56 protein-coding genes (2 of these 56 running past the window's edge) are annotated in these 55,834 nt (G+C 58.0%); 20 read left to right on the top strand and 36 right to left on the bottom strand.

Features of this window, described 5'->3' with window-relative positions; translation table 11 throughout:
* Positions 1–541, top strand: partial view of an acyltransferase family protein gene (locus D7S44_RS00795; RefSeq protein WP_120451255.1) — the 3' portion only. 1,415 nt of this gene lie to the left of the window's left edge; 541 of the gene's 1,956 nt are visible here — the last part of the coding sequence; its start codon lies off the left edge, out of view; it ends in the stop codon at positions 539–541.
* Between the two features lie 87 nt (positions 542–628).
* Here the strand turns inward: D7S44_RS00795 and proY are convergent, their stop codons facing one another.
* The 6 genes from proY to phoB all read right to left on the bottom strand — a co-directional run bounded on the left by proY (position 629) and on the right by phoB (position 8,005).
* Positions 629–1,981, bottom strand: a complete 1,353-nt coding sequence (proY, locus tag D7S44_RS00790) for a proline-specific permease ProY (RefSeq protein ID WP_120451254.1) — start codon at positions 1,979–1,981, stop codon at positions 629–631.
* A 67-nt stretch (positions 1,982–2,048) separates the two neighbouring features.
* Positions 2,049–3,368: a branched-chain amino acid transporter carrier protein BrnQ gene (gene brnQ / locus D7S44_RS00785; protein WP_120451253.1), complete on the bottom strand. Its 1,320-nt coding sequence runs from the start codon at positions 3,366–3,368 to the stop codon at positions 2,049–2,051.
* A gap of 401 nt (positions 3,369–3,769) precedes the next feature.
* A complete protein-coding gene (locus tag D7S44_RS00780; protein WP_120451252.1) occupies positions 3,770–4,873 on the bottom strand; it encodes a cobalamin-independent methionine synthase II family protein in 1,104 nt (367 codons plus the stop codon).
* A 163-nt stretch (positions 4,874–5,036) separates the two neighbouring features.
* Positions 5,037–5,969, bottom strand: coding sequence for a PstS family phosphate ABC transporter substrate-binding protein (locus D7S44_RS00775; protein WP_120452821.1), 933 nt, complete (start codon positions 5,967–5,969; stop codon positions 5,037–5,039).
* An 18-nt stretch (positions 5,970–5,987) separates the two neighbouring features.
* Positions 5,988–7,301, bottom strand: a complete 1,314-nt coding sequence (gene phoR, locus D7S44_RS00770) for a phosphate regulon sensor histidine kinase PhoR (RefSeq protein ID WP_120451251.1) — start codon at positions 7,299–7,301, stop codon at positions 5,988–5,990.
* Positions 7,302–7,315: 14 nt separating this feature from the next.
* Positions 7,316–8,005: a phosphate response regulator transcription factor PhoB gene (phoB, locus tag D7S44_RS00765; RefSeq protein WP_033788773.1), complete on the bottom strand. Its 690-nt coding sequence runs from the start codon at positions 8,003–8,005 to the stop codon at positions 7,316–7,318.
* Positions 8,006–8,200: 195 nt separating this feature from the next.
* Here phoB and sbcD point away from each other — a divergent pair, with 195 nt between their 5' ends.
* From sbcD to D7S44_RS00750, 3 genes are read left to right on the top strand one after another with little or no spacing between them, the layout of a single operon-like run.
* Positions 8,201–9,400 carry an exonuclease subunit SbcD gene (sbcD, locus tag D7S44_RS00760; protein ID WP_120451250.1) on the top strand — a complete coding sequence of 400 codons (1,200 nt, stop codon included), beginning with the start codon at positions 8,201–8,203 and terminating at the stop codon, positions 9,398–9,400.
* Positions 9,397–13,080, top strand: a complete 3,684-nt coding sequence (locus D7S44_RS00755; RefSeq protein WP_120451249.1) for an AAA family ATPase — start codon at positions 9,397–9,399, stop codon at positions 13,078–13,080. Before sbcD ends, D7S44_RS00755 begins: the two co-directional genes overlap by 4 nt.
* Positions 13,080–13,439, top strand: coding sequence for a cell envelope integrity protein TolA (locus D7S44_RS00750; protein ID WP_120451248.1), 360 nt, complete (start codon positions 13,080–13,082; stop codon positions 13,437–13,439). The genes D7S44_RS00755 and D7S44_RS00750 overlap by 1 nt, the downstream gene beginning before the upstream one ends.
* Positions 13,440–13,457: 18 nt before the next feature.
* On the opposite strand, the gene mak is transcribed toward D7S44_RS00750, so the two are convergent.
* Positions 13,458–14,369, bottom strand: coding sequence for a fructokinase (mak, locus tag D7S44_RS00745; protein ID WP_120451247.1), 912 nt, complete (start codon positions 14,367–14,369; stop codon positions 13,458–13,460).
* 146 nt (positions 14,370–14,515) lie between these two features.
* Here mak and rdgC point away from each other — a divergent pair, with 146 nt between their 5' ends.
* Positions 14,516–15,427 carry a recombination-associated protein RdgC gene (rdgC, locus tag D7S44_RS00740; RefSeq protein WP_120451246.1) on the top strand — a complete coding sequence of 304 codons (912 nt, stop codon included), beginning with the start codon at positions 14,516–14,518 and terminating at the stop codon, positions 15,425–15,427.
* Between the two features lie 29 nt (positions 15,428–15,456).
* On the opposite strand, the gene ppnP is transcribed toward rdgC, so the two are convergent.
* From ppnP to aroL, 7 genes are all read right to left on the bottom strand, one after another.
* Complete coding sequence (gene ppnP, locus D7S44_RS00735) at positions 15,457–15,747, bottom strand: pyrimidine/purine nucleoside phosphorylase (RefSeq protein WP_081139266.1); 291 nt, start codon at positions 15,745–15,747, stop codon at positions 15,457–15,459.
* A 105-nt stretch (positions 15,748–15,852) separates the two neighbouring features.
* Positions 15,853–16,530: an AroM family protein gene (locus D7S44_RS00730; protein WP_120451245.1), complete on the bottom strand. Its 678-nt coding sequence runs from the start codon at positions 16,528–16,530 to the stop codon at positions 15,853–15,855.
* A 2-nt stretch (positions 16,531–16,532) separates the two neighbouring features.
* Positions 16,533–17,462, bottom strand: a complete 930-nt coding sequence (locus tag D7S44_RS00725; protein ID WP_120451244.1) for a DUF1177 domain-containing protein — start codon at positions 17,460–17,462, stop codon at positions 16,533–16,535.
* A gap of 12 nt (positions 17,463–17,474) precedes the next feature.
* The gene (locus D7S44_RS00720; RefSeq protein ID WP_120451243.1) at positions 17,475–19,031 is read right to left on the bottom strand and encodes an OPT/YSL family transporter; all 1,557 of its coding nucleotides are present in this window, start codon (positions 19,029–19,031) and stop codon (positions 17,475–17,477) included.
* A 165-nt stretch (positions 19,032–19,196) separates the two neighbouring features.
* Positions 19,197–19,958: an IclR family transcriptional regulator gene (locus tag D7S44_RS00715; RefSeq protein ID WP_120451242.1), complete on the bottom strand. Its 762-nt coding sequence runs from the start codon at positions 19,956–19,958 to the stop codon at positions 19,197–19,199.
* 271 nt (positions 19,959–20,229) lie between these two features.
* Positions 20,230–20,421, bottom strand: coding sequence for a YaiA family protein (locus tag D7S44_RS00710; RefSeq protein ID WP_120451241.1), 192 nt, complete (start codon positions 20,419–20,421; stop codon positions 20,230–20,232).
* A 123-nt stretch (positions 20,422–20,544) separates the two neighbouring features.
* Entirely contained in the window at positions 20,545–21,069 is a 525-nt protein-coding gene (gene aroL, locus D7S44_RS00705) for a shikimate kinase AroL (protein ID WP_120451240.1), read from the bottom strand.
* A 280-nt stretch (positions 21,070–21,349) separates the two neighbouring features.
* Between aroL and D7S44_RS00700 the strand changes: the two genes are divergently transcribed.
* Positions 21,350–22,081 (top strand): DUF2076 domain-containing protein, encoded by a 732-nt coding sequence (locus tag D7S44_RS00700; RefSeq protein WP_120451239.1) that lies wholly within the window; start codon positions 21,350–21,352, stop codon positions 22,079–22,081.
* 2 nt (positions 22,082–22,083) lie between these two features.
* On the opposite strand, the gene D7S44_RS00695 is transcribed toward D7S44_RS00700, so the two are convergent.
* From D7S44_RS00695 to D7S44_RS00685, 3 genes are read right to left on the bottom strand one after another with little or no spacing between them, the layout of a single operon-like run.
* Positions 22,084–22,533 carry a YaiI/YqxD family protein gene (locus D7S44_RS00695; protein ID WP_120451238.1) on the bottom strand — a complete coding sequence of 150 codons (450 nt, stop codon included), beginning with the start codon at positions 22,531–22,533 and terminating at the stop codon, positions 22,084–22,086.
* Between the two features lie 9 nt (positions 22,534–22,542).
* On the bottom strand, positions 22,543–22,986 hold the full coding sequence (locus tag D7S44_RS00690; RefSeq protein WP_120451237.1) for a DUF421 domain-containing protein: 444 nt from the start codon (positions 22,984–22,986) through the stop codon (positions 22,543–22,545).
* Positions 22,987–22,995: 9 nt separating this feature from the next.
* Positions 22,996–23,505: a hypothetical protein gene (locus tag D7S44_RS00685; protein ID WP_120451236.1), complete on the bottom strand. Its 510-nt coding sequence runs from the start codon at positions 23,503–23,505 to the stop codon at positions 22,996–22,998.
* 87 nt (positions 23,506–23,592) lie between these two features.
* On the opposite strand from D7S44_RS00685, the gene proC reads away from it, so the two are divergent.
* Positions 23,593–24,405, top strand: coding sequence for a pyrroline-5-carboxylate reductase (gene proC / locus D7S44_RS00680; protein WP_120451235.1), 813 nt, complete (start codon positions 23,593–23,595; stop codon positions 24,403–24,405).
* A 39-nt stretch (positions 24,406–24,444) separates the two neighbouring features.
* Here proC and D7S44_RS00675 read toward each other — a convergent pair whose 3' ends face one another.
* The 5 genes from D7S44_RS00675 to D7S44_RS23620 form a co-directional block, all read right to left on the bottom strand.
* The gene (locus D7S44_RS00675) at positions 24,445–25,974 is read right to left on the bottom strand and encodes an FAD-dependent oxidoreductase (protein ID WP_120451234.1); all 1,530 of its coding nucleotides are present in this window, start codon (positions 25,972–25,974) and stop codon (positions 24,445–24,447) included.
* 169 nt (positions 25,975–26,143) lie between these two features.
* Positions 26,144–27,055: a lipid A hydroxylase LpxO gene (lpxO, locus tag D7S44_RS00670; RefSeq protein ID WP_120451233.1), complete on the bottom strand. Its 912-nt coding sequence runs from the start codon at positions 27,053–27,055 to the stop codon at positions 26,144–26,146.
* Positions 27,056–27,258: 203 nt separating this feature from the next.
* Positions 27,259–27,567, bottom strand: coding sequence for a PsiF family protein (locus tag D7S44_RS00665; RefSeq protein WP_120451232.1), 309 nt, complete (start codon positions 27,565–27,567; stop codon positions 27,259–27,261).
* Between the two features lie 108 nt (positions 27,568–27,675).
* Positions 27,676–27,930 carry an anti-adapter protein IraP gene (gene iraP, locus D7S44_RS00660; RefSeq protein WP_120451231.1) on the bottom strand — a complete coding sequence of 85 codons (255 nt, stop codon included), beginning with the start codon at positions 27,928–27,930 and terminating at the stop codon, positions 27,676–27,678.
* Positions 27,931–28,138: 208 nt separating this feature from the next.
* Positions 28,139–28,300: a hypothetical protein gene (locus D7S44_RS23620; protein WP_167456943.1), complete on the bottom strand. Its 162-nt coding sequence runs from the start codon at positions 28,298–28,300 to the stop codon at positions 28,139–28,141.
* Between the two features lie 264 nt (positions 28,301–28,564).
* On the opposite strand from D7S44_RS23620, the gene D7S44_RS00655 reads away from it, so the two are divergent.
* A complete protein-coding gene (locus tag D7S44_RS00655) occupies positions 28,565–31,690 on the top strand; it encodes a beta-galactosidase (RefSeq protein ID WP_120451230.1) in 3,126 nt (1,041 codons plus the stop codon).
* On the opposite strand, the gene D7S44_RS00650 is transcribed toward D7S44_RS00655, so the two are convergent.
* A complete protein-coding gene (locus tag D7S44_RS00650) occupies positions 31,575–32,846 on the bottom strand; it encodes a multidrug efflux MFS transporter (RefSeq protein ID WP_120451229.1) in 1,272 nt (423 codons plus the stop codon). The two genes, D7S44_RS00655 and D7S44_RS00650, sit on opposite strands and share 116 nt — an antisense overlap.
* 68 nt (positions 32,847–32,914) lie before the next feature.
* On the opposite strand from D7S44_RS00650, the gene D7S44_RS23255 reads away from it, so the two are divergent.
* Both D7S44_RS23255 and D7S44_RS00645 read left to right on the top strand, forming a co-directional pair.
* Entirely contained in the window at positions 32,915–33,160 is a 246-nt protein-coding gene (locus D7S44_RS23255) for a hypothetical protein (protein WP_147402076.1), read from the top strand.
* 109 nt (positions 33,161–33,269) lie between these two features.
* Positions 33,270–33,518 (top strand): biofilm development regulator YmgB/AriR family protein, encoded by a 249-nt coding sequence (locus D7S44_RS00645; protein WP_120451228.1) that lies wholly within the window; start codon positions 33,270–33,272, stop codon positions 33,516–33,518.
* Positions 33,519–33,662: 144 nt separating this feature from the next.
* Here D7S44_RS00645 and D7S44_RS00640 read toward each other — a convergent pair whose 3' ends face one another.
* Both D7S44_RS00640 and D7S44_RS00635 read right to left on the bottom strand, forming a co-directional pair.
* The gene (locus D7S44_RS00640) at positions 33,663–33,959 is read right to left on the bottom strand and encodes an I78 family peptidase inhibitor (RefSeq protein WP_120451227.1); all 297 of its coding nucleotides are present in this window, start codon (positions 33,957–33,959) and stop codon (positions 33,663–33,665) included.
* A gap of 264 nt (positions 33,960–34,223) precedes the next feature.
* Positions 34,224–36,827, bottom strand: a complete 2,604-nt coding sequence (locus D7S44_RS00635; protein ID WP_120451226.1) for a bifunctional diguanylate cyclase/phosphodiesterase — start codon at positions 36,825–36,827, stop codon at positions 34,224–34,226.
* Between the two features lie 216 nt (positions 36,828–37,043).
* On the opposite strand from D7S44_RS00635, the gene D7S44_RS00630 reads away from it, so the two are divergent.
* The 3 genes from D7S44_RS00630 (at position 37,044) to D7S44_RS00625 (ending at position 38,329) form a co-directional block, all read left to right on the top strand.
* Positions 37,044–37,691 carry a CPBP family intramembrane glutamic endopeptidase gene (locus tag D7S44_RS00630; RefSeq protein ID WP_120451225.1) on the top strand — a complete coding sequence of 216 codons (648 nt, stop codon included), beginning with the start codon at positions 37,044–37,046 and terminating at the stop codon, positions 37,689–37,691.
* A gap of 118 nt (positions 37,692–37,809) precedes the next feature.
* Positions 37,810–37,980 (top strand): hypothetical protein, encoded by a 171-nt coding sequence (locus D7S44_RS23615; protein ID WP_167456942.1) that lies wholly within the window; start codon positions 37,810–37,812, stop codon positions 37,978–37,980.
* 109 nt (positions 37,981–38,089) lie between these two features.
* A complete protein-coding gene (locus tag D7S44_RS00625) occupies positions 38,090–38,329 on the top strand; it encodes a hypothetical protein (protein WP_120451224.1) in 240 nt (79 codons plus the stop codon).
* A gap of 116 nt (positions 38,330–38,445) precedes the next feature.
* Here D7S44_RS00625 and yniD read toward each other — a convergent pair whose 3' ends face one another.
* The 5 genes from yniD to D7S44_RS00605 form a co-directional block, all read right to left on the bottom strand.
* Positions 38,446–38,553, bottom strand: coding sequence for a small membrane protein YniD (gene yniD / locus D7S44_RS23800; protein WP_240629425.1), 108 nt, complete (start codon positions 38,551–38,553; stop codon positions 38,446–38,448).
* A 110-nt stretch (positions 38,554–38,663) separates the two neighbouring features.
* Positions 38,664–39,092, bottom strand: coding sequence for an OsmC family protein (locus D7S44_RS00620; RefSeq protein ID WP_120451223.1), 429 nt, complete (start codon positions 39,090–39,092; stop codon positions 38,664–38,666).
* A 44-nt stretch (positions 39,093–39,136) separates the two neighbouring features.
* Positions 39,137–40,324: an FMN-dependent L-lactate dehydrogenase LldD gene (lldD, locus tag D7S44_RS00615; protein WP_120451222.1), complete on the bottom strand. Its 1,188-nt coding sequence runs from the start codon at positions 40,322–40,324 to the stop codon at positions 39,137–39,139.
* Between the two features lie 17 nt (positions 40,325–40,341).
* Complete coding sequence (gene lldR / locus D7S44_RS00610; RefSeq protein ID WP_120451221.1) at positions 40,342–41,109, bottom strand: transcriptional regulator LldR; 768 nt, start codon at positions 41,107–41,109, stop codon at positions 40,342–40,344.
* Positions 41,110–41,361: 252 nt separating this feature from the next.
* Positions 41,362–41,574, bottom strand: coding sequence for a hypothetical protein (locus D7S44_RS00605; RefSeq protein WP_120451220.1), 213 nt, complete (start codon positions 41,572–41,574; stop codon positions 41,362–41,364).
* Positions 41,575–41,981: 407 nt separating this feature from the next.
* On the opposite strand from D7S44_RS00605, the gene dbpA reads away from it, so the two are divergent.
* Positions 41,982–43,367, top strand: a complete 1,386-nt coding sequence (gene dbpA / locus D7S44_RS00600) for an ATP-dependent RNA helicase DbpA (protein ID WP_120451219.1) — start codon at positions 41,982–41,984, stop codon at positions 43,365–43,367.
* A gap of 197 nt (positions 43,368–43,564) precedes the next feature.
* Here the strand turns inward: dbpA and D7S44_RS00595 are convergent, their stop codons facing one another.
* The gene (locus tag D7S44_RS00595; RefSeq protein WP_120451218.1) at positions 43,565–43,957 is read right to left on the bottom strand and encodes a YgiW/YdeI family stress tolerance OB fold protein; all 393 of its coding nucleotides are present in this window, start codon (positions 43,955–43,957) and stop codon (positions 43,565–43,567) included.
* A 178-nt stretch (positions 43,958–44,135) separates the two neighbouring features.
* Here D7S44_RS00595 and D7S44_RS00590 point away from each other — a divergent pair, with 178 nt between their 5' ends.
* Positions 44,136–45,098 carry a chemotaxis protein gene (locus D7S44_RS00590; protein ID WP_120452819.1) on the top strand — a complete coding sequence of 321 codons (963 nt, stop codon included), beginning with the start codon at positions 44,136–44,138 and terminating at the stop codon, positions 45,096–45,098.
* 402 nt (positions 45,099–45,500) lie between these two features.
* The gene (locus D7S44_RS00585; RefSeq protein WP_120451217.1) at positions 45,501–47,069 is read left to right on the top strand and encodes a methyl-accepting chemotaxis protein; all 1,569 of its coding nucleotides are present in this window, start codon (positions 45,501–45,503) and stop codon (positions 47,067–47,069) included.
* 104 nt (positions 47,070–47,173) lie between these two features.
* On the opposite strand, the gene D7S44_RS00580 is transcribed toward D7S44_RS00585, so the two are convergent.
* The 5 genes from D7S44_RS00580 to D7S44_RS00560 form a co-directional block, all read right to left on the bottom strand.
* Positions 47,174–48,169, bottom strand: a complete 996-nt coding sequence (locus D7S44_RS00580; RefSeq protein WP_120451216.1) for a glycosyltransferase family 2 protein — start codon at positions 48,167–48,169, stop codon at positions 47,174–47,176.
* Positions 48,170–48,185: 16 nt separating this feature from the next.
* Complete coding sequence (locus D7S44_RS00575) at positions 48,186–49,475, bottom strand: oligosaccharide flippase family protein (protein WP_120451215.1); 1,290 nt, start codon at positions 49,473–49,475, stop codon at positions 48,186–48,188.
* 2 nt (positions 49,476–49,477) lie between these two features.
* Positions 49,478–50,467, bottom strand: coding sequence for a glycosyltransferase (locus D7S44_RS00570; protein WP_120451214.1), 990 nt, complete (start codon positions 50,465–50,467; stop codon positions 49,478–49,480).
* A 726-nt stretch (positions 50,468–51,193) separates the two neighbouring features.
* Entirely contained in the window at positions 51,194–51,583 is a 390-nt protein-coding gene (locus D7S44_RS00565; protein ID WP_120451213.1) for an acyl-CoA thioesterase, read from the bottom strand.
* Between the two features lie 132 nt (positions 51,584–51,715).
* The gene (locus D7S44_RS00560) at positions 51,716–52,723 is read right to left on the bottom strand and encodes an alpha/beta hydrolase (RefSeq protein ID WP_120451212.1); all 1,008 of its coding nucleotides are present in this window, start codon (positions 52,721–52,723) and stop codon (positions 51,716–51,718) included.
* A 783-nt stretch (positions 52,724–53,506) separates the two neighbouring features.
* On the opposite strand from D7S44_RS00560, the gene D7S44_RS00555 reads away from it, so the two are divergent.
* The 4 genes in view from D7S44_RS00555 to D7S44_RS00540 are tightly spaced (each overlapping or abutting the next) and all read left to right on the top strand, a layout consistent with a single transcriptional unit that may run on beyond the window.
* A complete protein-coding gene (locus tag D7S44_RS00555; protein ID WP_120451211.1) occupies positions 53,507–53,866 on the top strand; it encodes a GtrA family protein in 360 nt (119 codons plus the stop codon).
* On the top strand, positions 53,863–54,783 hold the full coding sequence (locus D7S44_RS00550) for a glycosyltransferase family 2 protein (protein ID WP_120451210.1): 921 nt from the start codon (positions 53,863–53,865) through the stop codon (positions 54,781–54,783). Before D7S44_RS00555 ends, D7S44_RS00550 begins: the two co-directional genes overlap by 4 nt.
* The gene (locus D7S44_RS00545) at positions 54,783–55,232 is read left to right on the top strand and encodes a hypothetical protein (RefSeq protein WP_120451209.1); all 450 of its coding nucleotides are present in this window, start codon (positions 54,783–54,785) and stop codon (positions 55,230–55,232) included. Before D7S44_RS00550 ends, D7S44_RS00545 begins: the two co-directional genes overlap by 1 nt.
* Positions 55,219–55,834, top strand: the start of a protein-coding gene (locus D7S44_RS00540; protein ID WP_120451208.1) for a hypothetical protein. It continues 662 nt past the right edge of the window; 616 of the gene's 1,278 nt are visible here — the first part of the coding sequence; its start codon is at positions 55,219–55,221; its stop codon lies off the right edge, out of view. The genes D7S44_RS00545 and D7S44_RS00540 overlap by 14 nt, the downstream gene beginning before the upstream one ends.

Here is a 55,834-nt window from a genome sequence, read left to right as displayed (position 1 = left end):
AGCGTTCAATGAGGCGGTAATGAAAGAATTATTAAGCGACCGCATCGATGAGGTCGTGATCGCCGCCTCCTGGGCGTCAGGCATCGAAACCCTGCCCGGCGCTGGCTACCGCGATCTTACTCATCCCGATAAAGACAACCTCAGCGCCCTGAACCAGGGCATGGGCGGGGTCATTGCCCAACTGCGCCAGGCGGGCAAAAAAGTGGTGCTGATTGAGGAGGCACCATCGCTCTCTCTGGACCCTCTGCGCTACAGCAACAACCGCAATATGCCGCTGCGCCGCGAGCTAAGCCAGTGGTTAAGCGACTGGAAACCTCTGCCGACGCAGAACGCACGCACCAGGCTCTATTCGCTGCCGGAAGCGGATTTGACGCGGCTGCTGCACAGCTATGAACAGCGCGACGTGCGCGTGGTGTCGTTACAGGAGAATCTTTGCAATCGCAGCGGCTGTCTGGTGACCTGGCAGGGTCTGCCGCTCTATTACGACGATAACCATCTGAGCCCGCAGGGGGTGGAAATCGCGCTGGGCAGTCGCTGGTAGGTGGGCTGACAGAGGCGTCATAACGCCAGACACGGCAGGCGCCGACCGAGCGCCAGAAAGATTAAGGGGGGCATCGCCCCCCTCTGATTATGCAGTCTTGCGTACCAGCTTATAGCCCGCCAGCAGCAGCACGATCCACACCATTCCCACATAGAGCGAAATGCGCGTATCCGGGAAGTAGCCGATCAGCGCAATGATAAAGCCCAGGAACAACACGCCGAACAGAGATGTCCAGACGCCGCCCGGCACGGCAAACCGCAGCTTACTCGCCGCCTCTTTGCCAATCTTACGGCGGAAGGCGATCTGCGACAGCAGGATCATAATCCACACCCAGACGGTGGCGAAGGTCGCCAGCGAGGCGATAACCAGAAAGACCTTTTCCGGCATCAGGTAGTTGAGATAGACCGCCACCAGCATCGCCGCCATCATCACGACCACCGTTACCCAGGGAATGCCGCGCGCTGAGACCTTCATAAAGACTTTCGGCGCATGGCCCTGCTGCGCCATACCGTGCAGCATGCGGCCTACGCCGAACACGTCGCTGTTAATCGCCGACAGCGAGGCCGTCAACACCACAAAATTCAGGATAGAAGCGGCCGCCGCGATCCCCAGATGCTGGAAGGTCAGAACGAAAGGCGAGCCGCTGGTGCCGACCTGATTCCACGGATAGATAGACATAATCACAAACAGGGTGCCGACGTAAAACACCAGAATACGCATCGGCACCGAGTTAATAGCGCGCGGAATCGACTGCGCCGGATCTTTGGCTTCGCCAGCGGTGATGCCGATAATTTCAATGCCGCCGTAGGCGAACATCACCATTTGCAGCGACAGCAGCATGCCGACCACGCCGTGGGCAAAGAAGCCGCCGTTGCTCCACAGGTTATGAATGCCAGTTGGCTGGCCGCCGTTGCCGATGCCCCAGAAAATCATGGCGAAACCGGCAATAATCATCACGACAATGGTGGCGACCTTAAAGAAAGAGAACCAGAACTCAACTTCGCCGAACACCTTTACGCTCATCAGGTTGACGGCACCAATAATCAGCACCACGCTCAGCACCCATATCCAGTGCGGCACGTCCGGGAACCAGACGCCCATATAGATGCCGAAGGCGGTAACGTCGGCAATGGCGACAATCAGGATTTCAAAGCAGTAGGTCCAGCCGGTGATGTAGCCCGCCAGCGGCCCGAGATAATCCTGCGCATAGCGCGAGAAAGAGCTGGCCTGCGGATTGTTCACCGACATCTCGCCGAGGGCGCGCATGATGATATACGCCACCGCACCGCCGATAATATAGGCGAGCAGCACGCTTGGTCCCGCCATTTTGATGGCATCCGCCGACCCGTAGAACAGTCCGGTGCCAATCGCCGATCCCAGCGCCATAAAACGGATGTGGCGCGTGCTCAGTCCGCGTTTGAGCTTATTGGTTTCTTGCATAACAACCTGTACCTGTGAAAAGAAAAACCACGGGCAAGCCCGTGGTCGGAGAAAACAGCTGTGGCGGTTACGAGTGAACGCTAACCTGCTCGCGTCCTTTCACGCGATCCACAATCGCCGCGATCAGCAGCATCACCAGCGCGGGCGGCAACCAGGCGAGTCCCTGGTCCGCCAGCGGCAGCTGCTGGCAGAACGCGGGCAGCATATCTTTAAAGCTGGTGGTTTTCACCCCGTCGATGATGCCGAAGATCAGGCTGACCAGCATGGTCGGCGCAATCAGGCGGCTGCTCTTGTTCCACCAGTTAAGGGTGAAACTCAGCACAACCAGCACAATGCAAGGCGGATAGATCGCCGTCAGCACGGGAATCGAAATCTGAATCAGATGGCTCAGGCCGAGGTTTGACACCACCATCGAGAACAGACCCAGAATAAAGACCAGTGCTTTATACGACAACGGCAGGTGTTGCGCAAAAAATTCCGCACAGGCACAGGTCAGGCCGACCGCCGTCACCATGCAGGCGACGAAAATCAGCGCCGCAAGGAAGAAGCTGCCCATGCCGCCGAAGGTCTGCTGTACATAAGCATGCAGGATTGCCGCGCCGTTCGCGCTCTGTGCCACCAGCGCGCCGCTGCCGTTGCCGAGCTTAAACAGGCTGAGGTAGACCAGCGTCAGGCCGACGCCCGCGATAAGTCCCGCCATCACCGTGTAACGCGTCAGCAGGCTGGCGCTCTCAACGCCGCGCGAACGCGCCGCATTAACGATAACGATGCCGAATACCAGCGCGCCAAGAGTATCCATAGTGAGATAACCGTTAACGAAGCCGCTGGAGAAGGCGGCGCGCTGATAATCTTCGGTGGCAGGCGCGATGGTACCCGCCGGCCAGATCAGCGCCGCAACGCCGAGCACCGTCAGCGCCACGATTTTCAGCGGCGCCAGGAAGTGGCCCACGGTATCCAGCAGCTTGCCCGGATAGAGCGAAATGGCGATCACCAGCGCAAAGTAGATAAGGCTGTAAATGAACAGCGGCAGCGCGCCGTCGCCGGTCAGCGGAGCGATGCCCACTTCAAATGAGACGGTCGCAGTACGCGGCGTGGCGAACAGCGGGCCGACCGCCAGATAGCAGACGGTCGCCAGCAGCAGGCCTGCGGCCTTGCCGATAGGCGAACTGAGCGCGTCAATGCCGCCGCCGACGCGCGCGAGCGCGATAACGGTCATGACTGGCAGGCCAACAGCGGTGAGCAGGAAACCAATGGCGGCGGTCCAGACGTGTTCGCCTGACTGAATACCGACCATCGGCGGGAAAATAATGTTACCCGCGCCAACAAACAGGGCGAACGTCATGAAGCCCAGCGCGAGGATATCCTTCGAGGTTAAGCGGTGTGTCATACAACTGTATAGCCTGTTACGAGTGTTGCGGTGGAAGTTGGGTTTCTGTTGTCCCCAAACCGCGCAATGACAACGATTTAGCACACGATGCCAGAGCATTGTGCTTGCTGTAATCGAATCGCGCAGGTGATTTAAGCTGCTTTTGTTCTGTTCACAAGGGGGATGATGCGACAACGGCCGTTAGTAGAACGTTTATAGCGGAGAAAGGCAATACGGGATCGGAAAACCGGAAGGTTATGGCGGAAAACAGAAGAAAAGCAGTGAAAACCGCGGTTATATCACCACAGGGCATCAGATGATGTGCTTATTTTTACCGCAGCGCGTGGGAAATTTCAGCATTGACGCCCGTTGCTATGCACAAAAGGCGCGTATTACGCGCCTGTTTGCACAATTTTACAGCGTTACCACACCTGACCGGCGATATCGACCACCAGGCGGATCTTCGCCCACTGCTGCTCTTCGCTCAGGCTGTTGCCCTCTTCGGTCGAGGCGAAGCCGCATTGCGGGCTAAGGCAGATCTGGTCAAGGCTGACGAACTTCGCTGCTTCCTGCAGACGCGCTTTCACCTGCGCCGGATCTTCCAGCTCGCCGTTTTTGGTGGTCACCAGACCCAGCACCACTTTCTGATGGCCCGGCTTGATAAAGCGTAGTGGCTCAAAGCCGCCGGAGCGCTCGTTATCATACTCCAGGAAGAAAGCGTCGATGTTCACGCCGCCGAACAGGATCTCCGCTACCGGCTCATAGCCGCCTTCGGAAATCCAGGTGGAGCGGAAGTTGCCGCGACAGACATGCAGACCCACGGTCAGATCGGCAGGCTTGCCCTCCAGCGCCTTGTTAAGCACGCGGGCATAAGTATGCGCCAGCTGCTCAGGATCGTCGCCGCGCTCGCGGATCTGACGCTTCTGATCTTCCGAGCAGAGATAGGCCCAGACGGTATCATCCAGCTGCAGATAGCGGCAGCCCGCATCGTAAAAGGCTTTAATCGCTGTTTTATAGGTTTCGGCCAGATCGTCAAAGTAGTCCGCCAGATCGGGATAAACGGTCTCGTCGATCACCTTGCGGCCGCCGCGGAAGTGCAGCACGCTCGGGCTGGGAATAGTCATCTTCGGTACTGCATTGCCTGCGATACTTTGCAGGAACCGGAAATGCTGCAGCATCGGGTGATCGCGAAAGCCCAGCTTGCCCACAACGCGCACGCCGTGTGCTTTGGTCTGCACGCCGTTAAACTGAATGCCCTGCTCAGCTTCGAACAGCTCAACGCCCTCCAGCCCGCCGAAAAAGTCGAAGTGCCACCAGGCGCGGCGGAATTCGCCGTCGGTCACCACCTGCAAACCGTTGGCGATCTGCTTGCTGACGACGTCGCGAATCGCTTCATCTTCGACACGGGTCAGCTCGATTTTATCGATCTGCCCAGCGGCATATTGCTCGCGCGCATTTTTAATCGCGGCGGGACGCAGGAAGCTGCCGACGGTATCGGCGCGGAAGGGGGCGGTCTGTACGGTCATCTTCACTCCTGACACCCTGACCGTTAATTACGGCAGGGAATAATTTCGCTAAGTTATGTGCAGCCATCTGGATGGCTAAACGTCTGGAAACAGAGTGACATGAGCGCGGTTCATCTGCAACAGAAGAAATTTCAGCTGTGATGAAAAAAATTCATGTTAGCGTTCACTGCGCTTCAATCGCCGCCAGCGCCTGCGCGCGCTGCGCCGCCGATAACGGCAGATAGCCTGCCTCGCTGACTCGCTGCTGCCCCTGCGGCGAGAGCACCTGATGCAAAAAGGCATTTACCAGCGGCGGCAGTGGTTTGCCAGGGGGTTTATTAACGTAGATATAGAGCGGGCGCGCCCAGGGATAGCGCCCGCTGCGGATAGAGTCGGCGTCCGGTGCGACCGCCGCGCCCTGCGCATCGACTACAGCGAGCATCTTCACACCGCTGAGATGAAAGCCGAAGCTGGCGTAGCCGATGCTGCGCGGATTAGCGGCGACCGCCTGTACCACAGCCGCTGAGCCGGGAAACTCCGCCACGTCAGAACGAAAATCGCCGTTGCACAGCGCCTGCTGTTTAAAGAATCCCCAGGTCCCCGAGGCGGAATTGCGCCCGTAGCGCTGGATCGGTCGGCGCGCCCAGTCGGGCTGGCGCTCGCCCATATCGCCCCAGCGCGTTGGCACCTGAGTCGCGCCGCACAGGCGCGTCACGGAAAAAATAGCGTCCAGCTGGCGCATATCGATCTGCGTCAGCGGGTTGCGCTGATTGACCACCACCACCAGCGCGTCGAGCGCCACCGGTACGGCGAGAGGCGCATAGCCATAGCGCGCCTGAAAGGTTTGTCGCTCTTCCGCCTGCATGGGACGGCTCATCGGGCCTAGCTGCGCGGCGCCTGCCGCCAGCGCGGTCGGCGCGGTGGAAGAGCCAGAGGCCTGCACCTGCAAATTCACGCCCGGCGCCAGCGCGCTGAAATCCTCGCTCCATAGCATCATCAGCGTGCCCAGCGTGTCTGAGCCGACGCTGCTGAGGTTGCCGGTCAGCATTTCGGGCTGCGGCGCCGCCAGCGTCATCGCGGGCATAAAAAGTGAAAGCAACAGCAGCAAGGCGCGCATGAAAGATTCCATTAACGGTTAATGGACGGCATTCTCCTGCAATCCCGCGCTGACGATCAACCTCGACGGCAGCGTAAAGGTAAAACAGGTCTCTTTATCGGGAATGCTGGTGATCTCCAGCCGCGCGTTATGGTGGCTGAGGGCGTGCTTGACGATCGCCAGTCCCAGCCCGCTGCCGCCGGTTGCGCGCGAGCGCGCCTTATCTACGCGGTAGAAGCGCTCCGTCAGGCGCGGCAGATGCTCAGCCGGAATACCAGGCCCGTTGTCGCATACCTTAAACTGCGCGCCCTGCCGGTTGCGCAGCCAGCTGATGTCGATACGGGTGCCTTCCGGCGTATGGTTCACCGCGTTATAGACCAGGTTAGAGATGGCGCTGCGCAGCTGATCGTCATCGCCGAGCACCTTGAGATGCGGGTCGGTATGAAAATGGATCTCGTGGCGGCCGCTGCTCAGCGTCTCCGCTTCGCGCTGCAGCAGATGCAGCATCATCGGCACGTCTACCGTCTCTTTCATATCGATCGCTGGCGCGGCCTCGATACGCGACAGCGTCAGTAGCTGGCGCACCAGGCTGTCCATCCGGCGCGTCTGCTCCTGCATAGTCTGCAGCGCCTTGCCGCGCGAGCGCTCGTTCATTACCGAGTCGTTCATCATCTCCAGATAGCCCTGCAGCACCGTAAGCGGCGTGCGCAGCTCGTGGCTGACGTTGGCGAAAAAGTTGCGGCGCGCGCCCTCCAGCTGGTGCATCTGCGTGACGTCGCGCGCCACCATCAGCCACTGCCCTTCGCTATAGGGCATAACGCGGAATTCCATATGGTGCTGGTTATTCAGGATTAAGGTGAGCGGCTTATTGAAATCGCGCTGGCGGATGTAGCGGGAGAATTCGGGATAGCGCAGCAGGTTAAGGATGTTCTGCCCGTTATCTTCCGGCCAGCGCAAGCCAAGATGCTGCTGCGCCAGCCCGTTGCACCAGAAAATGGTGCCCTCTTCCGTGGTCAGCACCACCGCGTCGGGCAGCGTCTCGGCGCCGCTGCGAAAGCGCTTAATCAGATTGCCCAGCTCGCGCCGCCGCCGCCGGTTGCGCAGCTGCATCTGATAAAGGCCGTAAAACAGCGGCTCCCAGCTCGCCTGGCCCGTTGGGGGCGTCATGGTACGATCCACCCACAGCCAGTGCGACAGGCGCATCAGATTGTGAAAGTGCCACAGCAGCACCGCCAGGGCGCTAATCAGCAGTAACCAGGGCAGATAACCGAAAATCAGCCCGATAATCAGCGCGGGCAGAGACGCCAGCGCCAGCTCAGAGAGCAATCTCTTCCAGGAGAGTCGTTCCAGCACGGTTAAGGCTCCGTTTAGTAGCGGGCGGAGAAACGATACCCCGTACCGCGAACGGTTTGAACCATGCGGTCATGGCCGGAAACTTCCAGCGCCTTACGTAAGCGGCGGATATGCACGTCAACGGTGCGATCCTCTACGTACACATTGGTGCCCCAGACGTGGTTCAGCAGCTGTTCGCGGCTGTAGACGCGCTCTGGATGCGTCATAAAGAAGTGCAGCAGTTTATATTCGGTCGGCCCCATTTCCAGCGGCGTTGACTCCGACATCACGCGGTGCGACGAAGGGTCCAGACTCAGGCCCTGCATCTCAATCACCTCTTCCACCGCCATTGGCGAAATACGGCGCATCACCGCCTTGATACGCGCCATCAGCTCTTTCGGCGAGAAAGGCTTGGTGATGTAGTCGTCTGCGCCCACTTCCAGACCGCGTACGCGATCTTCCTCTTCGCCGCGCGCCGTCAGCATCATCACCGGAATATCGCGGGTCAGCGCTTCGCGCTTAAGATGTTTAATAAACTGAATACCGCTGCCGCCCGGCAACATCCAGTCCAGCAGAATCAAATCTGGCCAGGGCTCAATCAGTTTCCCTACCGCGCTGTCATAATCCTCGGCCTCGATGGGCTGGTAGTCGTTCTGCTCCAGAACGAAGCACAACATTTCACGGATAGGGGCTTCATCTTCCACAACCAAAATGCGCTTAGCCATTGTAACTCCTGCTGATGTGACCGCTGTCACCGTTATATGCGGCGCCATTATGCGTCAGATTTATGACACTTTTATGAAAAACATAGCCGCTTAATCAGCGCTTTAACACTGCTTTATGACAGCCGGCGCGGCTTTTTTCGCTTTTGCGCCATAGCCGGTATAATCGTCCGGCAAACCGTTACGGCAGGGAGTTTTATGCGCATCATTCACACCGCGGACTGGCACCTCGGTCAGTTTTTCTATAACAAGAGCCGGGCGGCGGAGCACCAGGCTTTTCTGGAGTGGCTGCTGGCGCGCATTGAAGAGCATCAGGTCGATGCGCTGATCGTCGCAGGCGATCTCTTTGATAGCGGCACGCCGCCAAGCTACGCGCGTGAACTTTTTAACCGTTTCGTGGTGGCGCTGCAGCCCACCGGCTGCCAGCTGGTGGTGCTGGCGGGCAACCACGACTCGGTCGCCACGCTCAACGAGTCGCGCGCGCTGCTCGCCTGTCTCAATACCCAGGTGATCACCACGCCGCAGGCGGATCATAACCTGCTGCTGCTGCGGGATCGCGCCGGCGAGCCGGGCGCGCTCCTGTGCGCCATTCCCTATCTGCGTCCGCGCGACATTATGCGCAGCCGGCCGGGCCAGTCGGGGCGCGAGAAGCAGCTCAGCCTGCTGGAAGCGATAGCCGCGCATTATCAGCGCAGCGTCGACGCGGCGCGCGCGCATCCGCTGACGCTGCCGGTGATCGCCACCGGCCACCTCACCACCGTCGGCGTCAGCAAAAGCGACTCAGTGCGCGATATCTATATCGGCACGCTCGACGCCTTTCCCGCGTCAGCTTTTCCCGACGTCGATTACGTGGCGCTCGGCCATATCCACCGCGCCCAGCGCGTCGCCAACAGCGATCATATCCGCTACAGCGGCTCGCCTCTACCGCTCAGCTTCGACGAGCTCGGCAGCGAAAAGAGCGTGTTTTTAGTGGAGCTGGATAACGCAGGCTTACAAAACGTCACAGCGCTGCCGGTACCGCCGTTCCAGCCAATGAAAATGCTGAAAGGCTCGCTGGCGCAGATCGAAGCCCAGCTGGCACCTTTCGCCGCCCATGAAGGCGAGAAGCCGGTATGGCTCGATATTGAGGTCACCACCGAGGAGTTTCTCAGCGATCTGCAGCGCCGCATCGAAGCGCTGACCGCTGAGCTGCCGGTCGAAGTTTTGCTGCTGCGCCGCAGCCGCGAACAGCGTCAGCACAGCCTGGCGCAGCTGAAAAACGAAACCCTGAGCGAGCTAAAGGTAGAAGAGGTCTTCGCCCGCCGCATCGCGCTGGCGGAAGATATTGATGAGACGCGGCAAGCGCGCCTCAGCGACCTGTTCCGTTCCACCCTTGCGTCCCTTGAGGAGAGTGAATGAAGATCCTCACGCTGCGCTTTAAAAACCTTAATGCGCTGAAAGGCGAATGGTTTATCGACTTTCGCGCCGAACCCTTCGCCAGCAACGGCCTGTTCGCCATTACCGGCGCAACAGGCGCAGGCAAAACCACCCTGCTTGACGCCATCTGCCTGGCGCTTTATCACCAGACGCCGCGCCTCGGCGTGCTGTCGCAGACGCAAAACGGGCTGATGACGCGCGATACCGCCGAATGCCTCGCCGAAGTAGAGTTTGAGATCAAAGGCGAAGCCTGGCGCGCCTTCTGGAGCCAGAACCGCGCGCGCGGCGCGGCCGACGGCAAGCTGCAGGCGCCGCGCGTCGAGCTGGCGCGCTGCGTCGACGACAAAATTTTCGCGGATAAGGTAAATGATAAACTAAAGCTGATTGAGTCGCTGTCGGGTCTCGATTTTGAGCGCTTTACCCGCTCGATGATGCTGTCGCAGGGGCAGTTCGCCGCCTTCCTGAATGCGAAGCCCGGCGAGCGCGCCGAACTGCTGGAAGAGCTGACCGGTACCGAAATCTACGGCCAGATCTCCGTCGCCATCTATGAACGTCACAAGGCGGCGCGGCTGGCGCTGGAGAACCTGCGCAGCCGCGCCGGCACTCTGACGCTGCTCGACGCTGACGCGCGCGACGCGCTGCAGCAGCAGCTGGCGACGCTGACCGAAGCGGAGCAGGCGCTTACTCAGCAGAACACGCGCCTGCATCAGCAGCATCAGTGGCTGACCCAGGCAGAGCAGCTGGACAGCGATATTCAGGCCGCGCAGGCGGCGCTGGACACGGCGGAGCAGGCCTGGCTCGGCGCGGAAGCGGATCGCCAGCGTCTGGCGCGCAGCGAACCGGCGGAGAAGCTGCGCGATAAGCTCGTCCAGCGCGACAGCCTGCTGCATGAACAGCAACATCTGCAGCAGACGCAGCAGCAGCTGGTGCAGCAGCGTCAGGCCATCGAACAGCAGACAAAAAGCGACCAGCAGCGCCGTGACGCAGCCCAGGCGGCGCGCGACGCCGCGCTGCGCGAGCAGCAGGCGCAGGAGACGCTGCTGACGGAACAGGTGATCCCGCTCGATCAGCAGATCGCCGCCCTGCTCGCGCAGGCGCAGCAACAGCAGCGGGAAGCTGACCAGCAGCAGCAGGCGCTGACGCAAAGCCAGAAGGCGCTGCAGCAGGAAACGGCGCAGCGGGAGCAGTTACAGGCGGCGCTGACGGAGCAGCAGCAGTGGCGCGCGGATCAGGGCACGCTGCCGCAGTGGGGCCCTTCGCTGGCGCTGTGGCAGGAGCGTTTCGCCCAGCTGGCGCAGCGGGAAACCGCGCTGGAATCGCTTCGTGAGCAGCAGCGTCAGCAGCAGCAGACGCTGGCGCAGCGGCAGACGAATATCGCGCAGCTGCAGCAGCAGGCGACGCCGCTGAGCCACGCCGAGCGGCAGGCGGCCGACGCGCTGCAGAGGGCGGAACAGGCGCAGGCCGCGTCAGAGCAGACCCATCCGCCACAGGCGCTGCAGGCCCGTCAGGCGCAGTTTGAGGCGAGCCGCCCGCTGCGCCAGCAGCTGGCGGTGCTGGCCTCGCAGTGGACGCCGCTGCAGCAGCATATCTCCGCGCGTCAGCAGCGCCTCGCCGCGCTGGAAAAGACGCTGCGGCAGGATGACGAGACGCTGCAAACGCTACGCGCGACCTTTGCACGCGAAAAAGCGGCGCTGGCCGATATCAAAAAAATCTGCGAGCTGGAGCAGCATATCGCCGATCTGGCGGCCTGGCGCGCACGCCTTGAGCCGGAGCAGCCCTGCCCCCTGTGCGGCTCCTGCCAGCATCCGGCGGTGGAGCGCTACGCTGCGCTGGAGCTGAGCGAGAATCAGCGTCGTCTGGCCGATCAGGAACAGCAGGTCGAGGCGCTGCGCGAACAGGGCATTAAAAAAGGCGAGGCCGTTAAGCAGGCGAAAGCCGAACAGCAACGACTGCAGGAAGAGCTTGCCGCAGAAACCCAGCAGCTGGACGCGCTAAATCAGCAGTGGCAGGCCCTACAGAGTGAGCTGGCGCTTACATTCGATGCGGGCGACAGCGCCGCGCTGGCCGCCTGGCAGCAGCAGCAGAGCAGCGAGGAACAGGCGCTGCAGCAGCTTGTCCGTCAGCAGGAGGCCGCCGCGCGCCAGCGTCAGCAGGCGAAAGATGAGTACCTGCGACATCAGCAGGCGCTGCAGCAGCATCAGCAGCAGCTTCAACTGGCCCAGCAAACGCTCACTAACCTGCAGGAGAGCGCCACAGCGCTGGCGCAGCGTCTGGAGCAGGAGGAGCGCGAATGGCGGGAGCGCAGCGACGCACTGCAGCAGGAACTGGCCGGTGCGGGAGTCGCCCTGCCCGATGCCGCGACGCGCGACGGCTGGCTGCAACAGCAGCAGCAGCGCTGGCGGCGCTGGACTGAGAGCGAGCAGCGGCTCGCCGAGCTACAACCGCAGCTGGCGCGCGCCGAAGCGCAGTGCGCCAGCCTGCAGCAGCGCGTGGAGAGCGAGCGTCAGCGGCTCGATACCCTGCAACAGCTGCGCGCGCAAACCGAGGCGACGCTGACGCAGCAGCGCGCGGCCCGGCAGGCGCTGTTTGGCGATCGCGACGTCGCTGCGGCGCGGCGACAGGCGCAGGCGCAGCTCCAGCAGCAGGAGGCCGCGCTCTCCGCCGCGCTGGAGGCGCTGCAAAAAACGCAGGGCCAGCTCAGCCAGCTGGCGGGACGCGCGGCGGAACTCGACGCGCAGCAGGTCAAAGTCACTCAGTCGCTGAGTGCGGCGCAGCAGCAACTCAGTGCCGCGCTGGCCGCCGCCGGCTTCAGCGATGAGGCCAGCCTGCGCGCCGCGCTGCTTGATGAAGAGGAGGCGCGTGCGCTGCGAAGCCAGATGCAGCAGCTTGAGCAGCAGCGACACGCCCTGCAGGCACAGCGGCAGCAGCTGTCGCAGCGTCGGGCGACGCATCAGCAAAGCCAGCCAGAGGAGACGCCGCAGAGCGCCGCCGCGCTGGAGGCGCAGCTTGAGCAGCTGCGTCTGGCGCTGCGCGACAATGCGCGTCAGCAGGGCGAAGCTCAGCAGCAGCTGCAGAGCGATGCGCGCCTGCGCGAACAGCAGCAAAGCCTGATGACCCAGATAGAGGAAGATGAAGCGGCGCTTGAGCAGTGGGGTCAGCTGAATGATTTGATCGGCTCCGCCAGCGGCGATAAGTTCCGCCGCTTCGCGCAGGGACTGACGCTGGATCACCTGGTGGCGCTCGCCAACCGCCAGCTTGATCGGCTGCACGGCCGCTATCTGCTGCAACGCCGCGCCAGCGACGCGCTGGAGCTGGACGTGATCGATACCTGGCAGGCCGACGCCGCGCGCGATACGCGCACGCTTTCCGGCGGCGAAAGTTTTCTGGTCAGCCTTGCGCTGGCGCTGGCGCTTTCAGATTTAGTCAGCGTGAAAACGCGCATAGAATCTTTGTTTCTCGATGAGGGCTTCGGTACGCTGGACGCCGAAACGCTCGACACCGCGCTGGACGCGCTGGACGCGCTCAACGCCAGCGGCAAAACCATCGGCGTTATCAGCCATGTCGAGGCGATGAAAGAGCGCATTCCGGTGCAGATCCGGGTGCGCAAGATTAACGGGCTAGGCTACAGCAAACTGGAGCTGCCCCGCGCTCAGGAGGCGTAATGAAAACAGGCATGGCGCTGCTGCTCGCCAGCGCGCTGCTGGCGGGATGCAGCAGCAAACCGCAAAGCGATCTCGCCTGCGACCGCCACTACTCGGCGGCGCAGTGCAACTATTTACGCGACGTTCAGCAGCAGCTGATGGGCACCTTTAACAGCACCGTCGCGCCGCGCTATCCGGGGCGGACCTGTCTGGTTTCGGCGCACCGCCGCGCCGACGGCGGCTACAGCGTGCTGCGCACCGAAGGCGACGAGGCGCTTTGCCTGCGCGCCTGGCAGCAGGTAAGCAGCGCGCGCAACCTGCCGCTGCCGCCGGTCGGCGTGCCGGAGGACTGGCAGTTCGCCTTCGGCTCGGCGCAGTAACGCGTCACGCTTAACCTTTTAGCGGCTTAGCGGCCACAGCCAGGCCGCGCCGCGCACCCCGCTTGAATCGCCGTGTTTTGCCTTCAGCACCGGCGTTTCGCACTCTCCGCCGAATACCCACTGCTTCATCAGCGTCGGCACGTTCTGATAGAGACGATCGTTATTGCTCATGCCGCCGCCGAGTACGATCACATCTGGATCCAGCAGGTTTACTACCTGCGCCAGCGACTTCGCCAGCCGGGTTTCGTAGCGGCGCATTGCCTGCTCGGCGATCGGATCCTGCTGCGCGATCAGCCTGACGATCTCCGCGCCCCGCAGCGCCTGCCCGCTCAGCCGCCGGTAATCGGTGGCGAAGCCTGTGCCGGAGACAAAGGTCTCGATACACCCCTTCAGCCCGCAGTAGCATGGCACTTCCTCGCGGTAGCGCAGCTCCTCTTCGTCCATCCACGGCAGCGGGTTGTGGCCCCACTCGCCCGCGTTGCCGTTGCCGCCGATGCGTGCCTCACCGCCGATCGCCACGCCCGCGCCCGATCCGGTGCCGATGATCACCGCAAACACCAGAGGCTGGCCCGCGCCCGCACCGTCCACCGCCTCGGAAACCGCCAGACAGTTGGCGTCATTGGCGATGCGCACCTCACGCTGCAGCGCCAGCGCCAGATCGCGATCCAGCGGCTGGCCGTTGAGCCAGGTGGAGTTGGCGTTTTTCACAAGGTGCGTGTATGGCGAAATCGTGCCGGGAATGCCGACGCCGACGCTGCCGGTCTGGCCGGTCTTCGCTTCGGCGAGATGCACCAGGTCGGCAATTGCCTTTACCGTGGCGGCGTAGTCGTCGCGCGGCGTATCCACGCGGTGGCGAAACAGCTCAATTCCCTCGTCAGACAGGGCGATCACTTCAACTTTGGTGCCGCCCAAATCAATACCTATACGCACGTGTTATTCCTCATTCCTGGTCAGGGTGAGAGATACATTAGGAGCGGCGTCGGGGAAAGGCAATGAAACCGCTCCGATGTTTCGCTATCATGCGCGCTGACCTCTCGACTTGTGCGCCAGATCGCGCGCCCCGGTAAGGAATTGTGATGTTGTGGTTTAAAAATATGATGGTTTATCGTCTCAATCGGGACATTCCCCTCTCGGCAGACGATATGGAAAAGCAGCTTGAGGCGTACACGTTCTCGCCCTGCGGCAGTCAGGATATGAGTAAAACCGGCTGGGTGTCGCCGATGGGTAACCGCAGCGATGCGCTGACCCATGTGAACAACGGCCAGATTGTGATCTGCGCCCGTAAAGAGGAAAAAATCCTGCCGTCGCCGGTGGTGAAACAGGCGCTGGAGGCGAAGATCAGCAAGCTGGAGGCGGAGCAGAGCCGCAAGCTGAAGAAGACCGAAAAAGATTCTCTGAAAGATGAAGTGCTGCACAGCCTGCTGCCGCGCGCCTTCAGCCGTTTCAGCCAGACCTTTCTCTGGATCGACACCGTTAACAACTTGATTATGGTCGACTGCGCCAGCGCGAAAAAAGCGGAAGATACGCTGGCGCTGCTGCGTAAGAGCCTGGGTTCCCTGCCGGTGGTGCCGCTGACCCTGGAAAAACCTATTGAGCTGACGCTCACCGAGTGGGTGCGCTCCGGCGACCTGCCCGCTGGTTTCGCCCTGATGGACGAAGCAGAGCTGAAGGCGCTGCTGGAAGATGGCGGCGTGATCCGCTGCAAAAAGCAGGATCTGGTGTGCGATGAGATCGCCAACCATATCGAAGCGGGCAAAATGGTAACCAAACTGGCGCTCGACTGGCAGGAGCGCATTCAGTTCGTGCTGGCGGATGACGGTTCGGTGAAGCGCCTGAAATTCAGCGACACGCTGCGCGAGCAGAATGACGATATCGACCGCGAAGATTTCGCTCAGCGTTTCGACGCTGATTTTATCCTGATGACCAGCGAGCTCGCCGCGCTCACCAGCAATCTGGTGGAAGCGCTGGGTGGCGAAGCGCAACGCTAAAAAGAAAGGGCCGCGTTGCGGCCCTTTTTTTAGTCTTTCAGATAGCGGCAGAGATAGGAGCTCGGCTCGCCCACCTGCAGATGAAACTCGCTGTGGCCCGGCACGTTGAATACCGAACCCGCTTCAAACCATTGCCACTCGGTCTCGCCCGGCAGCAGTACCTTCAGCGATCCGCTCACCACCGTCATCTCTTCCGGTTGCGCCGTGCCAAAGGTGTATTCCCCTTCCGCCATCACGCCAACGCTGGCACGACCGGTGCTCGCACTGTCGAAACCAATAGATTTCACTTTTCCGTCAAAATACTCACTTACATTGAGCATGTTACTTCCTCACAGCACATTAAGGTGTCTGGCAGTGTAGAGCGGAACTCGCTGATCTGTCACGCGAATTGCAGCTTCGCCTCTGGGTTTGTGATCGCGCGGGGATTAGACGATAAGCTCCGCGGCGAGTTTAGCCACCAGCACGTTAGAGAGCAGCACCGGAATGCCGAGCAGCTTCTGCAAAAAGTCGCGATGCGTCTGGTTATAGCCGATGCAGTCGAGCACCACGACATCCGCGCCCTGCTCCTGCAGCGAGAGCGCGGCATCGGTGAGCTTCTCATTATCAGGGATGTAGGGGCTGGCGACGGCGAAACAGGGGCGATGCTTCAGATTGCGCCATTTATTCGCCTGCTGTTGGATCTGCTCCTCCACCGGCACCACGATGCCGACCTGATGGTCCTGCACAATAGCGGAAACCAGCGGCGGGATAATGCGGTCGGGCTCCAGCAGCAGTGCGCTTTGAGTCTTCAGCGCGCCGAACTCGCCGGTGCAGAGCAGCAGGATCGTGTCGTAGCCCTCCGCTTCCAGCGCGTCGATTTTCGCCTGCAGTCCCTGCTCTACCTTCGCCGTGGCCAGCCGCGCCTGCGCGCCGTTCTGCAAACGCGATACCAGCACGCCGTCATGCTCGTCAGGCGCGAAGCGCGCGGCGATCTCCGCCTCGCTCAGCCCGTCCAGCAGGCCGACATGGTCGGTATGCTCGCTCGGTAAAAACTCTGTCAGCAGCGGCATGATATCGCTGCGCGGCGACTGACCAATGGTCAGCGTAACCAGGGATTTCGTCATCGTTAGTCTCGTTTACGCAGGTGGCTCAAACTACCATACAACGCCAGCAAACGGCTATATTCGTCCGCGTCGTAGAAATGGCAGGTCTCACGGCCAAATTCCTTCGCCACTTCCACCGCAAACTTCGCCGCCGCCGCGATATCCACTTCATGGCTCGCGCCGGTGCCGCAGCCCGGTACTACCGACTCGGCGGTGATCGCCACGCCCACGACCGGCACATTGGTCGCGGTAGAGGGTTGCAGAATGCTGTTCAGGTGATAAATGCCGTTGCCGTAAGGAGTAATGTCCTGGGTGGTAATCGGGAAGGTCACCGCCGGACGGCCGGTGGTCATCTCCATAATGCGCAGCAGATCGTCCGACACGCGCAGGATATAACCCTCTTTTACCGTAGGCGAAAGCGCGAACCCTTTGTGATTGATAATGCGGTTGCCTTTGGTGGTATCAATCGACAGGATGGCGTCTACCTCCTGCACCACTTCATTATCGTTCATGGTGACATCGTCGATAGGCGAATCCATAAAATCCACCGGCTCGTGCGGACGCGTCGGCGCATCCGGGCAGATATGAGTGGTAACAATGACGTCGCCCGCCAGCACGTCGCCTTTGGTCTGCATCAGCGCCAGCTTCAGCGCGCTGGTCACCGCCGCGACGGCGCCATCGGCGTCAGAAACCATACCGATACGCGTCGGGCGCGCGCCGATGCCGCCAAGACGGCCGATAATACCCAGCGTCGGCGCGCTGCCGCCGCTGGCTTTGCCCTGCGCGCCCGGAATGTCGATGCGAACGAAATCGGTGCGCCCTTTCGGCCCGCTGACGCGTTTATAGCTGGCCTTAGCGCCGGGAAAGGCGCTGAAGAGATCCACCACCTGCTGACCATCAACGAAAGCGCTGTCGAATAACTCAAAGACCTGTAATGTCTGATGCAGACTCATGGGATTCCTTAATTATTTTTTTCCGCTGGCAAACAGCGAGTTAAAGAAGCTGTAGAGAGCGTCGCCGGCGATAAAGCCTGCCGCCATCACCTCCATCGGCGAGCGGCCGCGTTCGCCCCATACGCGAATAATGACGATGCGCAGCGCAATACCCACCACAACCGCCCAGCCGGCCATCGCGTTATTGATCAGCAAGCCGGTGGCGAGCAGTACGCCGAGCTGGCGCTTAGGCCCGCCGATCAGCTGAATAATGGCGCCTGGAATCGCCCACATCAGCAGGCTGCCGGCGATACCGGGCTCGGCGCCCGCCTGGATGGTTTTAGCGTAGACGCGCGCAACGGGCGGCAGCAGGTTTTCCGCAAAGAACAGGTTGTGCGCGTACCAGACGACGGGAATCGAGACAAGAAAGGCGATCATGGCGGCGATCAGCTGAATGCGGCGCCCCCACAGCTCCTGCTGCAGATCCGCGCCGTTGCCGCGCAGAATAAAGCCTGCTTTAAGGTCATAGCCCATATCGGCGAAGGCGGGTCCGGTCGCCGCGGTGAAGCCGCACAGCAGGCAGAGCGCCAGTGGCGGAAAGCCAAGCAGAATGCCGACGATCAGCGTAATGAGCGCCACGGCGAACGCCGGGAACCAGCCGGAGTGCATCGCGGCGATGCCGACGATCAGCTCATGCACAAAAGCGGCGAAGGCGGCGTAAAACACAAACAGCAGCAGCATCGGGATGCTCATCTCGCTCCACAGCCCGCCTGCCAGCGCCAGCAGCGCCGAAATGATTAAATAGCCCGCGCCGCCGAGGCCAAGCGCGCGCCTGACCTCATTACCGCCGCGACTCACTTTCTGCTCGTCGTTGCGGCGGCTGCGAATCACCATAACGACCTGAATCAGCGCCACCAGCCCTGCGCCGACCATCACGCCGTGTGGCAGGTAGAGCGCGTTGATATCGATGCCGGCAACCGGTTGCGCATAAGCGCGCACCAGAAAGCCCAGCCCGAGCATACCGAGCGCCCAGATGTTACCGATAAAAGCGGTGCCGAAAGCGGACATCGGGATCTTGAGCATCGAGCCAACGATACCGCCGACGATGCCCGCCACGAGCAGCCAGGCCTGACGACCGCCTCTGTCGCCCGCTTTGATCGCCTCTGCCGCGGCCACGCCCGGCGGCCAGGCGTTGCTGGCAGGAAACACGCGGGTATCGAACAGACGATAGAGCAGGTAAGCGTCCAGCAGCATCGCCGCGCTGACGCCGCAAAACATTGGCAATACCAGCTGCGGCTGGCCCAGCGCCCAGGGTACGGCGATCGGCATTAATAAGCTGTTCGCCGCGCCGAAAGTGGCGGAAGAAATAGCGGTTTGAGCGAGGTTCTGAATTTCAATCGAGCGATAGCGGCGAAACGCCTGCAGCGGAATACGCGCCAGCAGCATGGCGAATAACGCGCCGATAATAGAGGTATTCGGCGTTACGCCGATGGTGGTAATAAGCTGCACGCCGATAATCGCGCCCGCAACCGACAAGGCGATTAATACTATCGCCACGCCAGCCTGTTTTACTGGATTAACCTTCTCCATATTGTCCCCGTCAGGAATGCCGGTAGAAATGAATGGACGCTTCGCGAGCCTGAATCAGGCTCGCTTACGTCGTTTTTTTATTTCGTCCGTGAGTGTGAATAAACAGGCCCGAAGGCCTGGCGTTTTCCCGGTGTGGCGAAAGTATTGCGCCGATAAAAAATGAATTCAGAGTGGCGTTGCGCCATATTTCTCGGCCAGGTCACTGGCCGTTATGCGTAATTCTTCCAGCAGCGCAGGCGGATAACCTGGCGCATTTTCTTGCGATAAAAATGAAAGGCAAAGCGCCACCGTATCGCCGTGATATTTATTATGCAGCGCGACGGAGATCGAACTGATGCCGGGCAATGTTTCGTTGCGCGCCAGCGACCAGTTCTGGCGGCGGATCTCCGCCAGCTGCGCGCAAAGCGCATCCAGCGTTTGCGGCGAATTGGGCGGCAGTGTCTGCCAGGCATCGTGGTAGCGCTGGCGCACCTCATCTTCGCTCAACTGCGCCAGCAGCACGCGGCCGGTTGAGGTCGCGGCCGCCAGCATGCGGCTTCCTGGCGGCGTCACCAGCTGGGTGAAGTGACGTCCGTGAAACATACGCATCACCACCAGATCGCGCCCGTCGAGGCGCGAGATATAGCCAATACTGCCGGTTTTATCCGCCAGCCGCGCCATCGCGGGCGAGGCGCTGTCCACCAGCGGCGCGGAGAGATAGTGCCCGGCGACCGACAGCAGCACGCGGCCAATATGAAAACAACGGCTGTCCGCATCCCGCTCCAGCATTCCCTGACTTTCCATCGTGGCAAGCAGTCGCGATACGGTGCTTTTCGGCAGCCGCAGCGCTTCCACGACATCGGTAAACGTCAGCCCGGGGTTCCCCTGCGATACGCCTTTTTGCTGAAATAGCTTAAGTACCGCGGCAGCGTTTTCGAGTGTGGTCATATTGCGAGTTTCACTATATGGAACTGAGTTCCTGTATCGATGCCCTAAAACTAAAACGCGACGGAATAAGGGTCAAGCGACAATTTTGACCAGTGGAAATATGGCGCAGTCAAATAACAGGGTGAGAGGCAAAGGAGAATGATTTTATAGGGCAGTTAAGAGAAATAGCAGAATGGATGGGATATTTACTGCTCAGATGCAGGGAATAACAGCAAATGCAGACGCAGGATAAATAACAATGAAGGCTGGCGTCCCTGCCAGAGAGATTGCCCTATTCTTTTTCCACATCCTCATAACGGACTTTGGCATCCTGCGCTTCAGCTTCCGTAGTATGTTCGCTAATTAAAGTATTGGGCGATGGATGATCGGCACGTAACTCCCATGACTTTACGGTGCTGCCCGGCGGTCCCTTCTCAACGGTGACGACGCGGGCTTCGCGTGGATAAGGTGGTCTGGTTGGCATATTCAATCCCTCCTGGCTGATCGTATTCCACACGACGAGACGATTCCCGTCAGAGAATCAGTATAGCCAGGCTACGCTACCCAGGCGGGAAAGCGGGAAGAATCTGAGGGAAAAGCGTAACAATTAGCTGGCACGCGCCAGCGACAGCGACTGGAGAATATCGTCAATAACCCGATCGGGGGCCTGCATGGCGTTGACTTCATGATGTGCAGCGTCGCGATAAAGGTGCGCGCGCTCGCGCAAAATATCGCCCATCTCTTCGGCAATGGGACGGCCGGTCAGCGTGGGTCGCTGTGCCGCTTCCGGCTGGCTCTCCAGCCGCTGCGCCAGAATATGCGACGGCGCGCTGAGCCAGATCACCCGCCCCTGCTCGCGCATAAAGCGACGATTATGCTCCGCCAGCACCATGCCGCCGCCGGTGGCGATAACGGTCGCTGGCGCGGTAACTGCCTTCAGCGACTCGGTTTCTCGCGCACGAAAGCCTTCCCAACCCTCTTGCGCCACAATCTGCGCGACGCTGCGCTGCGTGCTGAGCTGAAGATGATGGTCGGTATCGCGAAAGGCGTAGCCCAGCGCGCGTGATAAGGCCTCGCCCACCGTGGTTTTGCCGCAGCCGCGCGCGCCGATCAGATAAATGGGTAAAGACATCGGGCAGTTCCTCCGCCGTTGCAGGCCGTATAACGCGGCGTATCGCTTAATAATGCGACGCATAATAACTGGAAACCGCTATAGCCTCCACCCGCGAAGCAGGAATTGCGCATCCTTTTATCAATTTCACAAAGATTTCATTAAAATTTAGCGGGTTAACCATGCGTATTTCGTGCAGATCGGGGAAGATCAAGCGGCGGCAACATTTGCTTACCTGGCGGATTTTACTTTGTCGCATCCCGCCCCCATATACTTATTAAGTCGTAACAGGAGAGCCCTCATGTATAGCCAGGAACACCAATTGATTGAAGGTCTGTTCAGCCGACTGAAACAGGCCGAGAGCCAGACCGGCCCCCGCGACGCGGCGGCGGAACAGCTGATTAAAGAACATCTGCAGCAGCAGCCCGGCGCGCCCTACTATATGGCGCAGGCGATCCTGATCCAGGAAGCTGCGATGAAGAAACTCAACGATCGCATTACCGAGCTGGAGAACCGCCTGGCGCAACAGCAACAGCAACAGCAACAGCCGCAGCACCAGAGCAGCGGTGGTTTTCTGTCGAGCCTGTTCGGCGGTTCGCGGCAACAGCCCTCTGCGCCGCAGCAGCAGCAACAGCCCGCATGGAACAACGCGCCGCAGCAACAGCAGCAGCCTGCATGGAACAACGCGCAGCAGCCGCCACAGTATAATAATGCGCCAGCCGCTCCGGCGCGCGGCACCGGTTTTCTCGGCGGCGCGCTGCAAACAGCGGTCGGCGTCGCAGGCGGCGTAGTGGCAGCGAATATGCTGACCAGCCTGTTCCACCAGTCGCAGCCGGAAGAGATCGTCAATATTATCAACGAACCGCCGTTGCCGCAGGTGGATGAGAATCTCGACACCTTTAACAGCGGCGGGAATGGTTTTCTCGACCAGAACAACGGCTGGGATAACAACTACGCGGACAATAACGACTTCAACGATGTCGGCAACGACAGCTTCGACGACTTTAACGACGACGACGACAGTTTCGTCTGACTTTAGCGCTGGCGCTGCGTAAGCCAGCTGTCGAGCGCATTAGCGAACTGCTGGCGGTCTCGCGGACTCATGGCCGCCGGACCGCCTGTTTGCACGCCGCTGGCGCGCATCGTATCCATAAAGTCGCGCATGGTCAGTTTTTCGCGGATAGTGGCGTGAGAATAGCGCTCGCCGCGCGGATTGAGCGCCTCGCCCCCTTTTTCCAGCACTTCCGCCGCCAGCGGGATATCGGCGGTTATCACCAGATCGCCTTTCTCCACCCGCTTTACGATCTCATTATCCGCTACGTCAAAGCCGGCGGGCACACGCAGCGTTTTTAGCCAGGGCGACGGCGGAACGCGCAGCGACTGATTGGCGACAAAGGTCACCTGCGTTTTGGTACGGTCCGCCGCGCGGTAGAGCACCTCTTTAATGACGTTGGGGCAGGCGTCGGCATCAACCCAGATAACCATCTTCTTTCCTTACTCTTTGGGAATAATGGAGATCTTGCCGGTCTTCTCCAGAATGGCAAACTTTATTTGGTCCAGTCGCTCCAGCCCCTGCGAGCTGCGCGCGCTTTGCAGAATATCCTCTTCGTCTACGCCCGCGCGTTTCGCCCGCTGGCGCAGCAATTTGCCCTCCTCCACCAGAATCAGCGAGGAGCCATCGATCAGCCGCTCGACGCGCGGAAAGCGGGTTTTCATGGTGCCGAACAAAATATCGATGACAATAAGCGTCACGATAGTCAGTCCAGCGCCGGTGACGGAAAAATCATCCCCGAGCAGCGCCTGCTGCGTCGCCTCGCTGATGATCAGCAGCAGAATCAGGTCGAACGAGGTCATCTCCATTAGCGTGCGCCGTCCGGCGATTTTAAACACCACCATTAACAGCAGGTACATGCTGGCTGCGCGCAAAACCGTTTCCATGTGGGTCTCCTAAGGATAAACAAACTGACTAAACTGCACGTCTGACGTCTCGTCCAGCGTGACAGTCAAACGATAGCGGCCAAAGTCCTGCGCCTGCGTGCCGATCCAGACCGTGGCGTCCTGCTGATCGGCGCGCCGCTTCCAGCGCAGCACCAGACTATCACCGGTGCTCCAGGCGTCGTCCGGCTGCGGCTGGAGCGTCTGCAGCTGAATATCGTCCAGCTGCGGACCGCGTAGTCGGACCTGGTAATAGTCGCCGCGCAGCTGCTTTAAGCGCAGCGTCATATCCATGTTGCTTTCCCGCCGCCCGAAGCGTTCATAATCCACGCTCAGCCGTTTATCCGCGCTGCTGACGCTCTGATTGCTCAGCCATCCTTTTGAAAAAAGACCTGCCGCGCCGGCAAAGACGATCAGCAGCAGCAGCACGAAACCCGCATGCTGGATCCGCCAGTCAATACGTTGCCACGGCATATTCTCTTTAACCGGGTAGTGCCGACTTTCATTTTCATTATCTGCCATGCAGTGTTCTCCTTGCTGACTTGTTATTAATCCTGGCTGAAGTAAGCTAACACGTTAAGATTTTCGAACTTTCTTAAGGATACGGCGATGCTGGAGAAGAAAATTGGGTTTATCGGCGGCGGCAATATGGCTAAAGCCATTATCGGCGGTCTGGTGAAAAGCGGCCAGGTTGCGCCGTCGAATATCTGGGTTTTTGACCGCAAAGCGGAGACTAACCAGGCGCTGGCGCGCGAGCACGGTATCCATGCCGCAGAGAGCGCCGAGGCGCTGGCGCGCGAGGTGGATATTCTGTTCGGCGCGGTAAAACCCAATGTCATTCTGAAGGTGCTGAAAGATCTGGCGAACCAGCTGAAAAAAGAGGCGCTGGTGGTCTCTATCGCGGCGGGCGTAACGCTCGACTCGCTGGCGACGGTGCTGGGCCACGATCGCAAGATCGTCCGCGTGATGCCAAATACGCCAGCGCTGGTCAACGAAGGCATGACCTCTGTCACCCCTAACGTGCTGGTTGAGCAGGCGGAGATCGACGAAGTGGTGTCGATTTTTGAGAGCTTCGGCAAAGCGGCCGTGGTCAGCGAGTATCTGATCCACTCGGTAGTCGGCGTCAGCGGCTCCGCGCCGGCTTACGTATTTATGTTTATCGAGGCGATGGCGGATGCCGCCGTGCTCGGCGGCATGCCGCGCGCCCAGGCCTACCAGTTCGCTGCGCAGGCGGTAAAAGGCTCGGCGCAGATGGTGCTGGAGACGGGCAAACACCCAGCCGAGCTGAAGGATATGGTCTGCTCGCCTGGCGGCACCACTATCGAAGCGGTGAAGGTGCTGGAAGAGAAAGGCTTTCGCGCCGCCGTGATGGAGGCGATGCAGCAGTGCATGGCGAAGTCTGAAGCGCTAAGCAAGAAATAGTATGCCGGGCGGAGCGGCAAACCGCTCCGCCCGCTGTCGCTACGCCTGCTGTCGGCTTTCCACTGCCGCCAGCGCCTGCCCCATCGTCATCGGCTGCTGCATCTCCAGCACCAGCGCCGCCGTCAGCGTATACATGCCGCAGGAGAAGACCGCCGCCAGCTTGCCCTGCTGACCATAGAGCGCAATGAATTTTTTCTCCTCCAGCGAGCCGATCAAACGGTACTCATCCCACTCTTGCGCATGGCCGAGATACTCGTAGCGCGTGCCGAAGTGCGTGGTCCAGAAAAAGGGAACGCGATCGTACATAACGCGCTTGTCCAGCATGTTAAAAGCGGCGATGCGTCCCTGCTGATGCGCGACGCGATAGTGCTCAATGCGCAGCGGCCCCTGCGGCGTCAGATAGCTGGCGATATCCCCTGCCACCCAGACGTTCTCCTTGACGCGCAGCTGGCTGTCGGCAAGCAGGCTGCCATCCTCTCGCAGCGGTAGATCGTGAATAAAACCAGTAGCGGGCCGGATGCCGGTCGCCAGCAGCACCACGTCCGCTTTGATGCGTTGGCCATCCTGCATACGCAGCCCGGTCACGTGATGTTCTCCCTCCAGCTCCGCCGGATCGCCATCCACAAAGTGAACGCCGTTGCTGCCGTGCAGATCGCGGAAATAGCGCCCGACCTGCTCGCCGAACTGGCGTGCAAACGGCAGTGGATGCCGCGCCACCACGCTGACCTCGATATCGCGATTGCGCAGCGCCGACGCCATCTCCATGCCGATAAAGCTGTTGCCGATAATTACCAGCTGCTGGCTCTGATCGACCTCTTGCAGCAGCGCGTCGGCCTGATCCCGTGAACGCAGCAGATGCACGCCCGCCAGATCGCTGCCTGGCAGGTCGGGACGCTGCGGCACGCCGCCGGAAGCGATAAGCAGCTTGTCGTAAAAGAGCGACGCGCCGTCAGCGAAGTGGATACGCTGTTCACGCGTGTCGAGACGCGACACCTCGCCCTGCACGCGATCCACATGCTGCAAAATGTCCTCTTTTAAAATACGCGGCACGTCCTTGATATCCATCTTGCCGGAGGGAACGAATTTCGTCAGCGCCGTGCGGTCGTAAGGCGCATCCGGCTCGCGCTCCACCAGCACCACCTTGCCTTTAAAACCTTCGCGCCGCAGCGTCCAGATTGCCGCACTGCCCGCCGCGCCGCCGCCGAGGACGGCATACACCGGCGCGTCGCCGCCGCTGCCGATGGGCGTCGCCGATGACATTGCTTTAGGATTGACCTGCACAATGCCCTTCTCGACGCGAAGCGGAAACTGTTTGAGATCGGCCAGCGCCAGCGGCTCGCACATATGGCCATCTTCCAGCGCAAACACGGCTTTATGCCAGGGGCAGATCAGCTTATCGCCGCAGATAGCGCCCTGCTCAAGCGGCGCGCCCGCATGAGGGCATTTGGCCTGATAAGCGCGCACCTTCTCTCCGTCGCGCACCAGCAGGATGTCGGTATCGGCAATTTTCGTTTTAGTCGGCTGGCGCTCAGGCAGATCCTTTAAGGCGATGACGGGCTGGTAATTCATGACATGGCTCCTTCTTTGTCGTTATTGATAAATGCGCCGCTTGCGGGCGCGGCTAATCCCCTACAAAAAGTAAGTGTGGCAAAGGAAAGCGGGAGCCTGAGTCTGAAAATAAAAAAAGCGGTTAACTCCTTGTTAAACCGCCTGTTTAAAGTTTTAGCAAGTGTGAATATTAAAAGAAGAGGCTGGGAATGATAATCAGGGCGAATATCGCGGCGATCAGGCTGTGTTTGACCCAGTAGTAGAATTTACGGTTGCGCTTCTTCAGATTCTGGCCCGCATCGCGCAGCGCATAGACATATTTAAAAATGCGATTGATAAAGCCGGTGCGGTCGTTTTCATCATTGGGCGAGGCGGCTGCTGACATCAGCGAGCTGCCGACCCAGTGATTCACCGCCTGCGCCCAGCGCCACTTCATTGGCCGCTCGATATCGCAAAACAGGATAATGCGCGTTTGCTCGCTTTCGTTTTGCGCCCAGTGCACATAGGTTTCGTCAAAAATCACCGCCTCGCCGTCGCGCCAGCTATGGCGCTGACCATCGACCTCAATAAAGCAGCGATCGTCGTTCGGCGTTTGCAGACCGAGATGGTAGCGCACCGATCCGGCATAGGGATCGCGATGTTTGCCCAGATGGCTGCCCGCCGGCAGTTCGGCGAACATAGCCGCCTTCACGGAAGGAATACGACTGACCAGTTCGGTAGTGACCGGACAGAGTTCGCGCGCCGAAGGATGCGCATCGCTGTACCATTTCAGATAAAAGCGCTTCCAGCCGCGTTTAAAAAAGGTATTAAAACCAGCGTCGTTGTTTGTTTGCGCCGCCTTGATATGATCCTGCAGGCGCAACGCCTCTTCACGGATCACCTGCCAGTTTTCGGTGAGCTGACGCAGTTCGGGAAAATCGTCTACTGGAAAATAGGGCTGTTTTGCCGGCAGCGTTGAAAAGCCGGTCATAAACATATTAATCGGCGCCATAAACGTAGAGTGATCGAAAAGCTGGCGCGATAACGTCTGTTTTTCCACACCGCGGGAATGGGCATAAAAAACGCTAAGCAGAAAAACGCCAATAATAATAGCCGCGACCATACAACGGGTTCCTTATGTTGCACTTTTGAAGGTTTCGATTGCGCTAAACGCAATGAAATAGCGAGGAAATAATATTTAGATAAATTTTTATTTAGCGGTTTTGCAACGCGTGCGGCGAGCTGCGCCTTTATTAAACGCAGGTTAAACGGTCTGTGCGGAGAAGCGATCACGGCCGCGGCGCGGCCGTGTAAAACAGAGGAGGATCAGGCTTTTTTCAGGCAGCTGCTCATAAAGGTTTTACGGGCGTCGCCGCTGAGCTTTTTATCGCCCGCTTCGGTATTACAGCTTTTCATTTTCATCTGCTGCGGCGACATGCCGGACATTTTGCTCTCTTTTTTCAGACACTCGCTCATAAAAGATTTACGCGCGTCGCCCTTCAGGTTTTGTGAACTGGCGTGCTGATTGCACTGCGTCATTTTTTGCTGCTGCGCCGTTTTTTCGGCGGCATGGGCCGCGCCAAAGCCGCTGGTCAGCAAACCAGCCATCACTACTGCCGCTAAATGCAACTTCATGGTTGAGACTCCACAATGAACAATCCGTTAATTCTGGCACGAGGGAAACAGCGCGATGAAACTTTGCGCGATTTTGCAACCCCGATCGCACAGCCGCGTTATTCTCTCTCAGACGCGAGGATGGTTAAGTAATTTGTCCAGGTAGTTACGCAACAAAAGCGCATCTTCACTACTGGTGTCGGCATTCGCATTCTGCATTGCGTTGTCGATGCCTGCGGCGATAGCGTGTTGCTGTTCCGGCTCAAGCTTACGCAGCATTGCCGTAACGATAATCTCCAGTGCCTCGACCTGAGCCACCAGTTCCTTAGACTCCGCTTCTTTCGCCGCCAGTTTTACCAGTAATTCAGCGATAAGGTTCTTCATGCCCTTGTCTCACAGGTTAATAAAAGCAGACGTTATCACTCGCCAAAATAAAAACATAGCGCTTTTAGCCGATTTTCCTCGGCTGCTTATCATCACTTTTATCAAAACAGGGGCTAAACGAATTTCAGGAAGCGGGCGAAACGTTTTACGGTTAATTAAGCGAGACGTAAATCGTTTCAGCCCAAAATAAAGCGGATGCTATGTGGGGTTAACGCGGACCAGCAAAACCGTGACCTGGACCGCCCCAACCGCCACCACCACCGCCGCCGCCGCCGCCAGGGCCACCGCCGCCGCCCGGAGGCGGGAAAAGACAACCGCTAAGCGCGGTGACCAGCGCCACGACCGCGGCAATTTTAACAATACGTACCATAACAACCTCAGGGTAGATGAAAACGGGCTGAGTGTATGAGTGCCCAGACAGGGCGACAAGAGAGAATACTCTTACTCAGAGCGGTATTAACCATTGCATACCAGGCTTAACAATTTGCTGGCACGAAAGTGACATAAAAATCGTATCCGGCCCGTTTCTGGCGCAGAGTGGGATAAAAAATTCAGCACAGTATTCAACCGACACGCTTTACAGCGAGCGGGAAAACCCTCATTGTGAGCGCAATACATTTTTGAGGATCCTGTCATGTCTGCTTCGCCGATTTCGCTGAGTGATATCCTGGCCCGTCGCGACTGGGAAAACCCGGTCGTTACCAGTCTTAAGCGCCTCGACGCTCATCCGCCTTTCGCCAGCTGGCGCAGTGAAACGGCGGCGCGCGATGAACGGCCATCACCCGCGCTGCGCAGCCTGAACGGCCAGTGGGGCTTCAGCTATTTCAGCTGCCCTGAAGCGGTGCCGCACAGCTGGCTGCAGCAGGATCTGCCTGATGCCGTTTCCCTTCCGGTGCCCGCGAACTGGCAGATGCACGGTTATGACGCGCCTGTTTACACCAACGTCCAGTACCCGATCCCGATGACTCCGCCCTTCGTGCCGCGCGAGAACCCGACAGGATGTTACTCGCTCACATTCACTGTTGACGAGAGCTGGCCTGAGGCGGGGCAAACGCGCATTATTTTTGATGGCGTCAGCTCCGCTTTTTATCTCTGGTGCAACGGTCAGTGGATAGGCTATTCGCAGGACAGCCGTCTGCCTGCTGAATTTGACCTCAGCGCGGCGCTGGTGCGCGGCGTTAACCGCATTGCGGTGATGGTGCTGCGCTGGAGTGACGGCACCTGGCTGGAAGATCAGGATATGTGGCGCATGAGCGGCATCTTCCGCGACGTCTCGCTGCTGCATAAACCGGACACCCATCTTGCTGACATTCAGCTGGAGACGCTGCTCAGCCCGGAGTACCGCAGCGCTGACCTGCTGGCGCGCGTGCGCGTCACCGCAGAGGATGCGGCCCTGCGTTTACGGCTGACGCTGTGGCGGGATGGCGCGCAGGTGGGCGTTGTCGAGCAGCCGCTTGGCAGCGCCATAATTGACGAACGTGGCCACTATGGCGATCGCGCCGAACTGCGGCTGCACGTTGACGCGCCCGCGCTGTGGAGCGCCGAAATCCCGACCCTCTATCGCGCCACGCTGGCGCTGCTCGATGCGCAAGGCGAGGTGGTGGAAGTCGAGGCGTATGATGTCGGCTTCCGCCGCGTCGCCATCGAAAACGGTCTGCTCTGCCTGAACGGGCAGCCGCTGCTGATACGCGGCGTAAACCGCCACGAGCATCATCCAGAGAAAGGCCAGGTTGTGAATGAGGCGCTGATGCGGCGCGACATCGAACTGATGAAGCAGCATAACTTTAACGCGGTGCGCTGCTCGCACTATCCTGCCCATCCCCTCTGGTATCGCCTGTGCGACCGCTACGGCCTTTATGTGGTCGATGAAGCCAATATTGAAACCCACGGCATGCAGCCAATGAGCCGTCTGGCGGACGATCCGCGCTGGTTCGCCGCCTTTAGCGAGCGCGTGACGCGTATGGTGCAGCGCGATCGCAACCACTGCAGCATTATCATCTGGTCGCTGGGCAATGAGTCGGGACACGGCAGCACGCACGATGCGCTCTATCGCTGGGTGAAAAGCGCCGATCCGACTCGCCCCGTGCAGTATGAAGGCGGGGGCGCTAACAGTGCGGCGACCGATATTCTTTGTCCGATGTATGCCCGCGTCGATGAAGATCAGCCCTTCCCTGCTGTACCGAAATGGTCGCTGAAGAAGTGGATCGGCCTGCCGGGCGAAAACCGGCCGCTGATCCTGTGCGAATACGCGCACGCCATGGGTAACAGCCTGGGCGGCTTTGCAAAATACTGGCAGGCGTTTCGCCAGTTTCCACGCCTGCAGGGCGGCTTCGTCTGGGACTGGGTCGATCAGAGCCTGACGCGCTATGACGAAAACGGGCAGCCCTGGCAGGCCTACGGCGGCGATTTCGGCGACAAACCCAACGACCGGCAGTTCTGCATGAACGGCCTGGTGTTTGCTGATCGCACGCCGCATCCGGCGCTGTTTGAAGCGCAGCGCGCGCAGCAGTTCTACCAGTTTGCGCCCGACGCTAACGATCCCTGGCACTTTACCGTCAGCAGCGACTACCTGTTTCGCCGCAGCGATAACGAGCTGCTGCGCTGGCGCATCGAGCAGCAGGGTGAAGTAGTGGCGCAGGGCGAAGTGACGCTGGATATTCCGCCGCAGGGCGCGCAGCGTATTAGCGTCCCGCCAGCGGAAAACCTGACGGGCGAGTGCTGGCTGAATGTTGCCGTGCATCAGCGTGCAGCGACGCCCTGGTCTGAAGCTGACTGGCGTGTCGCCTGGCACCAGTGGCCGCTGCCCGCCGCGCTGGCGCTGCCGCCGCAGCCAGCAGCAGGCGAGCCGCCGACGCTGAATGTCGATGAGGCCACTATCGCCGTGGCGCATCGCGGCCAGCGCTGGCACTTTAGCCGCCGCAGCGGCGAGCTGACGCAGTGGCTTATCGACGAACAGGCGATGCTGTTGTCGCCCTTACAGGACTGTTTTATCCGCGCGCCGCTGGACAACGACATCGGCACCAGCGAAGCGGAACGCATCGATCCCAACGCCTGGTCGGAGCGCTGGAAAGCGGCCGGTTACAACGCCATGACGAGCCGCGTGGAGCAAACAGAAACCGAGAGTCTGTCGGACGCCGTGCAGATTAGCGTGCTGCACGGCTGGTATGCACAAGGCAGGCTGGCGTTTCTCAGCCGTAAACGCTACCGGTTCGACGCGCAGGGCGAAATGAGCCTGGAGGTTGAGGTGGAGCAGGCGTCCAGCCTGCCCGCGCCAGCGCGCATCGGCCTGCGCTGTCAGCTCGCCGCCGCCCCGCAGCAGGTCGCCTGGCTGGGGCTGGGCCCGCATGAAAACTATCCGGATCGCCAGCTGGCGGCGCAGTTCTCCCGCTGGCAGCTGCCGCTCGAGGCGCTGTATACGCCTTACGTTTTCCCGAGCGAAAACGGACTGCGCGGCGGAACGCGCCAGCTTGATGGGGAACAATGGCGCGTCAGCGGCGAGTTCAGCTTTTCGCTAAGCCGCTACAGCCTTGAACAGCTGCGCGACGTTTCGCATCGCCACCTGCTGCGCGCGGAGCCAGGATGCTGGCTCCATCTGGACGCCGCGCATATGGGCGTGGGCGGCGACGATTCATGGAGTCCGAGCGTCAGCGCCGAGTTTCTGTTGACTCAGCGCCGCTGGCGCTATGCGCTGCGCTTTTCTCCTTCGGCTCCAGCACCGTACGCGGACGACGATAGAAACGCTTCAGCAGCACCACGTTAAGCAGCACCACCAGCGCGGTGGCGAAGAAGACCCAGCGGTAGCCAGTCAGCGCCGAGACCGCCGCGCCGAGCAGCGGGCCGGCGACGTTGCCAAGATACATAAATGACTGGTTGTAGCCGAAGATACGGCCAGTAATGTTGTCGCGCGAATGGCGCACCAGCAGCGTTTGCACCGCGGGCATCATCGCCCCGTCGGCGAAGCCGAGCAGAAAGCGCAATACGCCAAGTTGAGTGGCGCTGGTAACGAAAGACATGGCGATTAACAGCAGCAACGACACCACCATGGTCGCCAGCAGAATACGCTGGGTGCCGATGCGATCCCCTAACCTGCCGAGGCGCGGTGCCGCAATCAGCGCCGAGATGCCCGGCAGCGCGGCGATAACGCCGCTGAGGAAAGCGATATTCTCCGCCGTCGGCGCCAGCTCACGCACAAACAGCGTCAGGATTGGGTTTACCGAGCCGTTACACATCTGGATCACCATGGTGGTGACAAACAGGCAGAGCATCAGCCTGGGATTATCGAGCGAGGCGAATACCTCGCGCCCGCTCAGCTTATCCTGCTTGCTGACCGGCTTGTAGCCGGTCTCCTTAATCAGAAACAGCGTTACCAGAAAGCTGATCAGCAGCAGCGCGGCGGTAACGATAAACACCATGCGCAGTCCAACCCAGTCAGCGAGCAGCCCGCCGAGCATCGGGCCGAGGATCACGCCGCCTATCTGGCCGGTTGAGACGCAGCTCAGCGCCCAGCCGCTGCGCTCGCGTGGCACCTGCGCCGCCACCAGCGCCATAGCGTTGGGGATATAGCCCGAGGTCAACCCCATCAGCGCGCGCAGCAGCAGCAGTTGCCAGGCCTGGGTGACAAATGCCTGCATCAGGATCACCACGCCCATACCAAACGCCGCACGCAGCAGCATCAGCTTGCGCCCTTTTCGATCGGCGAGGCTGCCCCACAGCGGCGCGACGGCGGCCGAGACGATAAAGGTAATGCTGAAGGTCAGTCCCGACCAGAGGCTAAGCGCATCGCCGCCGTTAATGCCGAGCTGTTCGATATAGAGCGGCAGAAAAGGAATGATCTGACTGATGGCCAGGCCGGTAAAAAAACAGCCGAACCAGACTGAGATAAGATTTATTTTCCAGGATTCAATTGTGGACGGCATGAGCAAAGAGGCGGTAACAGAGGGAAGCGACAGTCTAGCAACGCCTCTTAATCCCCGAGCGACAAAACATGGCACCTAATGAAAAACGCCGTTTTTCGCTGCCCGTCGCCCTTTTCACTCTCTTATATAAACCATTAACGCTTTTTAGCAGCGATTCCGTTCGCTTAGCAGCGCGGCTGCGCTCGGGATCCCACGGAGTGTCAGGAGAAATGAAAAAATATGTCAGCCTGTTACTGACAAGCGCTGGCGTCAGTTGTATGTTTAAAAAAACGCCAGTTTCCACTGGCGTCGGCGTGGCGTCCTGGCCACGCTAACGCCTCCGCCAGATCCCGTCGCGGCAGGTCCACAGTTAAAAATCACGTTGACTATCACGCTGCGCCCGCAGGCCGTGACAGACGCGCCGTCGCCTTAGCGGAGGTGAATATGAGAGCTCAAAACAGTGCCAGCCGTGCAATTGTGGACTATTTCAATAGCCCCGCATGGAACGCTCCGCAGGCGTCTGAGCTGCTGGCGGTGATCCTGCGAGAATTAATGGAAGCTGGCCAGCCCGCAACCAATAAAGCCGTGATTGCACGCGTCATTCAGCGACTGGAGGTGGAAGGCGATGCGCGTCGTCTGGAAACCTATCGTCAGTTACTGGCGCAGTTAATGGAAACCGATTCGCAGGATTAGGCTAAAAAAATTCCCGCCGAGGCGGGAATAAACAAGACGAGCATTGCATATTGAGAGTGACGAGGAAATCTCTGTTATCCGCGATCTATCCTCGTCCCCCTTGATGACCAGCGCATGACAATGCCACGCTTTTTTTATGACGCGTCAGCCGCAGTAAACCTGGCTGATGGTGCCGCTCTTGTCCGCCAGGAAGTTCAGGCGATGCAGATTGAAGTCCATCGTGACCGCGCTGTTCCACGGAATGGCGCGCACCGGCGTGTCAAAACGCAGGCTGTTGACGGCACTGAGCGGTTTTCCTCTGTAGTTCTGATACTGCGAGGCGCCACAGGTGTCGCTTTCAGCGTCCGCGCCTGATGCGGTTTGGTCGGGTTTGCTGCCCGACTGGCAGGCGGTCAGGGCGAGCATTCCCAGCGCCAGCAGCGCTTTTCCATAATATTTCACGTTTTCTCCTCATCAACGGGGTGAACCGGCCCCGGATCCTAGCAAAGCATCGCGTCAGGCTTAACCCTTTACGCGATAAAAGATGCCGCGGGCAGGCCATATGCAGCGATTCCCGCTACTTTTTTCAGATAAATCGCACTTACTGACCAAAACAGGCGGGTCGGATCGCTAGAATTATTAAGACTTATCTGAGGAGGATCCTATGGAACTGGCAATTTTTGTGGGCTTTGCCGTTCTGATGACCGCCGTGGCGGTTAAAGTACGTTAAGCCCGAACCGATGTAGTCGCAGATGTGGTGTCCAGAAGCGCAGTAAAGTCCGTCAGCGGCATCGGCCGCCCCAGAAAGTAGCCCTGCCCCTCTTCGCAGGCGAGCTGCTTCAAGCGGTCAAGCTGCGCTTCTGTCTCGATCCCTTCTGCCGTAATCGTCAGCGCAAAGGCGTGCGCCAGCGCGATAATGCCCGCCACCACCGATTCCGCCTGCTGCGACTCCGGAAAATCCTTCATCCAGGAACGATCGATCTTCAGCCCGTTAAAAGGAAACGTCTTCAGATAGCCCAGCGCCGCATAGCCGGTGCCGAAATCATCGACCGTCAACCGCACGCCCAGCGCGCGCAGCCCTTTCATCACCTCCAGCGCCTGCTGCGGATGTTCGAACGTGACGTTTTCCGTAATCTCCAGCTCCAGCCGCGTCGCGGGCAGCCCGCTGTTGGCCAGCGCGCGCGCAACACGCTGCACTAAATCGTTGGTGCGGAACTCTACCGGCGAGATATTGACCGATACATAGCGATCCGCGCCCCAGGCGCTGGCGTCCTGACAGGCGCGCGCCAGCACCCAGTCGCTGATGGCGACGATCAGACCATTCTCCTCCGCCAGCGGGATAAAGCGATCGGGCGTAATCGGCTGGCTGCCTGCAGGCTGCCAGCGGATCAGCGCTTCCGCCCCCGCCAGCCTGTCGCTTTGCAGCTGATAGCGCGGCTGATAGTGCAGGCAAAACTCCTCGTTGTGCAGCGCCTGTTCAATACGTTGCGCCATATCGCGCTTATGGTCGCGCTGGCTGGCCATGTTATTGGCGTACCAGACCCAGCAGTTGCGCCCCGCCGCGCGCGCTTCGTTAAGGGCGATATCCGACATGCGCAGCAGCGCTTCAGGATGGCTGGCGTCCTGCGGCGCACAGGCGATGCCGATGCTGGCAGTCAGGTAGTGCGCATGCTGGCCGGTATAGATCGGCTGCTGCACTTCCTGCAGCAGACGGGCGCAGCGGTGTTCCACAATCTCCGCGTCGCCTTCGTGCAGCACCAGCACAAACTCATCGCCACCCAGCCGCGCCGCCAGCTCGTGAGGACCAACGCCGCGCTGCAATCGCTGCGCCATCTGATTCAGCACCTGATCGCCTGCCGTGTGGCCCCAGTTATCGTTCAGCGGCTTGAACTGATCGAGATCGAGGCTGACGATCGCCAGCGGCGAAGCCAGATGAGGCGGTTCCAGATGGCGCGTCAGGAACTCCTGCAGCTGAATGCGGTTGGAGAGCCCGGTCAGCGCATCATGGCGTGAAAGAAACTGGATGCGCGCCTCCGCTTCCATCCCCTGAGTAATATCCGATACGGTACCGCGAAACCCTGCGCGACGGCCGTTGTGCCAGATGGTTTTCGCCACCAGATGGCCGATGCGGCGCTCCCCCTGCGCGCTCATAAACTGACAGCGCAGCGGCGCAGAGGGGCTGCTCTCCTCCTGACGCATCAGCCAGGCCACCAGCGAATGACTGGAGTGCGTCAACAGACGATCGATATGCTCGCCCGTCCAGTCGGCGATCTGATGGCCGGTCAGGCGATGAAAGCGGGAAGAGAGATAGATGAGCCGCCCCTGCTCATCGGTTTCCCAGATCCAGTCCGAGGCGGCCTCAGCCAGATCGCGAAAGCGCGCCTCGCTGTGCGCCAGCTCCTGCTGGCTGATCGTCAGCATGGCGAAGCGCCGATCGGAGAGAATGGCGTGATGCAGCGCGTGGCGGCTGACGCGGCGCGTAATCCAGCCGGTGACCAGCGCCATCGCCGCCAGGATCGGCAGCAGCAGCATAAGCAGGCGCGTGCCGGGCATTTTCGGCTGCCAGCGCAGTACCACTGCTTTGCCGTCCATCGCCTCCAGCGTCATGGACGGCAGCCGCTGCTCGTCGCTGCCGTCCGCGATTCCACGCGGCGCCCAGACGTCGAGCATCTTGCCCAGCGACTCCAGTTTGGCGGGCGTAAACAGGTTAACGAAGATCATTACCGATGGCGCTCCCGACTGGCCAGTCAACTTTGTCGCTTTTCCCATCGTGATGGGCGCCGCCACGATAATGGCTGGCTGTTGTTCAATCACGGCGTTGCGTGCCAGCGCGGCGTTATCCAGCCTGCGCGCATCGTGCAGCAGCGAGGCGCTCTGCGCACCAAGCCAGGCTTCCAGCGGCAAATCAGTCAGTTTTCCGTTAATGACGGCATAGCGCGTGTGGCCAGCGTTATCCACCACAAAGACGCCTTCGTAGTGATATTCGTTATAGAGATCCGGCCCGAGATTCTCTTCATCCCAGGCCCAGCGTTTATTTATCGTCGCGTGCAGGTTATGCCAGGCTTCGCCCCAGAACGCATAGTCGCGCACGTCTGTCAGCATCGTCTCCTGGCGGGCCTCCCACGCCTGGTGCAGCCGCTGACGATCGTGGGCGGTGGCGTCGCGGTTCTGCCGCTGGGCGATGACGAGCACCATCAGCACGGCGAGCAGCAGCACGCCCGAGAGCAGCAGCGAAAAGATGCGCAGGCTGCGGCGCGTGCTGCGCAGGGTGCGATCTTCAGCCGCCAGCGCAAAAAGGCGCGACGGCGATTCCGGTGGAACAAAAGTCATCAGGAGCGCTCACAACAAAGCGGTAAGATGCGTTCGGGCGGCAGAGCGTCTACGGCTGACGCTGTGGAGCCGAACAGGTTTAAGCGTTATCGGCGCGCAGCGCCGCGGTTTTAGCCTGAGGGCGGAATTTACTGTGGTGAGTTTGTAGACGCGCCTCCCTCGACAGGGATCGGGCGCGTTGCTACTATGCGCTTTCCTTCAATGGCTGGGTCGCCTATGAACACCAATCCCGACAGAGTGACGTTGACGCTGTTCTACGTCGGCAGCTTTGTGGTCTATTACCTCGTGACGATGCTGATTACGCTGTTTCCTAATTACGGCGTGCTGCGTAACGACGGTCTGCTGGTGCCGGTGCTCTGCCTGTTTGAATTCGCTGTGATCTATCCGCTTTACCGTTTTTATTGCCAGCGCCGCAGCGATCTGCCGCTGGGCGAGCTGCGCGTTCGCCAGACGCTGCTCTTTATTTTCGCGCTGTTTGTGCTGATGGCGGCGCAGACACAGTTTTTGCAGCCGGAAGGCTGGCTGGTGGAGCAGGCGCAGCAGGGACGCAATTCAATGCTGATCCTGCTGCTGACCGCCGTGCTGCTGGCGCCGGTATTTGAAGAGGTGCTGTTTCGCGGTTTTCTGCTGCAGGCGTTTCTGCTGTGGGCGCCGCGCAGCCGCTTCGCCTGTATGCTGCTGACCTCGCTGCTGTTTGCAGCGATGCATACGCAGTATGTGCACTGGGAAACGCTGGTGGCGCTGACGCTCTTTTCGCTGCTGCTCTGCTATGCCCGCCTGCGCAGCAACAGCCTGGCCTTGCCGATTTTTCTGCATACTTTCAATAACCTTATCGCCCTGCTGCCCGCCTGGTTTTTATCCTGAGGCGCAAAACCGCTCAGGCGGATAATGCCGTGCCGACACGTTTGTCTATACTGGATCGTAAAAAAGGAATCTAAGCATCACAGTCCGTACCAATAAGACCGTGTAAAGGAGTCGAGCCATGTTGATTGGATTTGTGTTGTTAGTGAGCGCCTGCGGCCACGACGCCTGCGATGCCTTGCCGGTATCAGAGCGGATTTATCCGACTAAAGCGGCCTGTGAAGCCATGGCGGATCGTATCCATAAAGTACGACCTGGCGTGGTCCTGCTGTGCGGTGAAGTGCATCGCTAATTAAGGCCATCGATAGCGGTGGATAAAAAAGAGGCAGTTTTAACGTTGCAGCCAGCGGCAACAGCGTTCAAAATATAAGCTGTTTTAAACTATTATCGTTGTGATCCCCATGAAAACACCACGCCCCCGTCGTCCGACTGGACGCTGGGTTTATTACATTTTGTATGACGGCATTCTCTGGCCCTGCCCGGTGCGCTGGGAGTGGGAAAGCGGCTACGGCGGCTGGCTGCCGTTTTACTATTCGCCGACCTTTGAGTTTGTCGCAGGCGATCCAGGCAAGGCGTATCGCATCGCCCGCAGCGACGTGCGCGCTAAACGGCGCGAGCAGGAGGAGCGTGAATATGTGTAATGCAGCTCAGCGGGAAACCCAGGGCAGCCAGGATGAAGTCATCAGAAAGTGAATCAGCTCCAGCGCCAGCACGATCATCACTAATACGCCCAGCTTGTGGCGGCAAATCCATGTTTTCAGGCCCATATCATCGCCGCCCAGCGGATCAGCAGCAATGCGCCGCAAATACAGAGTAGTACCAGCACCATTTTCCAGGAGTTTTTTGACGGCAGATATTTCGCCACGCCTCCCCTCCTTCCGCAGAAAGAAAAGATGCGCCACTGGGCGCATCCATCGAGGTTCATAAGAACCGGGCCAGCATAGCGTGGTCGCCGGTTAAGGGCGACCTGCTGGATCAATTATTCAGGGTATAGTCGAGCGTAATCTCAGCGTTCAGCACCTGAGAGACCGGGCAGCCCGCTTTCGCCTTTTGAATGATTTCATCAAACGCCGCGTTGTCGATGCCAGGCAGACGAATGGTGCTGTTCAGCGCGACTTTGGTGATGGCAAAACCCTCGCCTTTTTTATCCAGCGAGACGTCAGCCGTGGTATCGATGCTCTCGGGCTTATGGCCTGCATTGCCCAGCATCAGCGACAGCGCCATGGAGAAACAGGCGGCGTGCGCCGCGCCGATCAGCTCTTCCGGGTTAGTGCCCTTCGTGCCTTCGAAGCGGGTGTTGAAACCGTAAGGCGTCTGGCTCAGCACGCCACTTTCGGTGCTGATGGTGCCTTTCCCTTTAATATCGCCTTCCCAGTGCGCCGATCCTTTCTTGTGAATAGTCATTTCATTCCTCCGGTTGGTGACGAGTGAGTAAGTATAGACAAGCCTCAGCTAACGGCACGGGGACGCGGCGCGGCGCCCAGGTTCGCGAGCGCGGCGCCGGCATCCACCAGTGCGTCACGCGTGATGTCGGCGATCGATTTCGCGCCGGTCAGCGTCATCGCCACGCGCATCTCTTTCTCCACCAGCGAAAGTAAATTTTCCACGCCGCGCTGGCCGTGCGTCGCCAGCGCATACAGGTAAGCGCGCCCCAGCAGCACGCTGTCGGCGCCGAGCGCGATCATGCGCACCACGTCCAGCCCGTTGCGAATGCCGCTGTCGGCGAGAATAGTGATATCGCCCTTCACCGCATCGGCGATAGCGGGCAGCGCGCGCGCCGACGACAGCACGCCGTCAAGCTGGCGGCCGCCGTGGTTCGACACCACGATGCCGTCCGCGCCGAAACGCACCGCATCACGCGCGTCTTCCGGATCGAGAATGCCTTTGATCACCATCGGGCCATCCCAGAACTCGCGGATCCACTCCAGATCGCTCCAGGAGATCGACGGATCGAAGTTTTTCGCCAGCCAGCCGATGTAATCCTCCAGCCCGGTCGGCTTGCCGAGGTAGGTGGAAATATTGCCGAGATCGTGCGGGCGACCGTGCAGGCCAACATCCCACGCCCACTGAGGGTGCGTTACCGCCTGCCAGTAGCGGCGCAGGGCAGCGTGCTGCCCGCTCATGCCGGAGTGCGCATCACGATAGCGCGCGCCGGGCGTCGGCATATCGACGGTAAAGACCAGCGTCGAACAGCCTGCGGCTTTGGCGCGCTCCAGCGCGTTGCGCATAAAGCCGCGGTCGCGCAGCACGTAAAGCTGGAACCACATCGGACGGTTAATAGCGGGAGCCACCTCCTCAATCGGACAGACGGAAACCGTCGACAGCGTAAAGGGGATGCCTTTTAGCGCCGCGGCACGGGCGGCCTGCACCTCGCCGCGTCGCGCGTACATGCCGCACAGGCCTACCGGGCCCAGCGCCACCGGCATCGCCAGGGTTTCGTTGAACAGACGGGTTTCCAGACTCAGCTCAGACATATTCTTCAGCACGCGCTGACGCAGCGCCACGTCGGCCAGATCCTCGACGTTGCGCTGCAGCGTACGCTCGCTGTAGGCGCCGCCGTCGATGTAGTGGAAGAGAAACGGCGGCAGAATACGCTGCGCGGCAGCGCGGTAATCGGAGGCGGCGGAGATAATCATAGGGCGTTTTCCTTGCGTTAAAGAGAGTTATTGCCCGGCAGACGCGTGATGCGCGCCTGGCGCGCTTCGTCTTCATGCAGGCTTTTCAGGGTGGCGTGAACAAAGCCGAGGTGTTCCATCGCCGCCCGTCGCGCCTCCTCCGCCTCTCCGGCGAGGATCGCGTCGAGCAGGCGCTGATGCTGTTCGGTGAGGCGGGCGAAAATCGGCGGCTGGCTGTACATACGCTGTCGGCTTTGCAGCACCGAGGACTGCAGCAGCTCAAAGAAACCGCGCATGGTCTGCAGCAGCACAACATTGTGCGACGCTTCGGCGATAGCGAGATGAAACCGCACGTCGGCCTGCGCGGCGAGGTCGGGATCGTCGCTCTCTTTCAGCTTCAGCGTAGCGTCGAAAGCGAGCCGCAGACGCTCTTTATCCGCCTCGGTGGCGCGCTGCGCCGCATACCAGGCGGTGCTCGCCTCTATCGCATGGCGCGCTTCAAGAATGTCGTAGCGATAGTCGGGATCGTCCTGCAGCAGTGCGCGTACAGGCGCGACGATGCGCTGCTCCGCCCAGGGGGCAAGCGGCTGGCGCAGCCAGGTGCCGCCGCCGCGACGGCTAATCAGCATGCCGCTGCTGACCAGCCGCTGCAGCGCTTCGCGCAGCGAGGAGCGCGACACACCCAGCTCGGCGGCCAGCTGACGCTCTGCGGGGAGTTTCATGCCCGGCTCCAGCTTCTGCTGTTCTATATAGCGTCGCAGCCGCACGACGAGATGCTCGGTAACCGGCGATAGGGATTCAGTCATGGCGTTATCCAGACGCGGCGCGGCGTATTTGGTCGGACCAAAAAGGCGCTATGGGTCAATAGAGGGTTAAATGGTTAATTCTTTGTTAACCTGAAACAACCTTTTGCGCCGTGATTTTTCCGCTTCTGTGATTTGTCCCGAAAAGTAAGATGAGATTGGTAGGACCAAACTGGCGAGACTGGGGCGGATAAGGAAACGAACGGGCATAAAAAAAGCCTCCAGATGGAGGCTTCGTTCAGCAGGACGGCGTTGTCAGGCGCTCTTCGCCCATTTTTGAGCCGTCATCATCTCCATCGCCAGCGTAAACAGCGCCTGCTGGTTCTGTTCCGCGTTTTCGGCGTAGCAGCCGATCATTGAGACAACCTTGTCAGCAGATAAGCTTTCACCGTGGAGATGCAGCGTCAGCACTGCGCGACCAACGATTTTCAGCACATCTTCATGTGATCCCTGGGCAATATTACTCAATGGAAAACCCTCAAACTGTCGTTGTAATAGAAGTATGGCGCGCTAAATATAAAGCAATTGCGGTGATTATTTTATCGGCTGTGTGAGTGAGATTATTTAATGATTAATTCTTTTGCTGGAGTTAAAAAAAAGGAATCATCTGATATAAAAAGGATTAAACTTTTCACAACGGGGATTTATAAAGCTTCGACTGGCCTTAAAAAGCAACAAATTATGCACAAATAGTTCATCATCACCTGGAAGCATTAAAAGATTACATCCATTCTCATACATCTTCGGGTTATTCCTAAACGCCTGCGAAGCGAAGCTTTCGTGCAGGTTACCCTTTTCCCTGGTTGCCGCGCGACGCGCATTCTGCCAGACTTGCCGCGCTATTTTTCGACCACCTTTTGCCGCCGAGGCCGCCTGTGACCGCATTTTCTACCCTTACCGCTCTTCCCGCCAGTCAGATCGCCAACCTGGGCGAAATGGGCTACACCGATATGACGCCCATCCAGGCCGCCACGCTACCCGCTATTCTGGCGCGACGCGACGTGCGGGCGCAGGCCAAAACCGGCAGCGGCAAAACAGCGGCGTTCGGCATCGGCCTGCTGCAGCATATCGACAGTAGCCGTTACGTTACCCAGGCGCTGGTCCTCTGTCCGACGCGCGAGCTGGCGGATCAGGTCAGCAACGTGCTGCGCCAGCTGGCGCGCTTTACCCGCAATATTAAAATTCTCACCCTGTGCGGCGGCCAGCCGTTGAGCGCGCAGCGCGACTCGCTGGCGCACGCGCCACATATCGTGGTCGGCACGCCGGGCCGTATTCTCGATCATCTGAAGCGCGAAACGCTGAAGCTCGATCAGCTCGCCACGCTGGTGCTGGACGAGGCGGATCGCATGCTGGAGATGGGCTTTCGCGATGATATGGAGGCGGTGGCTGCGCTGACGCCCGCCAGCCGCCAGACGCTGCTCTTCTCCGCCACCTGGCCGGAGAGCATCGCCTCGCTTAGTGCGCGTTTTCAGCGCGACGACGCGCTGCATGTCGCCACGGAAGAGGTCAGCGAGCTGCCCGCCATCGAACAGGAATTTATCGAAGCGAGCCAGAACGAAAAGTTGCCGCTGCTGCAGGCGCTGCTGTCGCAGCGCCAGCCAGCCTCATGCGTGGTGTTCTGCAACACCAAACGCGAGTGCGACGATATTGCCGCCGCGCTCAATCAGCAGGATATCAGCGCGCTGGCGCTGCATGGCGATCTGGAGCAGCGCGATCGCGAACGGGTGCTGATCCGCTTTGCTAACGGCAGCGGGCGCGTGCTGGTGGCGACCGACGTAGCGGCGCGCGGGCTGGATATTAAAGCGCTGGCGATGGTGGTGAACTACCAGCTGGCGTGGGATCCGGAAGTGCATGTGCACCGCATTGGCCGCACCGGCCGCGCAGGCGAACAAGGCAGCGCGGTAAGTTTTGTCGCAGCGGACGAAATGGCGCGCGCCCACGCGCTGGAAGATTTTCTGCAGCAGCCGCTCAACTGGGTGGCGGCAAGCGCGCTGAAAAAAGGCGCGCGCCAGCCGCTGCCAGCCGCCATGATGACGCTCTGCATTGATGGCGGCCGCAAAGCGAAGATCCGTCCGGGGGATATTCTTGGCGCCCTTACCGGCGAGGCGGGCTTTCGCGCCGACCAGATCGGCAAAATCGATATCACCCCCAGCCATGCTTACGTCGCCGTTGCGGCGAGCGAAGCCAAAGCCGCGCTGGTCAGGCTGAAGCAGGGAAAAATGAAAGGCAAAAGCGTGCGAGCGATTCTGCTGAAGGACTGAAATAAGCGACTGGATAGCGCGGGGAGCGAAACGTCCCGCGCTATTGACTAAAACAAGGCAACGCGCTGGCGCGAAGAGCAACGCACCTCAGGGATAAGGTGCGGATTTACCCGGGGTGGACGAACAAGTGTCCCTGAGTAACGTAGCGATCGGGCCAGGACAGGCTACGTCGCAGCGCCAGGGTGCCTTCCGGGCTGTTACGGCTCGTCAATCTGCGTAACCTGCAGCACCGTTTTCTCACCTTTGCCGTGTACGCGGCCGCTGACGCGCACCTGCTCGTCCGCTTTGTAGGTTTTGCCGCCGAAGGTTTTTTGCGGTGCGATAATAGTGATAGTGCCGGTACTGTCGCGGAACTGGTAGTTATCGCCCTGCAGTTTCTTCAGGATATATCCCTCAAGCGTGACGTAACCGTCCTGACGGAAATCGCGGATCTGGTTGATATGCGTCTGGCCGGTATCCTCTGAACCTTTATAACCTGCATCCTGCTTTTTCTGCGGCGGCGGCGTCGCGCCCGCTTCAAAACCGCCCTTCTCGGCCAGCGCCGGTAAACTCAACAAGGCCAACAGCGTAAACGTCATGACTTTTTTCATGGTGCGCTCCTTTAGTGAAATTTTTCCGTTGTTACCCGTTAAGCCTGGCACAAGAATCGCTAACCGCCTGGTCGATCTATTTTTCACCACTGCCTCTTACTTTTTTGTGAACCGTGCCGATAACGCTCTTAACACCCACTATCGCCGCGCAACAGGCGGCAGCAAGGCAGAGCCAACGATGGATAATTTTCAAAAAGAGATAGATGAAAGAGCAAATCTGGCGTTATCAAACCGCTTTGAACTGCTGCTGTTCCGCCTGGGCACCGATCAGGCTAAAGGGAAATCCGAACTGTTCGGCATTAACGTTTTCAAACTGCGTGAAATCGTGCCGATGCAGCCGATCACCCGCGCTGCGGGCATGCGTTCGCCGCTGCTGGGCATGACCAATATTCGCGGTCAGTTTATCCCGGTCATTGATCTGCCAGCGGTCGCAGGCTGTACGCCGGAGACTGGCCTGAACCTGTTGCTGGTTACCGAGTATGCGCGTAATACGCAGGCCTTCGCCGTAGAGTCGGTCGATAATATTGTGCGCCTCGACTGGAGCCAGGTGCATACCGCTGAAAAAGGCATTGGCGGCCGCAATATCACCAGTATCGCCTGCCTCGAAGATGACAAAGGCAGCAATAACCTGGCGATGATGCTCGACGTTGAACAGATCCTGTATGACGTGATCCCGTCGGTGCGCGGCGACGAGCCGGCGCCGGAAATCGTGCGCAGCTTTAAGATCAAGCCGGGCGCGGTGGCTATTGTGGCTGAGGACTCGAAAGTGGCGCGTCAGCTGCTGGAGCAGGGCCTGAAAAGCATGGGCATTCCGGCGCTGATGCATAACACCGGACTTGAAGCCTGGCTGAAGATCAAAGAGATGACCGAAGCGGCGCAGGCGGCGGGCGAGTCGATTCACGACAAAATTGCGCTGGTGCTGACCGATCTCGAAATGCCGGAGATGGATGGCTTTACCCTGACGCGCAATATCAAGCGCGAAGAGGCGCTGAAGCGCATTCCGGTCGTGATCCACTCTTCGCTCTCCGGCAGCGCCAACGAAGACCATGTGCGTAAAGTCGGCGCGGACGGCTACGTCGCGAAATTCGAAATTAATGAACTCTCCTCCGTGATCCACAGCGTGCTGGAAAAAGCGCCCTGATGCTCGCTGAACACGCGACGCCCCGTCGCGTGTTCCTTTTCTGTTTCGCTTCCCCCCTGCTTTCGCTCTGATGGCCTCATCAGCGCCTGCCCTTGCTCGCCTGCTGCTTAACGGACCAGATTCAACTGCTTAGTCTGATTAATCTGATAGCTCGCTAAGGTCTTCTGATCCTCTCCGCCGCTAATGATAAGCGCCCGGCGCGTCCTTTATGCCGCTACGCCGGCCAGAAAACGCTCGGAAAAAATTAAAGTCAAAACAAAAACATCCGATAACCTGTGCGCCAGCTCTCATTCTTAGCCGTTATCGTGCGGCCTGGGAGTCCGGCGCAGACTGGTCACACACAGGCGTTAAAAACTTAACTATTGAAGCAGAACATTTTATGTAATCGCGGGGAGAACAGAGATGTGGAGTTTAAAAAATATGAAGGTCGGCGTCCGGCTTGGCGTCGCCTTCGGCATTGTGGTGGTGTTGATGGTGATCATTGGGATAACAACCGTCAGCAAAATCCAGAGCATTAACAGCGGCATTTCCGCTATCGTTGACGACCGCTACGTCAAAGTGCGTCTCGCCTTTGACGTGCGTGACGGCGTCAACGATCAGATTAAGTACCTGCGCGGGCTGGTCATCGACACCCCGCATCCGGACAGAAACGTCAAACGCTACGGCCAGCTTGATGAAGCGACCCAGCGCACCAATACCGCAATGAACCGCATCGCCGCCATTCAGGTTACTGCCGTCGGCAAAAAGAAAATCCAGGGTCTGATTGAAGCGGGCAAGCAATTCGAAACCGCGAAAAGCGCGCTGATCGCGCTGGTGAAAGCGGGTGATTTCGAAAACGCCGGCGTCTATGCGCTGAAAACCATGACGCCAGCCCAGAATGCTTTCCTTGAGGGCGCAGAGAAGTTCGCCAACTCGCAGGATTTACAGCTGCGCAACGAAGGCCGCACCATTGTCAGCGCCGCCAGCACCGCAATAATGATTACGCTGGTCTGCGCCGCACTGGCGATCGTCGCCTCGATTCTGCTGGGCATTTACCTGACTCGCTCAATCGTGCGCCCGCTCACCGAAGCGGTTGGCGTCGCCGAGCGCGTCGCCGCGGGCGATCTCAGCTCAAAAATCACTATCGACAGTCGCGATGAAACCGGCGTGCTGATGCGCGCGCTGCAGCAAATGAACGACAATCTGCTGAGCATTGTGACCGAAGTCCGCACCGGCTCCGATACCATCGCCGTCGCGTCGAACCAGATCTCCAGCGGCAACCTGGATCTCTCTACCCGTACCGAACAGCAGGCGAGCTCGCTGGAAGAAACTGCCTCGGCGATGGAGCAGATGACCTCTACCGTGAAGCACAATGCCGACAACGCGCGTGAAGCCAATCAGCTGGTCGCGACGACGTCCGCCGTGGCGCGTGAAGGCGGCGTGGTGATGGAACAGGTCATCGAGAAGATGGAGGCCATTGCGCTGTCGTCGAAGAAAATTGTCGACATTATCAGCGTGATCGACTCTATCGCCTTCCAGACCAATATTCTGTCGCTTAACGCTGCCGTCGAAGCGGCGCGCGCGGGCGAACAGGGACGCGGTTTTGCCGTAGTGGCGAGCGAAGTGCGTAATCTGGCGCAGCGCTCAGCGTCGGCGGCGAAAGAGATCAAACTGCTGATTGAAGATTCCGTGATGAAAGTGGATGAAGGCAGCAGGCTGGTTTCCCACGCGGGCTCAACCATCGGCGAAGTGGTCAACAGCGTGAATAGCGTGGCGGGCATCATGAGCGAAATCACTATCGCCAGCAGCGAGCAGAGCACCGGCATCAGCGAAATCAATATGGCGATTACCCAGATGGAAGCGGTGACGCAGCAGAATGCCGCACTGGTACAGGAAGCTTCGGCTGCCTCGCAGGCGTTGCAGGATCAGGCGGAACGTATGGCGCAGGCGATGAGCGTGTTTAAAACCGGCGCGCTGCGCCCCGCTCAGTAAGCGATTCAGCATCGGGCGGCCGTTGCGGGCCGCCCGACGTGATTAACGATAATAAGCCAGAGAAACGTAAAATCCGGTCGTGTGTAGCGGATGAAATACATCCATTAAAAAGCGCGCGCCTTATACAGGGCGTAAAGACAGTAATAAGCCGCAAAGCTATTGAAATTCATAATAATATATTTCAGTTTTTCATTGCGGTTCAGCAGGATAAAAATTCCTTTCGAATATTTGCCGCGTTTAATCTCATTAATTTCGCGTGAGATTTCATTGTGCGTAAAGGAGTCGTGATACATCGACGTCACTATCTGCATATCCAGCGCCAGTACCCGCTTAGAGACGCCTTTCAGAAAGTAGTCGAGATCGCGGTGCGTATACTTATTCATGATGGTGTCATACAGGCCGGTCAGAAACTGCTTGCGCTCCTTGAGTTCGTTGTACTGAACACGCTTCTTTGACAGCGAATCCATCACGTTCTCGTAATGGTAGGCTGTGCTGTCGATCACCAGACAGTTACTGACGTTGTAAAAGTACTTGAGGTTGAACAACAGATCTTCGCTCATGGAGATCCCCTCAAGAAAATGGAGATTATTCACCTCAATTACGCGTCGACTGTAACACTTGTTGTGCAGATAACCGATATTGTCGCTCATCTCCAGTTCGCCCAGCAGATAAGGCATCTCCTGCGCCGCAAAATAGCCATATTTACGGATGCTGCCGATACGATCGTCGACCAGGTTGCCGACGATTAAGTCTACCGGCCTGCCGTGGCTGTTATCCAGCGACTGCTGAAAGCTGGCGAGAAAGTGCTCGTCAACCCAGTCGTCAGCGTCGAGGAAAAGAATAAAATCCCCCTGCGCCTGCTTCAGTGCGCGATTACGCGCCGCGCTGACGCCGCCATTCGGCTGACTGATAACGTGAATATTCTGCTGGTAGCTAAATTCCTCCAGCAACGCGGCGGTGCCGTCGGTGCTGCCGTCATTAACCACTATCACTTCATAATCGTCGCAGGTCTGCTGTAAAACACTGATTAATGTTCTTCTCAATGTTTTTTGCGCATTCCACGCGGGAATAATAATGCTGAACTTGGGTGTAGATATCATTTTTCATTCCTCTTAACTATCTGAGGGTTTTAGCGTCGTTTAATAAAAACCATATTTTTTTAGGACTGAAAAAAGAACGATGAATGGTTAACATCGGTTGGGCGGCAAAAAAGTAATTCAGCAGCGTGAACGAGAGCAGTTCGGTCAAAATAACGCTAAAGGCTGCGCCGGTCAGGCCATAGAGCGGCACCAGAACAGCAGAAGAAACCAGGCAAATCAGCAGCACGAAAAAGGTTTTTTTCACCAGATAGGCGTAACCGTTGTATTTGATAATAAAGCGATCCATCACGCTGCTCAGCAGGCCGAACATCGCGCCCAGACAGAGCCAGACCGTAGGCGCGACCGCATCCTGGTAGGCCGGACCGTAAAAGTAATGAATAAAGGGCGGTGCCAGCAGCGCGACGGCGGCGATCACCAGCGCCGACACCCCCACTACCAGCAGGTGCAGCTGCTGAATTTTAACGATGGCGCGTTTAGGATCGCGTTCAGAGAAAAAGGCGGGATAGAACGACGCCAGCAGCGCATTGGGCAAAAAGACCCAGGCGCCGGAGAGCGTTAACGCCACCGAAAAGACGCCAGCCTCTTTAACGCCGAGAAAATAGCTGACACTGAACTGGTTCAGACGCGTATAGAGCGCCACGGCGATAACTGAGAAGATAAGCGTGCCGCCGGACGCCAGCATATAGCGTGAATAGATTTTAAGCTGTTTGCGGCTCGGCGTGCTCAGCGCGCCTTCATAGCGGCGGAACAGCGCCAGCTTGATAACAAAGGGAATAAAGGTCGCCAGCACGATCGGCAGCGCCAGATAGTGCGGATCCAGCTCGAAGTATGAGATGACGAAGCGTATCGTCAGGCTAATGGTTAAGCCGATAGCGTTGGCGATGACGTTGAGTTTCGCATTCAGCATCGCCTCGTTGAAGACGTTGACCAGATCGATGGCGGAAAAGAGGCAGGCGATGGCCGCAGCGACAATAAAGAGCTGCGCCTGCGAGGTCATCTCTGCGCGCATTATCACCATACCGGCCGACGCCAGCACCAGATAGAGCGTGAAAATCAGTACCGATGCGGAGAGCATCAGCCTGATGCCGGAGTGTTTATTCTGCGACAGCCGTTTCAGCAGAATGACATCGCTGCCCATATAGGCCACGGTCTGCAAAAACTGAAACACCAGCAGCGAGATGGAAATAATGCCGAAGGTGGTCGGCCCGACATATTTCGCCACGAAGGAGGTAACGAAAATCAGGCCAAAGACCGCAATGATCTTCTCGGCGATCATCCACAACGAATTCTTCAGTTTATCTTTCATGATTACCCTCCGCGAACCGCGCTTTGCGCCAGCTTGCGCAGCTGGGAGACCAGACGCGGCGAGCAGAAAAAAAGCGTGAAGTAGAGGCTCCAGCCGTTAACGATGACCCCCGAAGAGAGGTAGGCTTTAAAAGCCTGACGGTAACGGCGTATATGATCGTTGATAAAGGCGGAATTAAACTCGCCTGAGACGATGGCTTTATATAAATAGGCTGAGGAGACCTTCAGCAGCAGGAAATAGAAAAATTTGTCGTTGCTGCGCGACAGCAGCCGCTGCATTTCACTAAATGAACGGGCGAATGAAAAATGTTTTTCGCGCACCGACGAGCGCGTCGCCGAGTTCTCAGACTCAACGTAGTTGTAAATGACGCTGTTGATGCATATCACCCGCTGGCTTTTAAGCAGGCTGAGATACTGCATGACAAACAGCAGGTCTTCGAAATTAGCGATCTGCTCATTAAAGCGCAGCTGATGCGCGCGAATCAGCTCGCCGTTAAAGAGCTTGTCGCAGATGCCGTGACGCGGATGGAAATAGAGCAGATCGTTGACAGCGTCGCTGGCGCTGAGCACGCGACGCGCCGCAGAGGGAAACGTACGCGCAACAGGCCGCCCCTGCGGTGTAAAGTGCTGCGACTCGCCGACAATCAGGCCAACGTCATTATTCATTAGCGACAGGCAGAGGCTTAATGCGTTGTCGGGCAGAAAATCATCCGCATCGACGAAGCGCAAATAAACGCCGCGCGACGCCGCAATGCCCGCATTGCGCGCCGATGAAACGCCGGCGTTACGCTGGGTAATAATGCGCACCTGGGGATGGTCGCGCCAGCTCTCCAGTATCAGCGGCGAGCTGTCGGTCGACCCGTCGTCAACCAGAATCAGTTCAACGCGCGCCTCTCGCTGCGCCAGCACGCTTTCAACACAGCGAATAATCGAGTTTTCCGCATTATATACCGGCACAATTACGCTAATTAACGGGCTGTTAAGCGTTACCATAGATCCTCTGGGAAAAGTGTTTTACGTCCACGCTAAAAGCGCAGCAATAACCGCAATAAAACGTTAGTGCCGGGCTCACTTCAGCATTTTTATTTTTCCCGGATAAATAGTGTGCGACTACAGAAAAAATCAGGATTGAATGATGAGATATTACGTGCCGCTTTTATTCCGTCAATGGGGCGAACGCGAAACCGGAATTTCCGCACAGACGCTCTGCTTATTCATCAGAATGAATGGATAAGCAGGGATTACGCTTATCTGTGAGATTTATCACCTGTCTGAACTGGCGTCCTTAAACGGTAAAAAACCCACTAATAACGGTTCCTCTTCAACCCGCAGAAAAGCAGTTTTAGCCTTAGGATTTATCCTGGCAGGAAAAAGCAAAAAAAGCTGTGCTTTCATGACGTCGTACAAACTGACGTGAAATTAGATTAACCGGGCTTAATAAGTTTTATTTCTCGATGCGTGCAATATTTATCTGCGGTCAGCAAGGCACTCTTAAGAAGAATAACAATATGCATTTAAAACATAGCGCCAGCTTAAACAGTGCTGATGTAAAAAAAGCGGGGATAAAGGCGGAAAAATTAAGGCGGTTAACGTGACGAATATCTCATCAATTTCGCCGGGCGGCCTAAGAATTGGCCGAGAGGTCAGGACAGAGGGAAATAAGGCATCGGGCGTGGTGCGTAAAGGTAAAGGGCTGGCTTTAGCCCTTCACCCTCTGCGTTACAGCGCGTTTAAGGCGTGCATTACCGCATCCGGCATGCTGGGCCTGCCGTTGCTGAGGCAGGTTGCGACAAAAGTCGCTTCGGCATAAGTGACGCCGCCGACTCTGATCTGCTGAACGAAGTTAACCCGATTGCGCTTTTCATTTTTTTCCAGCGCACAGGTCACTTCCAGTCGGTCGCCCTTTTGCAGGCTCTTGCGGAAGCGCAGCGAATATTCCAGCACCATATAGAGGCGTCCCTGTTTAAACTCCTCTTCAATGTCGATACCCAGCGCTTCGCGCATATAGGCATGGCGCGTCCATTCCATATAGAAAGGATAATAGAGGCCATCGACGATGCCCTGGAAATCGATATGGTTTTCATCAACATCATAGTGCTTTGCAAACATGTCTGTATCCTGCAGTCGTGAGGGGAGTAACAGCTTGATTTTGCGAATTTAACCTGGCGCAGTCTCTGGTGCACTGCTTTTTGTGTGCGCGGCGAGGTAAAAAAAGCCAGGCAGGTTGCCTGGCAAAGGGAGTTAATTCAGATGCGTTTTTAGCTCATCGGCCGCCTGGCGCAGCGCAGTACGTACCGCAGGTACGTTGCTCAGTCCGTTCAGCAAGCCGTAATCGTGGATCAGACCGTTGTAGCGCGTTACCGTGACGTCGACGCCAGCGGCATCCAGCTTACGCCCAAAGGCTTCGCCTTCATCGCGCAGCACGTCCAGCTCGGCGGTCTGGATCAAGGTTGGCGGCAGCCCCTGCAGCTGTTCGCGGGTAGCGCGCAGCGGCGAAGCCAGAATATTGTTTCGATCGCTCGCTTTATTGGTGTAGTTATCCCAGAACCATTTCATCATGTTGCGCGTCAGAAAATAGCCATTCTGGAACTGATGATATGACCCGGTATCAAAGTGCGCGTCGGTCACCGGCCACAGCATCACGTCATAGCGAATCGCTGGCGTATGCTGCTGCTTCGCCTGCAGCGCGACCGCCGCCACCATATTGCCGCCGACGCTGTTGCCCACCAGCGCCAGACGTTTGCCATCCACGCCAATCTCGGCGCCGTGTTCTGCGACCCAGCGGGTTGCGGCATACGCCTGATTGATGGCGACGGGATAGTGCGCTTCCGGTGACGGCGTATAGTTAACGAATACCGCCGCGGCGCCCGACTCGACGACCAGATCACGCACCAGGCGTTCATGGGTCGGGAAATCCCCTAATACCCAGCCGCCGCCGTGAAAGAACATAAACACCGGCAGCGTGCCCTGCGCACCTTTGGGCTTAACAATATTGAGTTTTAAAGGCTGTCCGTTTATCTCGATGGTTTTTTCCGTTACCTCTGCGTCAGGCAACGTCGCGCCTTTTTGCGCGCCGATCAGCACCTGCCGCGCCGCCTGCGGCGAGAGCTGTTCAAGCGGTTTGCCGCCGCTGCTGTTCAGGGCATTTAAAAAGCTTTGTACGTGACGTTCCGGCTGCGGTGCTTCAGCGAAGCTGTTAGCAGAAGCGGCGGCCAGTGCCACGGCTAAAAAGGTATATTTAATTTTCATGAGGTTACTCCTTTAATCAATTCACTATTAAATCGCACGCTATTTAAATGCACCGCCTTAGCTACGGCGCATTCGGGATGAGCTGAATTTACATAGCGCACTACTTAATAGCAAACAAAAAATAATGCACTTTTTTCAAGTAAAGCGTATCCAATTGATTATCATTGTTTTTTATTTTACCAGGCGGCACGCAGTGCTAATAAGAAAAGGGGTGACAAAGCTGAGGTCGATAAGAAGGGTTCAGTGAGTTACAGCAAGGGGGATTTTGAGCTCACACAGGCTAAAAGGAGAAGGAACGAATGACGGGTAACGCTTTGATATAACTGGTGCCGGAAACAGGAGTCGAACCTGCGACCTTCGCATTACGAATTCTAAGAACCACTCTCTAACACATTATTTTACCCCATTCTGCTGCGCTCACACGTCCCAAAATGCGAAAACATGCAAAGGCCGGGAAAAGGTCACAAATCTTTGCATGTCCCAAATCTGTCTCATTCTGCTAGCCTTAGATAACACTCAGTACAGGAGGTTATGTGATGAATGTTTCACCTCGCGCTGTCGTTGCGCTCAATGTCATCGCATCAGTCACTCTTATTGTTGGCCTGGCATTTTATCAGCACTGGATTTAAACCCTTTTCCTCCCGTAGCCGGCTCAGGCCAGCACAGACTACCTCAGCCCCCAATCGTCGGGGCTTTTCTATACCTTATACATCTCTACGAATTCTTGCCTTAACGCCAAACTGATGCCAAGATCCGCACCTTCTGCTAATGGGGATAGTCTTAATGGTTAAGCTCTTCGCTCGGTACGCATCCGTCGGCGTCATCAACACGCTCATCCACTGGGTCGCTTTCACCGTGCTTTACACTGAAGGCCAGTCGCAATCCCTCTCCAACTTCGCAGCATTTTGCATTGCAGTGACGTTCTCTTTCTTTGCAAATGCCAAATGGACATTCAGCGCTGAGGCAACAACGTTTCGCTACCTGCTTTATATCTTCTTTATGGGCGGCATGGCTTCAGCTGTTGGCTTATATGCAGACCGTAATCACTCCAACCCAGTCATAACGCTAGTCGTGTTCTCAGCGATGAGTCTGGTTTGCGGCTTTATCTATTCAAGATTTGTTGTTTTCAAGGATCGGAAATGAAAATATCACTCGTAGTCCCCGTCTTTAACGAAGAGGACGCAATCCCGCTGTTTTATCAGGAGGTCCGTGGGTTTCCTGCTTTTGCGGAGCACGAAGTTGAGATCGTGTTTGTAGACGACGGAAGCACAGACAGCACTGAAACTGTAATCCTTCTCTTTAAGAAAACTGATTCACTAATAAAGCACGTAACATTTACTCGCAACTTTGGAAAAGAGCCCGCTCTGTTTGCTGGCCTCGAGTGTGCCACCGGCGATGTCGTTATCCCAATTGATGTCGACCTGCAGGACCCGATAAAGGTTATCCCTGAGCTTATTGAAAAATGGAAAGAGGGCGCAGATGTTGTACTGGCGAAGCGGGTAGACCGTAGCTCTGACAGTCATATGAAGCGTGTAACTGCCGAATGGTTCTACAAGTTGCACAATAAAATCAGCTCCCCGAAAATTGAAGAGAATGTTGGAGATTTTCGCCTGATGTCTCGCTGTGTCGTAGAGAACATCAAGCAGCTTCAGGAACGAAACCTTTTTATGAAAGGTGTACTGAGTTGGGTAGGAGGAAAAACAGAGATTGTTGAATATATCCGCGCTGATCGCATCGCAGGGAAAACGAAGTTTAATGGCTGGAAATTATGGAATCTCGCCCTAGAAGGAATAACCTCCTTTTCTACTTTTCCGCTTCGTATGTGGACATACATTGGCCTGCTTGTTGCTGGGCTTTCATTTATCTACGGCGCGTACATGATTCTGGATACACTGATATTTGGAAACCCTGTTCACGGTTACCCTTCAATCCTGGTATCTATCCTGTTCCTTGGTGGTGTGCAGCTGATTGGTATAGGAGTGCTTGGTGAGTATATCGGGCGCATCTACATTGAAACAAAGCAGCGGCCAAGATTTATTGTTAAGAAGGAAAGGAAGTAATGGTTAAGCTCATAGACAGAGCATTCCTGTTGTTATCTTTTATTGGTCTGCTTTTTATAGTCATTATGTTTCATACGTGGAACGGACATGAAGTGGTTCAGCTTCCTGAAACTGCTGGAAAGCTTACATCCTGGGACGTTGACTCATGTGATATCAAAAGTAATTACGCTTATATTTCTGCATGGTCCTTCCCTGCAGGTGTCAGGAAGTTTGAAAACACTCTTTACATTAAAGTATCTGACGGATCAGGATACATTAAAATGAAAGGACAGGTGTACAAAAGAAACCAAGAAACCAGTGAAATGAAATCTGCTGGAGAATTTGATAACTCCGGGCTGGTGTCAGCCATCAGAATTCTTCCATGGGAACAATCCATATCAAAGGAAATAGTAATGATTTCCCGAGCTAGCAATGGGAAGCTTTACAGAGGTGACTATGTCTGTAAATAATACGTTGAACAAGTATCTTTTTGCCTTTATGGCAATTATCCTTGTTGGGATAAGCCTGCGACTGAGCTTGCAAGGTTTCGCTGACGATCTGGTTTTCTCGCACGCCCTTGATAACATCAACATCAAAGAATACATGCTGAGACGATATATTATATGGAGCGGGCGATTCACTCTTGATGCGCTGATGGTTGGCACTATCAATATGCATCCGGTATGGAAGATTGGAATTCCGGTATCGCTATTCCTGCTTTGCGCCTCGGTATCGCGTATAATAAACGGAAAATTTAGCACATGGCTGTGCGCCGCATTCCTCTGCCTGTTTATGATGATACCATTGTCGGTAAATGAAAACGCCGCATGGTGGGTCACAGGATTCTACAATTACCTTTTGCCTGTGTCGCTTATGGCTTATTCTTTTTCAGTTTTCATGAAAAAGGATAGAGTTGGGTTTGCCGAAGGTGTTTTTGCCATAATTTCTTTATCTGTATCTTGTTTCAATGAGCAAACCGCGATTTTCACCGTGGCATCATCTATTTTACTTACCATTTCAGAAAGAACGTACAGAAGAAAGTACAGCTATCTTTTCATAATTTTTGCTTTAG

Source organism: Pantoea piersonii (assembly GCF_003612015.1).
Lineage (GTDB): Bacteria > Pseudomonadota > Gammaproteobacteria > Enterobacterales > Enterobacteriaceae > Pantoea > Pantoea piersonii.
This window is presented reverse-complemented; position numbering and strand designations above follow the sequence as displayed.

Excerpts from the sequence above, each read along its gene's own strand:
- D7S44_RS00710 (WP_120451241.1), bottom strand. The coding sequence starts at position 20,421 with ATGCCAACCAGACCACCTTATCCACGCGAAGCCCGCGTCGTCACCGTT.
- phoB (WP_033788773.1), bottom strand. The coding sequence starts at position 8,005 with ATGGCTAAGCGCATTTTGGTTGTGGAAGATGAAGCCCCTATCCGTGAA.
- D7S44_RS00565 (WP_120451213.1), bottom strand. The coding sequence starts at position 51,583 with ATGTTTGCAAAGCACTATGATGTTGATGAAAACCATATCGATTTCCAG.
- D7S44_RS00560 (WP_120451212.1), bottom strand. The coding sequence starts at position 52,723 with ATGAAAATTAAATATACCTTTTTAGCCGTGGCACTGGCCGCCGCTTCT.
- D7S44_RS00665 (WP_120451232.1), bottom strand. The coding sequence starts at position 27,567 with ATGAAGTTGCATTTAGCGGCAGTAGTGATGGCTGGTTTGCTGACCAGC.
- D7S44_RS00715 (WP_120451242.1), bottom strand. The coding sequence starts at position 19,958 with ATGACCACACTCGAAAACGCTGCCGCGGTACTTAAGCTATTTCAGCAA.
- D7S44_RS00775 (WP_120452821.1), bottom strand. The coding sequence starts at position 5,969 with ATGCGCGCCTTGCTGCTGTTGCTTTCACTTTTTATGCCCGCGATGACG.
- D7S44_RS00685 (WP_120451236.1), bottom strand. The coding sequence starts at position 23,505 with ATGGCAGATAATGAAAATGAAAGTCGGCACTACCCGGTTAAAGAGAAT.
- D7S44_RS00700 (WP_120451239.1), top strand. The coding sequence starts at position 21,350 with ATGTATAGCCAGGAACACCAATTGATTGAAGGTCTGTTCAGCCGACTG.
- D7S44_RS00550 (WP_120451210.1), top strand. The coding sequence starts at position 53,863 with ATGAAAATATCACTCGTAGTCCCCGTCTTTAACGAAGAGGACGCAATC.
- D7S44_RS00580 (WP_120451216.1), bottom strand. The coding sequence starts at position 48,169 with ATGATATCTACACCCAAGTTCAGCATTATTATTCCCGCGTGGAATGCG.
- D7S44_RS00675 (WP_120451234.1), bottom strand. The coding sequence starts at position 25,974 with ATGAATTACCAGCCCGTCATCGCCTTAAAGGATCTGCCTGAGCGCCAG.
- D7S44_RS00645 (WP_120451228.1), top strand. The coding sequence starts at position 33,270 with ATGAGAGCTCAAAACAGTGCCAGCCGTGCAATTGTGGACTATTTCAAT.
- proC (WP_120451235.1), top strand. The coding sequence starts at position 23,593 with ATGCTGGAGAAGAAAATTGGGTTTATCGGCGGCGGCAATATGGCTAAA.
- rdgC (WP_120451246.1), top strand. The coding sequence starts at position 14,516 with ATGTTGTGGTTTAAAAATATGATGGTTTATCGTCTCAATCGGGACATT.
- D7S44_RS00695 (WP_120451238.1), bottom strand. The coding sequence starts at position 22,533 with ATGGTTATCTGGGTTGATGCCGACGCCTGCCCCAACGTCATTAAAGAG.
- D7S44_RS00780 (WP_120451252.1), bottom strand. The coding sequence starts at position 4,873 with ATGACCGTACAGACCGCCCCCTTCCGCGCCGATACCGTCGGCAGCTTC.
- D7S44_RS00755 (WP_120451249.1), top strand. The coding sequence starts at position 9,397 with ATGAAGATCCTCACGCTGCGCTTTAAAAACCTTAATGCGCTGAAAGGC.
- sbcD (WP_120451250.1), top strand. The coding sequence starts at position 8,201 with ATGCGCATCATTCACACCGCGGACTGGCACCTCGGTCAGTTTTTCTAT.
- D7S44_RS00720 (WP_120451243.1), bottom strand. The coding sequence starts at position 19,031 with ATGGAGAAGGTTAATCCAGTAAAACAGGCTGGCGTGGCGATAGTATTA.
- ppnP (WP_081139266.1), bottom strand. The coding sequence starts at position 15,747 with ATGCTCAATGTAAGTGAGTATTTTGACGGAAAAGTGAAATCTATTGGT.
- D7S44_RS00750 (WP_120451248.1), top strand. The coding sequence starts at position 13,080 with ATGAAAACAGGCATGGCGCTGCTGCTCGCCAGCGCGCTGCTGGCGGGA.
- D7S44_RS00575 (WP_120451215.1), bottom strand. The coding sequence starts at position 49,475 with ATGAAAGATAAACTGAAGAATTCGTTGTGGATGATCGCCGAGAAGATC.
- D7S44_RS00545 (WP_120451209.1), top strand. The coding sequence starts at position 54,783 with ATGGTTAAGCTCATAGACAGAGCATTCCTGTTGTTATCTTTTATTGGT.
- D7S44_RS23255 (WP_147402076.1), top strand. The coding sequence starts at position 32,915 with ATGGCACCTAATGAAAAACGCCGTTTTTCGCTGCCCGTCGCCCTTTTC.
- D7S44_RS00570 (WP_120451214.1), bottom strand. The coding sequence starts at position 50,467 with ATGGTAACGCTTAACAGCCCGTTAATTAGCGTAATTGTGCCGGTATAT.
- D7S44_RS00690 (WP_120451237.1), bottom strand. The coding sequence starts at position 22,986 with ATGGAAACGGTTTTGCGCGCAGCCAGCATGTACCTGCTGTTAATGGTG.
- D7S44_RS00730 (WP_120451245.1), bottom strand. The coding sequence starts at position 16,530 with ATGACGAAATCCCTGGTTACGCTGACCATTGGTCAGTCGCCGCGCAGC.
- lldD (WP_120451222.1), bottom strand. The coding sequence starts at position 40,324 with ATGATTATCTCCGCCGCCTCCGATTACCGCGCTGCCGCGCAGCGTATT.
- D7S44_RS23620 (WP_167456943.1), bottom strand. The coding sequence starts at position 28,300 with ATGGTACGTATTGTTAAAATTGCCGCGGTCGTGGCGCTGGTCACCGCG.
- D7S44_RS00635 (WP_120451226.1), bottom strand. The coding sequence starts at position 36,827 with ATGACTTTTGTTCCACCGGAATCGCCGTCGCGCCTTTTTGCGCTGGCG.
- D7S44_RS00630 (WP_120451225.1), top strand. The coding sequence starts at position 37,044 with ATGAACACCAATCCCGACAGAGTGACGTTGACGCTGTTCTACGTCGGC.
- D7S44_RS00585 (WP_120451217.1), top strand. The coding sequence starts at position 45,501 with ATGTGGAGTTTAAAAAATATGAAGGTCGGCGTCCGGCTTGGCGTCGCC.
- D7S44_RS00620 (WP_120451223.1), bottom strand. The coding sequence starts at position 39,092 with ATGACTATTCACAAGAAAGGATCGGCGCACTGGGAAGGCGATATTAAA.
- lldR (WP_120451221.1), bottom strand. The coding sequence starts at position 41,109 with ATGACTGAATCCCTATCGCCGGTTACCGAGCATCTCGTCGTGCGGCTG.
- proY (WP_120451254.1), bottom strand. The coding sequence starts at position 1,981 with ATGCAAGAAACCAATAAGCTCAAACGCGGACTGAGCACGCGCCACATC.
- aroL (WP_120451240.1), bottom strand. The coding sequence starts at position 21,069 with ATGTCTTTACCCATTTATCTGATCGGCGCGCGCGGCTGCGGCAAAACC.
- D7S44_RS00595 (WP_120451218.1), bottom strand. The coding sequence starts at position 43,957 with ATGAAAAAAGTCATGACGTTTACGCTGTTGGCCTTGTTGAGTTTACCG.
- D7S44_RS00725 (WP_120451244.1), bottom strand. The coding sequence starts at position 17,462 with ATGAGTCTGCATCAGACATTACAGGTCTTTGAGTTATTCGACAGCGCT.
- D7S44_RS00650 (WP_120451229.1), bottom strand. The coding sequence starts at position 32,846 with ATGCCGTCCACAATTGAATCCTGGAAAATAAATCTTATCTCAGTCTGG.
- D7S44_RS00590 (WP_120452819.1), top strand. The coding sequence starts at position 44,136 with ATGGATAATTTTCAAAAAGAGATAGATGAAAGAGCAAATCTGGCGTTA.
- D7S44_RS00625 (WP_120451224.1), top strand. The coding sequence starts at position 38,090 with ATGAAAACACCACGCCCCCGTCGTCCGACTGGACGCTGGGTTTATTAC.
- brnQ (WP_120451253.1), bottom strand. The coding sequence starts at position 3,368 with ATGACACACCGCTTAACCTCGAAGGATATCCTCGCGCTGGGCTTCATG.
- D7S44_RS23615 (WP_167456942.1), top strand. The coding sequence starts at position 37,810 with ATGTTGATTGGATTTGTGTTGTTAGTGAGCGCCTGCGGCCACGACGCC.
- D7S44_RS00555 (WP_120451211.1), top strand. The coding sequence starts at position 53,507 with ATGGTTAAGCTCTTCGCTCGGTACGCATCCGTCGGCGTCATCAACACG.
- iraP (WP_120451231.1), bottom strand. The coding sequence starts at position 27,930 with ATGAAGAACCTTATCGCTGAATTACTGGTAAAACTGGCGGCGAAAGAA.
- lpxO (WP_120451233.1), bottom strand. The coding sequence starts at position 27,055 with ATGGTCGCGGCTATTATTATTGGCGTTTTTCTGCTTAGCGTTTTTTAT.
- D7S44_RS00655 (WP_120451230.1), top strand. The coding sequence starts at position 28,565 with ATGTCTGCTTCGCCGATTTCGCTGAGTGATATCCTGGCCCGTCGCGAC.